This is a genomic window from Microbacterium sp. A84 (genome assembly GCF_051842815.1).
Taxonomy (GTDB): domain Bacteria; phylum Actinomycetota; class Actinomycetes; order Actinomycetales; family Microbacteriaceae; genus Microbacterium.
This window is the reverse complement of the sequence record NZ_JBPXMS010000001.1, coordinates 899299-956969: the sequence shown is the minus strand read 5'-3', so window position 1 is coordinate 956969 and position 57671 is coordinate 899299. Positions and strand designations below refer to the sequence as shown.

53 protein-coding genes (2 of these 53 only partly in view) are annotated in these 57671 nt (G+C 64.3%); 36 read left to right on the top strand and 17 right to left on the bottom strand.

Features of this window, described 5'->3' with window-relative positions:
• On the top strand, window positions 1–1657 hold the 3' portion of the coding sequence (locus tag ACSU04_RS04805; protein ID WP_439288601.1) for a DUF6541 family protein. 290 nt of this gene lie to the left of the window's left edge; the window shows 1657 of its 1947 coding nt (coding positions 291–1947); its start codon lies beyond the left edge, outside the window; its stop codon occupies window positions 1655–1657.
• On the opposite strand, the gene ACSU04_RS04800 is transcribed toward ACSU04_RS04805, so the two are convergent.
• Together ACSU04_RS04800 and ACSU04_RS04795 are read right to left on the bottom strand one after the other, a co-directional pair.
• Entirely contained in the window at window positions 1651–2004 is a 354-nt protein-coding gene (locus tag ACSU04_RS04800) for a DUF2304 domain-containing protein (protein WP_439288600.1), read from the bottom strand. The two genes, ACSU04_RS04805 and ACSU04_RS04800, sit on opposite strands and share 7 nt — an antisense overlap.
• 2 nt (window positions 2005–2006) lie before the next feature.
• Complete coding sequence (locus ACSU04_RS04795; protein ID WP_439288599.1) at window positions 2007–2705, bottom strand: glycosyltransferase family 2 protein; 699 nt, start codon at window positions 2703–2705, stop codon at window positions 2007–2009.
• Window positions 2706–2772: 67 nt separating this feature from the next.
• On the opposite strand from ACSU04_RS04795, the gene ACSU04_RS04790 reads away from it, so the two are divergent.
• The 14 genes from ACSU04_RS04790 (at window position 2773) to ACSU04_RS04725 (ending at window position 20060) form a co-directional block, all read left to right on the top strand.
• Entirely contained in the window at window positions 2773–3963 is a 1191-nt protein-coding gene (locus ACSU04_RS04790) for a glycosyltransferase family 4 protein (protein WP_439288598.1), read from the top strand.
• A gap of 80 nt (window positions 3964–4043) precedes the next feature.
• Window positions 4044–4655, top strand: a complete 612-nt coding sequence (locus ACSU04_RS04785) for a DapH/DapD/GlmU-related protein (protein WP_439288597.1) — start codon at window positions 4044–4046, stop codon at window positions 4653–4655.
• Window positions 4652–5749, top strand: a complete 1098-nt coding sequence (locus ACSU04_RS04780; protein ID WP_439288596.1) for a DegT/DnrJ/EryC1/StrS family aminotransferase — start codon at window positions 4652–4654, stop codon at window positions 5747–5749. Before ACSU04_RS04785 ends, ACSU04_RS04780 begins: the two co-directional genes overlap by 4 nt.
• Entirely contained in the window at window positions 5746–6741 is a 996-nt protein-coding gene (locus ACSU04_RS04775; protein WP_439289424.1) for a Gfo/Idh/MocA family oxidoreductase, read from the top strand. The genes ACSU04_RS04780 and ACSU04_RS04775 overlap by 4 nt, the downstream gene beginning before the upstream one ends.
• Window positions 6742–6771: 30 nt before the next feature.
• A complete protein-coding gene (locus tag ACSU04_RS04770) occupies window positions 6772–7974 on the top strand; it encodes a glycosyltransferase (protein ID WP_439288595.1) in 1203 nt (400 codons plus the stop codon).
• A 39-nt stretch (window positions 7975–8013) separates the two neighbouring features.
• A complete protein-coding gene (locus ACSU04_RS04765) occupies window positions 8014–9798 on the top strand; it encodes an ABC transporter ATP-binding protein (RefSeq protein ID WP_439288594.1) in 1785 nt (594 codons plus the stop codon).
• Window positions 9795–10883: a glycosyltransferase gene (locus tag ACSU04_RS04760; protein ID WP_439288593.1), complete on the top strand. Its 1089-nt coding sequence runs from the start codon at window positions 9795–9797 to the stop codon at window positions 10881–10883. The genes ACSU04_RS04765 and ACSU04_RS04760 overlap by 4 nt, the downstream gene beginning before the upstream one ends.
• The gene (locus ACSU04_RS04755) at window positions 10880–12016 is read left to right on the top strand and encodes a glycosyltransferase (RefSeq protein WP_439288592.1); all 1137 of its coding nucleotides are present in this window, start codon (window positions 10880–10882) and stop codon (window positions 12014–12016) included. Before ACSU04_RS04760 ends, ACSU04_RS04755 begins: the two co-directional genes overlap by 4 nt.
• Window positions 12013–13155 carry a glycosyltransferase family 1 protein gene (locus tag ACSU04_RS04750; RefSeq protein WP_439288591.1) on the top strand — a complete coding sequence of 381 codons (1143 nt, stop codon included), beginning with the start codon at window positions 12013–12015 and terminating at the stop codon, window positions 13153–13155. The genes ACSU04_RS04755 and ACSU04_RS04750 overlap by 4 nt, the downstream gene beginning before the upstream one ends.
• Window positions 13155–14381: a glycosyltransferase gene (locus tag ACSU04_RS04745; protein WP_439288590.1), complete on the top strand. Its 1227-nt coding sequence runs from the start codon at window positions 13155–13157 to the stop codon at window positions 14379–14381. Before ACSU04_RS04750 ends, ACSU04_RS04745 begins: the two co-directional genes overlap by 1 nt.
• Window positions 14378–16501 (top strand): glycosyltransferase, encoded by a 2124-nt coding sequence (locus tag ACSU04_RS04740; RefSeq protein ID WP_439288589.1) that lies wholly within the window; start codon window positions 14378–14380, stop codon window positions 16499–16501. The genes ACSU04_RS04745 and ACSU04_RS04740 overlap by 4 nt, the downstream gene beginning before the upstream one ends.
• A gap of 31 nt (window positions 16502–16532) precedes the next feature.
• Window positions 16533–17609: a non-hydrolyzing UDP-N-acetylglucosamine 2-epimerase gene (gene wecB / locus ACSU04_RS04735; RefSeq protein ID WP_439288588.1), complete on the top strand. Its 1077-nt coding sequence runs from the start codon at window positions 16533–16535 to the stop codon at window positions 17607–17609.
• 2 nt (window positions 17610–17611) lie between these two features.
• Window positions 17612–18694, top strand: a complete 1083-nt coding sequence (locus ACSU04_RS04730) for an acyltransferase (protein ID WP_439288587.1) — start codon at window positions 17612–17614, stop codon at window positions 18692–18694.
• A 70-nt stretch (window positions 18695–18764) separates the two neighbouring features.
• On the top strand, window positions 18765–20060 hold the full coding sequence (locus ACSU04_RS04725; RefSeq protein WP_439288586.1) for a nucleotide sugar dehydrogenase: 1296 nt from the start codon (window positions 18765–18767) through the stop codon (window positions 20058–20060).
• 22 nt (window positions 20061–20082) lie between these two features.
• Here ACSU04_RS04725 and ACSU04_RS04720 read toward each other — a convergent pair whose 3' ends face one another.
• From ACSU04_RS04720 to rfbA, 4 genes are all read right to left on the bottom strand, one after another.
• A complete protein-coding gene (locus tag ACSU04_RS04720) occupies window positions 20083–21126 on the bottom strand; it encodes a Fic family protein (protein ID WP_439288585.1) in 1044 nt (347 codons plus the stop codon).
• 121 nt (window positions 21127–21247) lie between these two features.
• Window positions 21248–22657 carry a sugar nucleotide-binding protein gene (locus ACSU04_RS04715; protein ID WP_439288584.1) on the bottom strand — a complete coding sequence of 470 codons (1410 nt, stop codon included), beginning with the start codon at window positions 22655–22657 and terminating at the stop codon, window positions 21248–21250.
• On the bottom strand, window positions 22654–23652 hold the full coding sequence (gene rfbB, locus ACSU04_RS04710; protein WP_439288583.1) for a dTDP-glucose 4,6-dehydratase: 999 nt from the start codon (window positions 23650–23652) through the stop codon (window positions 22654–22656). Before rfbB ends, ACSU04_RS04715 begins: the two co-directional genes overlap by 4 nt.
• On the bottom strand, window positions 23649–24521 hold the full coding sequence (gene rfbA, locus ACSU04_RS04705) for a glucose-1-phosphate thymidylyltransferase RfbA (RefSeq protein WP_439286093.1): 873 nt from the start codon (window positions 24519–24521) through the stop codon (window positions 23649–23651). Before rfbA ends, rfbB begins: the two co-directional genes overlap by 4 nt.
• Before the next feature lie 106 nt (window positions 24522–24627).
• On the opposite strand from rfbA, the gene ACSU04_RS04700 reads away from it, so the two are divergent.
• The 3 genes from ACSU04_RS04700 to ACSU04_RS04690 are packed head-to-tail and all read left to right on the top strand — an operon-like array spanning window position 24628 to window position 27708.
• A complete protein-coding gene (locus ACSU04_RS04700) occupies window positions 24628–26562 on the top strand; it encodes a DUF6541 family protein (protein WP_439289423.1) in 1935 nt (644 codons plus the stop codon).
• A gap of 22 nt (window positions 26563–26584) precedes the next feature.
• The gene (locus ACSU04_RS04695) at window positions 26585–27325 is read left to right on the top strand and encodes a glycosyltransferase family 2 protein (RefSeq protein ID WP_439288582.1); all 741 of its coding nucleotides are present in this window, start codon (window positions 26585–26587) and stop codon (window positions 27323–27325) included.
• The gene (locus ACSU04_RS04690) at window positions 27322–27708 is read left to right on the top strand and encodes a DUF2304 domain-containing protein (protein WP_439288581.1); all 387 of its coding nucleotides are present in this window, start codon (window positions 27322–27324) and stop codon (window positions 27706–27708) included. The genes ACSU04_RS04695 and ACSU04_RS04690 overlap by 4 nt, the downstream gene beginning before the upstream one ends.
• On the opposite strand, the gene ACSU04_RS04685 is transcribed toward ACSU04_RS04690, so the two are convergent.
• A complete protein-coding gene (locus ACSU04_RS04685) occupies window positions 27693–28706 on the bottom strand; it encodes a glycosyltransferase (protein WP_439288580.1) in 1014 nt (337 codons plus the stop codon). The two genes, ACSU04_RS04690 and ACSU04_RS04685, sit on opposite strands and share 16 nt — an antisense overlap.
• A 57-nt stretch (window positions 28707–28763) precedes the next feature.
• Between ACSU04_RS04685 and ACSU04_RS04680 the strand changes: the two genes are divergently transcribed.
• The 3 genes from ACSU04_RS04680 to ACSU04_RS04670 are packed head-to-tail and all read left to right on the top strand — an operon-like array spanning window position 28764 to window position 31743.
• Window positions 28764–29723, top strand: coding sequence for a glycosyltransferase (locus ACSU04_RS04680; protein ID WP_439288579.1), 960 nt, complete (start codon window positions 28764–28766; stop codon window positions 29721–29723).
• On the top strand, window positions 29720–30991 hold the full coding sequence (locus ACSU04_RS04675) for a lipopolysaccharide biosynthesis protein (RefSeq protein ID WP_439288578.1): 1272 nt from the start codon (window positions 29720–29722) through the stop codon (window positions 30989–30991). Before ACSU04_RS04680 ends, ACSU04_RS04675 begins: the two co-directional genes overlap by 4 nt.
• Entirely contained in the window at window positions 30988–31743 is a 756-nt protein-coding gene (locus tag ACSU04_RS04670) for a glycosyltransferase (protein ID WP_439288577.1), read from the top strand. Before ACSU04_RS04675 ends, ACSU04_RS04670 begins: the two co-directional genes overlap by 4 nt.
• Before the next feature lie 7 nt (window positions 31744–31750).
• On the opposite strand, the gene ACSU04_RS04665 is transcribed toward ACSU04_RS04670, so the two are convergent.
• The 4 genes from ACSU04_RS04665 to ACSU04_RS04650 all read right to left on the bottom strand — a co-directional run bounded on the left by ACSU04_RS04665 (window position 31751) and on the right by ACSU04_RS04650 (window position 36157).
• Window positions 31751–32830: an acyltransferase family protein gene (locus ACSU04_RS04665; protein ID WP_439288576.1), complete on the bottom strand. Its 1080-nt coding sequence runs from the start codon at window positions 32828–32830 to the stop codon at window positions 31751–31753.
• Window positions 32827–33963, bottom strand: coding sequence for an NAD-dependent epimerase/dehydratase family protein (locus tag ACSU04_RS04660; RefSeq protein ID WP_439288575.1), 1137 nt, complete (start codon window positions 33961–33963; stop codon window positions 32827–32829). Before ACSU04_RS04660 ends, ACSU04_RS04665 begins: the two co-directional genes overlap by 4 nt.
• Window positions 33964–33980: 17 nt before the next feature.
• Window positions 33981–34865, bottom strand: coding sequence for a glycosyltransferase (locus ACSU04_RS04655; RefSeq protein WP_439288574.1), 885 nt, complete (start codon window positions 34863–34865; stop codon window positions 33981–33983).
• Window positions 34866–34930: 65 nt separating this feature from the next.
• Window positions 34931–36157, bottom strand: coding sequence for a cell wall-binding repeat-containing protein (locus tag ACSU04_RS04650; protein WP_439288573.1), 1227 nt, complete (start codon window positions 36155–36157; stop codon window positions 34931–34933).
• Window positions 36158–36257: 100 nt separating this feature from the next.
• Between ACSU04_RS04650 and glf the strand changes: the two genes are divergently transcribed.
• The 6 genes from glf (at window position 36258) to ACSU04_RS04620 (ending at window position 41108) form a co-directional block, all read left to right on the top strand.
• On the top strand, window positions 36258–37394 hold the full coding sequence (glf, locus tag ACSU04_RS04645) for a UDP-galactopyranose mutase (protein WP_439288572.1): 1137 nt from the start codon (window positions 36258–36260) through the stop codon (window positions 37392–37394).
• A gap of 9 nt (window positions 37395–37403) precedes the next feature.
• Window positions 37404–38222 carry an ABC transporter permease gene (locus ACSU04_RS04640; RefSeq protein ID WP_439288571.1) on the top strand — a complete coding sequence of 273 codons (819 nt, stop codon included), beginning with the start codon at window positions 37404–37406 and terminating at the stop codon, window positions 38220–38222.
• Window positions 38222–38959, top strand: a complete 738-nt coding sequence (locus tag ACSU04_RS04635; RefSeq protein WP_439288570.1) for an ABC transporter ATP-binding protein — start codon at window positions 38222–38224, stop codon at window positions 38957–38959. The genes ACSU04_RS04640 and ACSU04_RS04635 overlap by 1 nt, the downstream gene beginning before the upstream one ends.
• Window positions 38960–39040: 81 nt before the next feature.
• A complete protein-coding gene (locus tag ACSU04_RS04630; protein WP_439288569.1) occupies window positions 39041–39967 on the top strand; it encodes a hypothetical protein in 927 nt (308 codons plus the stop codon).
• Window positions 39964–40569, top strand: a complete 606-nt coding sequence (locus ACSU04_RS04625) for an RNA polymerase sigma factor (RefSeq protein ID WP_439288568.1) — start codon at window positions 39964–39966, stop codon at window positions 40567–40569. The genes ACSU04_RS04630 and ACSU04_RS04625 overlap by 4 nt, the downstream gene beginning before the upstream one ends.
• Entirely contained in the window at window positions 40566–41108 is a 543-nt protein-coding gene (locus ACSU04_RS04620) for a hypothetical protein (protein WP_439288567.1), read from the top strand. The genes ACSU04_RS04625 and ACSU04_RS04620 overlap by 4 nt, the downstream gene beginning before the upstream one ends.
• Here ACSU04_RS04620 and ACSU04_RS04615 read toward each other — a convergent pair.
• The 3 genes from ACSU04_RS04615 to ACSU04_RS04605 are packed head-to-tail and all read right to left on the bottom strand — an operon-like array spanning window position 41105 to window position 44471.
• Window positions 41105–41740 (bottom strand): hypothetical protein, encoded by a 636-nt coding sequence (locus ACSU04_RS04615; RefSeq protein ID WP_439288566.1) that lies wholly within the window; start codon window positions 41738–41740, stop codon window positions 41105–41107. The genes ACSU04_RS04620 and ACSU04_RS04615 overlap by 4 nt on opposite strands.
• The gene (locus ACSU04_RS04610; RefSeq protein WP_439288565.1) at window positions 41740–42702 is read right to left on the bottom strand and encodes a glycosyltransferase; all 963 of its coding nucleotides are present in this window, start codon (window positions 42700–42702) and stop codon (window positions 41740–41742) included. Before ACSU04_RS04610 ends, ACSU04_RS04615 begins: the two co-directional genes overlap by 1 nt.
• Window positions 42699–44471: a glycosyltransferase gene (locus ACSU04_RS04605; RefSeq protein ID WP_439289422.1), complete on the bottom strand. Its 1773-nt coding sequence runs from the start codon at window positions 44469–44471 to the stop codon at window positions 42699–42701. The genes ACSU04_RS04610 and ACSU04_RS04605 overlap by 4 nt, the downstream gene beginning before the upstream one ends.
• Window positions 44472–44693: 222 nt before the next feature.
• On the opposite strand from ACSU04_RS04605, the gene galE reads away from it, so the two are divergent.
• Entirely contained in the window at window positions 44694–45746 is a 1053-nt protein-coding gene (gene galE / locus ACSU04_RS04600) for a UDP-glucose 4-epimerase GalE (RefSeq protein ID WP_439288564.1), read from the top strand.
• 21 nt (window positions 45747–45767) lie between these two features.
• Here the strand turns inward: galE and ACSU04_RS04595 are convergent, their stop codons facing one another.
• Window positions 45768–47066 carry an O-antigen ligase family protein gene (locus ACSU04_RS04595; RefSeq protein WP_439288563.1) on the bottom strand — a complete coding sequence of 433 codons (1299 nt, stop codon included), beginning with the start codon at window positions 47064–47066 and terminating at the stop codon, window positions 45768–45770.
• A complete protein-coding gene (locus tag ACSU04_RS04590; protein ID WP_439288562.1) occupies window positions 47066–48487 on the bottom strand; it encodes an O-antigen ligase family protein in 1422 nt (473 codons plus the stop codon). The genes ACSU04_RS04595 and ACSU04_RS04590 overlap by 1 nt, the downstream gene beginning before the upstream one ends.
• Window positions 48488–48554: 67 nt before the next feature.
• Between ACSU04_RS04590 and manA the strand changes: the two genes are divergently transcribed.
• The 4 genes from manA (at window position 48555) to ACSU04_RS04570 (ending at window position 54590) form a co-directional block, all read left to right on the top strand.
• Window positions 48555–49685: a mannose-6-phosphate isomerase, class I gene (gene manA, locus ACSU04_RS04585; RefSeq protein WP_439288561.1), complete on the top strand. Its 1131-nt coding sequence runs from the start codon at window positions 48555–48557 to the stop codon at window positions 49683–49685.
• Between the two features lie 161 nt (window positions 49686–49846).
• Window positions 49847–50164 (top strand): WhiB family transcriptional regulator, encoded by a 318-nt coding sequence (locus ACSU04_RS04580; RefSeq protein WP_439278646.1) that lies wholly within the window; start codon window positions 49847–49849, stop codon window positions 50162–50164.
• Window positions 50165–50238: 74 nt separating this feature from the next.
• The gene (locus ACSU04_RS04575; protein ID WP_439288560.1) at window positions 50239–53217 is read left to right on the top strand and encodes a glycosyltransferase; all 2979 of its coding nucleotides are present in this window, start codon (window positions 50239–50241) and stop codon (window positions 53215–53217) included.
• Window positions 53214–54590 (top strand): DUF5719 family protein, encoded by a 1377-nt coding sequence (locus ACSU04_RS04570; protein ID WP_439288559.1) that lies wholly within the window; start codon window positions 53214–53216, stop codon window positions 54588–54590. The genes ACSU04_RS04575 and ACSU04_RS04570 overlap by 4 nt, the downstream gene beginning before the upstream one ends.
• Before the next feature lie 4 nt (window positions 54591–54594).
• On the opposite strand, the gene ACSU04_RS04565 is transcribed toward ACSU04_RS04570, so the two are convergent.
• Window positions 54595–55026: a hypothetical protein gene (locus ACSU04_RS04565; RefSeq protein WP_439278643.1), complete on the bottom strand. Its 432-nt coding sequence runs from the start codon at window positions 55024–55026 to the stop codon at window positions 54595–54597.
• Between ACSU04_RS04565 and ACSU04_RS04560 the strand changes: the two genes are divergently transcribed.
• The 4 genes from ACSU04_RS04560 to ACSU04_RS04545 all read left to right on the top strand — a co-directional run.
• Window positions 55025–55309, top strand: coding sequence for a DUF3499 family protein (locus tag ACSU04_RS04560; RefSeq protein WP_439288558.1), 285 nt, complete (start codon window positions 55025–55027; stop codon window positions 55307–55309). The genes ACSU04_RS04565 and ACSU04_RS04560 overlap by 2 nt on opposite strands.
• 66 nt (window positions 55310–55375) lie before the next feature.
• The gene (locus tag ACSU04_RS04555) at window positions 55376–56332 is read left to right on the top strand and encodes a hypothetical protein (RefSeq protein ID WP_439288557.1); all 957 of its coding nucleotides are present in this window, start codon (window positions 55376–55378) and stop codon (window positions 56330–56332) included.
• Window positions 56329–57141 (top strand): ABC transporter ATP-binding protein, encoded by an 813-nt coding sequence (locus tag ACSU04_RS04550; protein ID WP_439278640.1) that lies wholly within the window; start codon window positions 56329–56331, stop codon window positions 57139–57141. Before ACSU04_RS04555 ends, ACSU04_RS04550 begins: the two co-directional genes overlap by 4 nt.
• Window positions 57138–57671: the start of an ABC transporter permease gene (locus ACSU04_RS04545; RefSeq protein WP_439278639.1), read on the top strand. The gene runs 681 nt beyond the window's last position; 534 of the gene's 1215 nt are visible here — the first part of the coding sequence; it begins with the start codon at window positions 57138–57140; its stop codon lies off the right edge, out of view. The genes ACSU04_RS04550 and ACSU04_RS04545 overlap by 4 nt, the downstream gene beginning before the upstream one ends.

Here is a 57671-nt window from a genome sequence, read left to right as displayed (position 1 = left end):
GACATCGAACCGCTGGCTGCTCCCCACCGCTCTCGTGATCGGTGCCGTTATCGGGTTCTGGCGGATCGCGTCGTATGTGTCTGATCCGTCCGCGATATCGCAGACGAATGACGCCGTCTTCCATCTGAACGCTTTGCGATTCATCCAGGAAACCGGCTCGGCATCTTCGCTAGAGATCAACTCCTTCATCGGAGGTACCGGGTTCTACCCGGCAGGGTGGCACGCGCTTGCCTCGATCATCGTTCTGGGCACGGGGGCAAGCATCCCGCTTGCGGTGAACGCTCTCGCGATCGTCATCGCAGCGCTGGTCTGGCCAATGGGACTGACCTGGTTTGCGCGTGCTGCAACTGGCTCAACGACGATCGCCGCCTACACAGCCGTGTTGTCCGGTGCGTTGCAGTTGTTCCCGCTTCTGCTGCTGCAGTGGGGCGTGCTGTATCCAAACGCATTGTCGGTCGCTCTAATCCCAGCATCCGTCGCTCTTGTCCTGAAATTGCCGGTATGGTCTGACGCTGAGCGCCCCTGGCGATCGGTCCTCCAGGGTGGACTGTTTGTCGCGATCGCGCTGAGTGCGCTCGTGTTCGCGCAACCCGCATCAGTTCTCATCTTCGGCCTGCTCTGCATGATCTGGCTCAGCGGGTGGATGATGACGCAAGGCACTGGGCCCGTCGTCATCCGCGTGGCGAGCATCGTCGCGGGCTGGGTCGTGCTCGCGGCCGTGTGGTTCATCTTCTCCGGCAGTACGGGCGGATCGCATTGGCCGCCCTTCCGCGACAAGTTCGAGGTATGGCTCGACATCCTCTTCAACGGACAGCTGAGGATCCCATTCGCGTGGGGCGTCAGCGTGCTGATGCTCATCGGTGTGGTGGTCGCGATACGTCGACCACGGTGGCGGTGGTTCGCAATTGCGTGGGTAGCCGTCTCAGCGCTCTATGTCCTGGCGGCCACTTTCGGGGTCTCCATCGTCCGTGACGGCATTCTCGGTGCCTGGTACGCAGACCCGTACCGGATCGCGGCACTTGCCCCGATCATCGTGATTCCGTTGGCAGCGGTTGGTTTTGACGCGATCATCCGAGCTGTCACCGCTCGTATTCGGCGTGGGACCGGCATCACCGATCCGCTCGAGACCGGGTTCTCCGCGATGGGGCTCACGATCATCACCGTGCTCACCGTCGTCCTCGTCATTGTTCGTCCAGTCGCGATGCCTGACTATGTCATGGACCGATTCGAACCGGATTCCCGCTATGAGGAGGCGGCGGTCAGCTACCTGAGCATCGATGAGCGCGAGCTGTTGGAATCTCTCGGGGACCTCGTCGACGAGGATGCCAGGGTGATCGGTAATCCCAGCACCGGGACCGGCTTCGGCTACATGCTCAGCGGCATCGATGTGTTCCCGCGCACTTGGTCTCCGCCCGTTACCGCGCAGTGGCAGGAACTGGCATTCGGATTGCGCGACATCGCCTCCGACCCGAGTGTCTGCGACGCACTTGCCGCGTATGCGAGCCCTGAGTACGTACTCGATTTCGGTCTCGGCGAGGAGTATTCCGGCCGATACGAGATGCCAGGAATGACGAACTTCGAGGGTCAGGCAGGATTCGAACTCGTGACCCAGATCGGTGATGCTTCCCTGTGGCGCATCACCGCCTGCGGCTACTGACGACCAGCATCGTCCTTTTCGACCGACTCGGCTTCTATCAGCGCAATCTTGCGTGCAAGCAGCGTCAGCTGGCGCTGCAGTACGGCATTGCGGCGATACTGCGTGTAGACGAAGGCCAGGAATACGACGACGAGCCCATAGAGGACCAGGTCGGTGCCTCGTCCGACACCGATCAGTTTGGCAAGCCAGGTGAGCCACTGGGGGAACAGCACCGACAGCGCGGCGGCGATAACGAAGAGCCCCATCAGGAGTCGTCGGATTGCCAGGTGGCTGTCTGCTCCGGTGCGGCGCATCATGAAGACAGCGAGCACGACGATTGCTGCGATGAGCAGGATCTGGATCCACATGATCACTTCACCACCAGGTCGACGAGGATGTTCACTGCATTCAACACGCTCTGCCCCTTGGCTTTCGAATAGTCCGTGTAGAGAAGTTCAACCGGATACTCACGCCATGGCAGGCCGGTTCTGCTCAGCTCGAGCACGATTTCCGTTGCGTGCGCCATTCGATCCTGTTTCAGCTCGATGCGTTCAGCAGCGTCCCTACGGATGACGCGCAGTCCATTGTGCGCATCGGTCAATTTCAGGCTGGTCGTCATGTTCGAGACCCAGACGGCCGTCTTCAGGACGATGCGCTTGGCAAGACCGGGATTCGTCCGGTCATCCAGGAATCGCGATCCGAACACGATGGCGAGGTCATCCTTCCTCGCCAGCGCAACCATGGCCAACGCGTCCTCGATCCGGTGCTGACCATCCGCATCGAACGTGACGATGAATTCGCAGGACGGATGCCCCAGCGCAAACGTGATCCCGGTCTGTAGAGAGGCCCCCTGGCCAAGGTTGACCGGATGCTGGACGATTGTCGCGCCGGCGCGACGAGCAACGGCTGCCGACCCATCAGTCGAGCCATCATCGACGCAGACAACATGTGCGAAATGTGCCAGCAGGCTCGTGACGACACCACCGACGACCGACGCTTCGTTGTAGAGCGGAATGACAACCCAGGCATTCTGATCGGGTGAGGTGGATGCCGGGTGGCGCAAAGACATGGAACCATTGTGTCAGGTGTCTGCTTCGAGCCAGCACTGAAGCCCACCTGACCGAATCTGGAGAATCATGCGCGAACGACGTCCGACCGTGGCGATCGCCACGAGGCTTTATCCCCCGGAAGCGACCGCCGCGAGTTTTCGCATGCGTGCGATCGCCGACGCGCTCTCAGAAGACCATGACGTCACCGTGCTCACCACGACTCCGCCTCACGTCGCTGGTGCGCCGACCATGCACGCCGATGAGCACGGCGCGGTGACGGTACGCCGAGCTCCGGTCTTGCGCGATCGAAGCGGCGCCATTCGGGGATATTTTCAGTACCTCTCGTTCGACATTCCTGCGTTCTTCCGTCTGCTCGTCACGCGCGCCGATGTGATCGTCGCTGAAGCTCCGCCGACGACCGGCATGATTGCGCTGGTGGCGGCATGGCTCAAGCGCACGCCGCTGGTTTATTACCCCGGTGACGTCTGGACGGATGGCGTTATCGCGATGGGGGCGTCCGCGCCCGTGATCGCGATCATGCGCTGGATGGAATCACAGGTGCTGAAACGCTCACGTCGTGTTCTCTCGGTCTCACCAGAGGTGACGCAGCGACTCATCGCCCTGGGAGCGGAAGACGTGCGGATCACTGAAGTTGGTAACGGGATCGATACACGTGTCTTCAACACAGACGTGAATCCACGGAGCGTGGAGCGTGCCTACTTCGTCTACACCGGCACGATGTCGGAGTGGCAAGAGCCGGGAATTTTCATCCGTGCGCTCGCGCAGCTGGATCAAGAGGTGGACCTTCATTTCTTCGGGCAGGGGTCGGCAGAGGCGGGGCTACGCGCTCTGGCAGCAGAGCTCGCTCCCGATCGCGTTCATTTCGGCGGAGTCGTCAGCCCGGCGGAATCCGCCTCATGGATTCGCGGTGCGGCGGCTGCTCTGGTGAGCATCGTCCCCGGCATCGGGTATGACTTCGCGCGTCCGACGAAGACTTACGCAGCGGGCGCGTGCGGCACCCCGGTGCTCTTCGCCGGTGCCGCCACCGGCGGCCAGGTCGTACGCGACGGTGAGCTGGGAGAGTCTGTCGACTTCGTCACCGAGCAGGTGTCTGCTGCGATGGGACGACTCATCGAGCAGGCACAGTCGGGTCATACCGAGCAGCGTCGGCAGACGCGTGCCAGTTGGATCGACGAGAACTATTCGCTGGCTGCAGCTGGCGACCGGGCGGCGCGCGCCGTGCGCGCCGCGACAGGCACCACCACGGGCGGAATCTGAGCGGCGATTCAGGCGCCCAACGATAGACTTGGTGACCGTCGAGCATCCGTGATGTGCGGTGTCGGCACAAGGAGAGTTCTGTGACCACCCCGTCCCGTGTGCGGATTGCCGAGTCGGCTGATGTCTCGCCTGACGCATCTATAGGTGAAGGCTCATCGATTTGGCACCTCGCTCAGGTTCGAGAACAGGCGCAGCTGGGTGAGAACTGCATCATCGGTCGCGGCGCCTACGTCGGCACCGGCGTTGTCATGGGCGACAACTGCAAGGTGCAGAACTACGCGCTGGTCTATGAACCGGCGAGACTCGGCGACGGAGTGTTCATCGGACCAGCCGTCGTGCTCACCAACGACACCTACCCGCGTGCGATCAATGAGGACGGCTCGCAGAAGAGCGCTCATGACTGGGAACCGGTCGGGGTGACAATCAAGCGCGGCGCCGCGATCGGTGCACGTTCGACCTGCGTCGCTCCGGTGACGATCGGTGAATGGGCAACTGTCGCCGCAGGCGCGGTCGTCGTAAAAGATGTCCCCGCCTTTGCGCTGGTTGCCGGTGTTCCGGCCAAGCGCATCGGCTGGGTGGGTGAATCCGGTGTGCCTTTGACTGCCGGAGATACAGATGGCGTGTGGATGTGCCCAAGCAGTGGCGCACGCTACATCGAGACTGACGGAATACTGACCAAGGAGACCGTGTGAGCGATTTCATTCCCCCCGCGAAGCCGATCATCGGCGACGAGGAACGTGAGGCTGTCGATCGCGTTCTTCGCAGCGGCATGGTTGCCCAGGGGCCGGAGGTCGCGGCCTTTGAGCAGGAGTTCTCGGCGCACTTCGTTCCTGGGCGCGCATCGGTTGCCGTGAACTCGGGCACCGCAGGGCTTCACCTGGGTCTGCTGGCCGCTGGTGTGGGCGCGGGAGATGAAGTCATCGTTCCCTCGTTCACGTTCGCGGCGACAGGAAACTCTGTCGCGCTCACCGGCGCAACTCCGGTGTTCGTTGACATCGAGCCGGAGACGTTCTCGCTGGATCCTGAGGCAGTCGCTGCCGCGATCACTCCGAAGACCAAGGGCATCCTTCCGGTGCACCTTTATGGGCACCCCGCGCGCATGCGTGAGCTTGAGGTGTTGGCCGGTGCCCGCGGTGTCGCGCTGTACGAAGATGCTGCGCAGGCGCACGGTGCTGCCCTTGATGGACGACCGGTGGGCTCGTTCGGCGAGTTCGCGATGTTCAGCCTGTACCCGACGAAGAACATGACCAGCGGTGAAGGCGGCATGGTGACCGCGGCGACGGATGAGATCGCGCGTCGCCTGAGACTGCTGCGCAATCAGGGCATGGAACGGCAGTACGAGAACGAGATCATCGGGTTCAACGCCCGCATGACCGACATTCATGCGGCGATTGGTCGTGTGCAGTTGACGAAGATCGACGCGTGGACCAAGACCCGTCAGAACAACGCCGCATTCCTTGACGCGAACCTGCAGGGCGTCGTAGTTCCGGTGGTCGTTGAGGGTGCGGTGCATGTGTATCACCAGTACACGGTCCGGGTGCCGGAAGACCGCGACGGCTTCGTCGCCGCGCTCAAGAGCGAACACAGCGTCGGCGCAGGCGTCTACTATCCGATTCCGAACCACCGTCTGCCGTCATTGGCGCCGTATGCACCCGGTCTTGATTTGCCGGAGACCGAACGGGCTGCGCGTGAAGTGGCATCCCTGCCGGTGCACCCCTCGCTCAGCCAGAACGACCTCGAGCGCATCGTCGCCGCGGTGAACACCGTCGCGAAGGCAGGCGCCTGATGGCGTTGCGTGCCGGACTTCTCGGCGTTGGCATGATGGGCCGCCACCACGCCCGGGTGTTCCGCGAGGTCGAAGGTGTCGACCTCGTGGGTATCGCCGATCCTGGGGGCGACCCACACGGTGTCGCCGGTGATCTTGCGATCCTTCCCGACATCGAAGCGCTGATCGCGGTGGGTATCGATATCGCCGTGGTCGCGGTTCCGACACGTTTCCATGAGGATGCGGCGCTGAAGCTGGCCGCCGCCGGCGTGCACACGCTCGTCGAGAAGCCGATCGCACACACCCTCGAGGCTGGGCAGCGTATGGTCGATGCCTTCGCTGCGGCCGGTCTGGTCGGCGCCGTCGGACACATCGAACGCTTCAACCCTGCGCTGCAGGAACTGCGTCGCAGGATCGCGGCGGGGGAGCTCGGCGCGGTCTACCAGGTCGCGACCCGGCGGCAGGGGCCGTTCCCCTCGCGGATCGCGGATGTCGGTGTGGCCAAAGACCTCGCATCCCACGATGTCGACCTCACCGCCTGGGTGGTGCAGAGCGACTACGAGCGCATCTTCGCGCAGACGGCGTTCAAGTCGGGCCGCGAGCATGAGGACATGATCACGATCACCGGGCGCACCGCATCCGGTGTCATCGTGAACAACATCGTGAACTGGCTCAGCCCCATGAAGGAGCGCCTCACCGTCGTCACGGGGGAGAAGGGCGCCTTCGTCGCCGATACCTCCACCGGCGACCTCACCTTCTACGCCAACGGCACGATCCCGCTCGAGTGGGAGTCCGTCTCCAGCTTCCGCGGTGTGTCCGAGGGCGATGTCACGCGCTACGCGTTCGCTAAGCGTGAGCCGCTGCGGGTTGAGCACGAAGCGTTCCGTGACGCTGTGCTTGGCAAGGACACCGACATCGTGACAATGGAGCAGGGCCAGCGCACGCTGGCCGTTGTCGAGGCTGCGTTGGAATCTGCCCGCACCGGCGTCGCTGTTTCGCTGGCGACGGTCTAAAGGCTATTCGGAGACGATACCGACAGCGTCATGAGTAAGTTGCAACGGCTCAAACAGGTCGTCGTCGGGTCTCTTCCATTGCCTCTCGCTGAGCGGATGCTGCCGTGGAGACGTGCAGAATTCCGCGCGGCCGGCGTCACGAAGGTTGCTCAGGCGCCGCGATGCCTTCTCGTCGGACCGGTGAACTCTGCCGGGCAGGGGTATGCCTGGGCGAGGGCAGCAGAACGGCTCCCCGGCGTCGCAGCGGCCAACTTCATGTATCGCGGCGCCGGCGATGCCTTCCACTTCCCTGCCGATCACACGGTGTCGACCGCATATTTCGTGTCGAATCGGCGGTGGCAACGCGCACAGCGGCGAGCGATCCAGAAGAACTTCACCCACGTGTTGATGGAATCTGGTCGACCTCTTCTCGGCAACGGACCGGCCGGTGATGACCTCCGGGTGCTGCAACGAAACGGCATCGCAGTCGCCTTGCTCTGGCATGGGAGCGACATTCGAATCCCCAGTGTTCATGCTCGCACCGAGCAAGATTCTCCCTTTCGACACGGCTCTTACCCTGAGCAGGAGCGACTGGAGGAGATCGCCAGGGCGAACCACGCGCTGATGGCGTCACCTGGTATCCAGAGTTTCGTATCGACACCGGACCTGCTTGACTCCGCTCCCGGCGCTACGTGGCTACCCGTCGTCGTCGATCCGCAGCGGTGGGCCGCTGCGGCAACGGCTCTGCCGTTGACACGTAAACGACCGGTGGTCGTTCATGCGCCGAGCAGAGCCGGGCTGAAGGGGACTTCGCTTATCGCGGACGCCGTGCGAGCTTTGGATGCGGAGGGGATCATCGAATATCGCCAGCTCGTCGGCATTCCGGCAGCCGAAATGCCCGCCGTGTACGGCGACGCCGACATCGTGCTGGACCAGTTCTCGCTGGGCATCTATGGCGTGGCTGCCTGCGAGGCACTCGCCAGCGGGCGAGTCGTCGTGAGTCACGTTTCGGACGCGGTTCGCAGGCGGGTACGCGCGTTCACCAGCCGAGATCTACCGATCATCGAGTCGAGCGCGGCCGATCTGGAGTCGACGATTCGCCGACTCGTCACAGACCCGACGCACGCGCAATCTGTGGCGGTGACGGGACCAGCGTTCATTAGAGAAGTGCATGACGGCGCCCGCTCCAGCGCGGTGCTGGGTGCATACCTGGGGATCGCGACGCCTGACGCAGATCCCGGCATGGGAGACTGAAACAATGCCGACTGACCCATCCCGGGAGGGAAATATCTCATGAAGCTCATCGCGAAGACTTTTCGGGAGCTCATGGCTTACCTCCCCGGGGACGCACGTTCGTACCTTGTTCGGTACATCGTCGTCTCCTGCCTACTCACGGTGCTCGATATCGTCGCAATTATGCTGCTCGCGCTCAGTCTTGCTCCGATGATTGCCCGTGCACCCATTAATTTGCCGGTGGTCGGTACGATCAGCACAGACTCCTATATATGGCTCATTGGCGCCGTTGCGATTCTGATCCTGATTAAGTCGGTACTTCAGCTTCTTCAGCAGTGGTTCGCCACCCGGAGATTTGCAGAGTTCGAGCTCGAGATCGGTCGACAGCTTTTCGACAGCTACATCAAGGCACCCTGGACCTACCGTCTCGGACGGAACACTGCACAGATCGTCCGCATCGCTGATGTGGGAATCGCGAATGCGGTGAGCGGCTTCCTCCTGCCCATCGTTCAGCTCCCCGCGCTCACCGTCAGCTTCTCGCTGATCATCGTGATCATCATCATCGCGCAGCCGCTGACCGCGCTCATCACCGTGGTCTATCTGGGATTGATCATGGCGCTGCTGTACTGGGTGGTGTCTGGGCGAGCGATCCAGGCAGGACGAGTCTCCCGTGACTACTCGTTCAAAGTCGCGACGCTGATGACCGAGATGATGCAGGCGCTCAAAGAGATCACGCTGCGCAACAAAACCGGTGAAGTCGCCGATGTGGTGAACTACAACCGTTCGTTCAGCACGCGGGCACGAGCGAACATGAACTTCCTCGGGTCCGTTCCTGGATTCGTCCTCAACTCGGCCCTGGTCGGCGGATTCGTGATCATCGGCGGCATCGGATATGCCATCGGTGGCATGGACGAGGCTCTCGCGGGAGTCGCGTTGTTCGCAGTCGCCGGGTTCCGGTTGGTTCCCTCGCTCACGGGTTTCCAGTCGATTGTGACGACCACATCAGCAAACGTGCCGCATGTGCAGGCAGTCATCTTCGATATCCAGGTATCCGCCAAATACATCGAGGTCGCGGAGACTCTGGGCCAGGACGAGATTCGGGAGTCGCCACGGACCTTGACTCTCGAGGGCGTATCTTTCGGCTATCCCAAGCACGAGGATACGCCTGCCGTACATGACATCGATCTGCAGATTCCGATCGGGAGCTCGTTGGCGCTGGTCGGCTCGTCCGGCGCGGGAAAATCCACTCTTGTCGATGTCCTGCTGGGACTGCTCGTCCCGCAGCAGGGCACGATCTTCTTGGATGACCAGAATCTTAATGATGTCCTCGCTGACTGGCGCTCTCGAGTGGGTTACGTTCCCCAGGATGTCTCCCTCTTCGACGGCACGATCGCACAGAACGTCGCACTCTCATGGGACGACAGCGAGATCGATTTCGATCGAGTTCGCACGTCGCTGGAGCGCGCGCAGCTCTGGGACACGATCGAGAATCGTGATGGTCAGATGCGCGGTCGCATTGGCGAACGTGGGATGTCCCTCTCCGGCGGTCAGCGCCAGCGTCTCGGAATTGCGCGCGCGCTCTACAGCGATCCGCTTATTCTCGTCCTCGACGAAGCCACCAGCGCACTCGACACGAAGACCGAGTCGAAGGTCACTGAAGCCATTCGCGGGCTGAAGGGGCAAGTCACCATCGTCTCGGTTGCACACCGTCTCTCGACGATTCGGGACAGCGATCTCGTCTGCTTCATGCAGGACGGCACCATCGCCGACCGCGGCACGTTCGACGAGCTCGTCGAGCGGGTTCCGAATTTTGCGGAGCAGGCCCAGCTGGCTGGACTGGCGTGAGCAGCCCGCTCGTCGAACTTGTGATCGCCTGCCATGACGAGCGACGCCCGCTGGAACGCGCAGTTGCTTCCGTACTGAAGGATGCCGATGTCCGCGACCTCGTGCGCGTTACGGTCGTCGCACATGGGATTGATCCAGAACCGCTCCGTGAACGTTTGGCTGGTATTGCAGGTGATACTCGCGTGCTGGCATTCGCAGACGGCATTCGCAGCGCCGCCGGCCCGTTCAACCATGGGTTGGCGCACGTTGAGGCAGAGTACTGCGGTGTGATGGGCTCGGATGATTTTCTCGAGCCTGGCACGATGCGCGCGTGGGCGCAGCACGTTGCGACGGAGCGACCGGATGCGGCGATCGCACAGATCCGGTTGCAGGGCGAGACGATCATGCCGAACCCGCTGGTTCGCCTCGGTCGACGGCGCCGGCTGGACGCGGCGAAGGACCGTCTGTTTTACCGCACAGCACCGCTCGGGCTGATTCGTACGGCCCGAATGCGTGAGCTGGGCCTGAGTATGCGTGAAGGCATGCGCGTAGGCGAGGACTTCGAATTCGGCATTCGACTGTGGGCACAGGGCGGCCGGATTGACTTTCTGGGTGGGCTCGGCTCCTACGTAATCGGTCAGGATGCGGTGGAGCGTACAACGTACGGCGCGATGACGATGCAGGAGCGGCTCGAGCCGATGGTTCGGCTTCTGGACGATGGTGTCTTCGATGACCTCACACCCGCGCAACGTACCGCGCTGGCGGTCAAACTCATCCGCGTGAGTGTCGTTGGTACCGCGCAGGCGCTGGCCGAGGAGCTTTCAGACGCGCAGACGGCCGAACTTGCTGACCTCCAAAAGCGACTTTTGCGCGTTGCGCCTGCGGCAATCCTGCCCTTCAATAAGCAGGACCGCGCGGTTATTGACGCTCTACAGCGCGAATCTGTCGTGGCGTCCGCCGTTGCCTCCGCCGTCATACAAGGGCGTGGCGCTGGCAGAGCGCGGCGTTGGCTGACTCCCGATATTCTGCACAGCTTCGCGAGGGAATCGACCCTACGGCGCTATGCGCTGTACTTCTGTAAGCGTGAGAGAAAGAGGTCGCGGTGACCGAACGCCCGACGATGTTGATCCTGTCGTACTCGCCGATTGTTGGTGACGCGCGCGTGCTAAAGCAAGTGGCCCGCTTCACGCAAAGGTTCGATGTCACGACTCTCGGATACGGCGACACTCCGGACGGCGTCGTCGAGCATATCTCGATGCCTCGTGACGTCCGGTACAACGACCTCGATGGCAAGCTCATCACTCTCAAGCGCTATCGACAGGTGTACTGGCGGCTTTCTGCGGTGAAGTGGTCCATGGCCGCCCTGAAGGGGCGCAAGTTCGACGTCATCATTGCGAACGACGTGGAAGCAGTCCCCGTCGCGGTGAAACTGCGTCCGAAGCGCGGTGTCCTCGCAGACCTGCACGAGTACAGCCCCCGCCTGCATGACGATAACCCGGCGTGGTTCCAGCGCATCACCCCATGGTTCAACTGGGTTGTGCAGCGTTATGTCACTAAGGCCACGGCGTGGACGACAGTGAGCGAAGGGCTCGCCGCGGAGTATAAGCGGAACTTCGGGTTCACCGCTGAGCTTGTGAGCAATGCGACTCCTTACCACGAACTCGCACCCACCGCGGTGTCCAGCCCGATTCGGCTGGTGCACAGCGGCGCGGGGCTGACGAATAGACAGCTGCATCTCATGGCAGAGGCCGTTGCGACCGCTGACGCCGATGTGACGCTCGATTTCTACCTCACGGCGAATCACCCGGCGTATCTCGAGGAACTTAAGGACTATGCCGCGACCACCGACCGCGTGCGCGTGCTGGACCCTGTGCCGTATTCCGAGCTCGTCGAGACCCTGAACGCGTACGACGTCGGCGTTTTCCTCCTGCCACCTATTACCTTCAACTATCGTCATGCGTTGCCGAACAAGCTTTTCGACTTCGTGCAGGCGCGACTGGGGATTATCGTTGGGCCCTCGCCGGAGATGGCTGCCTACGTCACAAATCACGGTCTGGGGGACGTGGCAGAAGATTTCACTGTCGACGCTCTCCGCGACGCGATCGAGCGGCTCACTGTCGACGCCGTTGCGTCGTACAAGCAGCATGCCGCCGATTGTGCTGCAGAGCTGGCAGGCGAACGTCAGGTAGAGAAGTGGGATCGCATCATCACGGGCATTATGCAGGGGAAGAAACGGTGAGCAGGCCGCGGCTGCTGATCATTTCGTTCTCGACGATCTCGTCGGATGCGCGCCTTCTCAAGCAGGTACACCGAATGTGCGCCGACTTCGAGGTGCATACCCTCGGGTACGGCGATACTCCCGACGGTGTGGCCGGCCATTTCCGTGTTCCGGACGCGTTCCCGATCTGGCGTTACGACCGTGCATCGCTGATTCTGCGTCGGTTCCGTAAGGCGTACTGGAGCAACCACGCGATCGCCTTCGCCGAGAATGCGCTGCAAGGGACGCGGTGGGATGCGATCATCGCCAACGACGTGGATGCCGTCGGCCTTGCCCTCGCGCAGGAGTCTGTACATGGTGTGCACGCCGACCTGCACGAGTACGCGCCGCGTCAGAAGGAGGATGTTCTGAAATGGCGTCTCTTCGTCGCACCGTTCATTCGCTGGATGTGTAGACGCTTCGTCGTGAAGGCGAGCTCAACCACGACGGTCGGGCAGGGAATCGCAGACGAGTATGCGCGCGTCTACGGCATGCGCCCGGGAGTCGTGACGAATGCGGCACCATACTCCTCATTGGGTGCGACTCCGGTCGACGATCCCATCCGACTCGTCCATTCAGGTGCGGCGCTGCGGGATCGCAACATTCTCGCAATTGTCGACGCCGTTGAAGCAACCGATGCTGACGTGGATCTCGCGCTCTACCTCACGCCAAACGATCCGGCGTTTCTCGCTGAGGTGCGCGCCCGCGCGGACAACTCTCCCCGGATCACTTTGCACGATCCGGTCCCGTATGCTCAGCTCTCGGCGACGCTGAACTCATACGATGTCGGCATCCATCTGCTGCCACCCGTGAACTTCAATAACACGTGGGCGTTGCCGAACAAGTTCTTTGACTATGTGCAGGCCCGGCTCGGCGTCGTGATCGGCCCATCGCCAGAAATGGCGCGAGTGCTGGGAGAGCGCGGATTCGGCGCGGTCACCGATGGGTTTGACGTGTCCGACCTCACCCGACTGCTCGACGATCTCACTGCAGAGAAGGTCGCGGCATGGAAGCATGCCGCGAACGATGCTGCTGCGGACCTCTCCGGCGAGACCCAGGTCGAGATTTGGGCGCAGGCCTTGCAAACGCTGATACACGCTCCGGCGCGAACGGAGAAATGATGACACGTCTCCTGCTATTCACGAATGAGTACCCATATCGCACCGGCGATGTGGTGTTCGTGGAGAAGGAGATCGAGGCGCTTGCTGCGGCATTTGACGACGTTGTCGTCTTCTGTCACGCACGGGATACCTCTGCGGGGATGGTCGAGCTTCCCGATGGCGTGCGCTACGGCGGAAACCTGTTCGAACCGGCTCCGGAAGATGCACCGCGCCAACTTCTCGAAGTGCAGGCGATCGGTCAGTTCCTCGCAGCCGCCTGGCGCGAACTGTGGACGGGGCGTTTGCTGAGGCATCCCAAACTCTTTGTGCTGGGGGTCAAAGTCGGCATCACCCAGGCGCATCGTGTCGCGGTACGCCAGGCGATCGCCGGATCCGACGATGTCGTCGCCTACGGATTCTGGGCGATGGGTGGCGGCCTCGGCCTGCCCTGGCTGCGCGGCGTGCGTGCGCGTGTCGCGCGCGTGCACGGCTACGACCTGTACGAGGAGCGCGCCGTGAGCGGCTATCTGCCGTACCGCCCCTACTACTTCTCCCGCGTCGATCGCGTGCTCACGATCTCAGCCGACGGCAAACGCTATCTGGAAGGTCAGCACCACGGCATTGCAGCCAAGACCACAGTCAGCAGGCTTGGCGTCTGGGGGCCAGCGGAGTTCACCCGGCCCGCGCAAGCCGAGACGATCACAATCGTGTCGTGCTCGTCGGTGAGCCCGATCAAGCGCGTCGACCTGATTCGCCGCGCCGTCGGAGCAATGGCTCAGAGCCGACCCGAGGCAAAGCTGCGGTGGGTGCACTTCGGTGAGGGGCCGCTGTCTCAGGAGTTGACGGAGGCCGTCGACGGCATGGATCTCCCTCGTGTGACCATCGAGTTGCGCGGACAGACGGCGAACATCGACGTCCTGGCGTTCTATCGTCAGGAGCGAGTCGACCTGTTCGTGAACGCGAGCACCACGGAAGGCGTTCCGGTCAGCATCATGGAGGCCATCGCCCACGACATCCCGATCGTGGCGACCGCTGTCGGGGGTACACCAGAAATCGTCGGGGACTCGCAGCGCACGGGGATGTTGGTGGCTGCGGACGCGTCCGCGCGGCAGCTCTCCGACGCGATGGGTGAGGTGCTCGACGCGCCGGAGAGCCGTTACGCCCCACGAGAGACGTGGAAGCGCGACTACGACGCCCGCCGGACCGCGCAGACCGCGGCCGACCTCATCCGAACGGCGGGGCGATGAAGATCCTCGTTGTGACGACCTGGCTGCCGACAGCTGGGCACCCGGAGACCGGGGCATTCGTGGCGCGCGACATCGAGATGTTGCGTGCCGATCACGATGTCGAGGTCCTCCACCTCTCGGCGAGCACTGAAGACACGAGCGTTGACTTCCCTGTGACGCGTGTGCCGATGTCTCCGTCGAATCCGCTGAGCATTGCACGCGCCGCTAGGGTCATCGCTGCACGTGCGGCAGCAGCCGATCTCATCCACTCGATGGCGGCATCAGCGCTCCTGCCCTTCCGTAACTTGCGCCTGAACCGACCCTGGGTGCACACCGAGCACTGGTCGGCGCTACTGGCGCCGTCGACGGCGCCGCTCGTTGCGCGCGCGGCGCTCCCGCTCACGGCGCGCTTGCTCGCACGTCCCGATATCGTGATCTCCGTCGGCCATGACCTTGCCGCCGCCATCGCTCGGCGCCGTAGTGGCCCGACCGTAGTGATCCCGAACGCGGTGATCCGGCCGGAAGTACGGCAAGAACGTCCGGCGAGCGACAGCATCACGCTGGTCGGTGTCGGTGGGCTGATTTCGCGCAAGGGCCCGGACATCGCGATCGGTGCGCTCGCAGATCTGGTCGCCCGCGGCGTCGACGCCAGACTGATCTGGGCCGGCGACGGACCCATGCGCGGTGAACTGTCGCGGCTTGCCGAATCGCTCGGCGTCACCGACCGATGGGATCTGCGCGGGCGAGTCGCGCCGGAGACAGTACCCGACGTCGTTGCCGAAGGTGATGTGTTCGTGTTGCCGACGCAGATGGAGACCTTCGGGGTCGCGATCGCTGAGGCGCTCGTGGCCGGCCGGCCGGTCGTTGTCGGCGCCTCGGGTGAACAGGCTTCTTTCGTAGCCGAGCCGGATGGTGTTCTCGTCGCAGAGCGGTCCGCCGGGGCCTTCGCCGACGGCATCCAACGCGCCATCGCACTGAACGAGGGGCGGACGGCTGCCGAGATTGCCGAACGCGCGACGCAGATCTTTGATCCGGAGATTCGCCGACGCGCGACCGCGGATGCCTATGCAACCGCGCGTGGTGCGGCACCGACGGCAGACGTGGAAGTCGTCATCGCCGCGCACGATGCCCGGCGACGGGTCGACCGTGCCGTGTCCTCCGCCCTGAGCTCCATGACGGTGGCTCGTGTCCTCGTGATCTGCCACAACGTCGACATCGAAGAAATGGCGGCATGCCTCGGCGCGGTCGCCGAAGATGAACGCGTCGTGCTCGTCGCCTTCCGCGACACCGTGCGCAGCCCGGCTGGTCCGTTCAACGCCGGCATCGAGCTGTGCACGGAAAAATTCATCGCCATCATGGGCTCCGATGACGAACTGACGCCCGGAGCAATCGATGCCTGGCGGCGGACGGCGTCAGAGACGAGAGCGGACGTCATCATCGCACCCCTGCGGCATGCCGAAGGAGCCCGAGTGCCGACGCCGCCGACGCTGCGGCACCGCGGTCTGCGCGGCGCACGCGATCGCCTCGCCTATCGCACCGCCCCTCTGGGCCTATTCTCTCGAGCACGCTTCGGCGGACTGCGCCTCACTCCCGATCTGGCGACGGGGGAGGATCTCGCTTTCACAACACGGATGTGGTTCTCCGGAGCATCCATTGTTCGCCACCGGGCGGTAGGGGAGTACTTGATCCATGACGGGGAAGATCGCGTCACGTTCACTGTCCGGCCCGTCCACGAAGAACTACGCGCCGTCGAACTGCTGCTGATAGATGAACACACCCGTGCGATGTCCGCAACGGATCGTACGGCGCTCGCTGCCAAACTCTGGCGCATTTCCATCTTCGGTGCGGTGCACTACCGAGTAGGACGATGGGCTGCTGATGACCGTGCGGCGATGAGCCGCCTCACGCACGACCTGCGCGCGTTTGCGCCGGCCGCGCCCGGACTGCTCTCGCGAGCGGATGCCGCACTGATCGACGCGCTGGCAGACGAGCAGGAGACGAACGAGCGTATCGACAATCTGTCCCGCGCGCGTCGGCGCTTCTTCTCGCCGGCGGCCTTACTGCCGGCTCAGCTCAGCCGGGTGTTCGCGCGCGAGGCGCCGCTTCGCTTCGCCTTCGCAACCTGGTGGTCTCTGCGTTGATGCTCGGGAAGCATCCGTAGACTGGTGCCTCGTGAAGATCGTCAGCGTCGTGGGCGCACGCCCGCAGTTCGTGAAGCTTGCCCCCATCCACAAGGCCGCCGTCGCCGCGGGCGTGGAGCACGTCATCGTGCACACCGGGCAGCACTACGACCCGATGCTCTCCGACGTCTTCTTCGATGATCTCGGCATCGCTGCCCCTGACGTTCACCTTGGCGTAGGCAGCGGCTCGCATGGCGTGCAGACCGGGGCAATGCTGGCGGCGATGGATGCCGTGTTCGACGAGCATCGACCGGACTGGGTGCTCGTTTACGGCGACACCAATTCCACGATCGCGGCGGCCCTGAGCGCCGTGAAGTTGCACATCCCCGTGGCGCACCTCGAGGCCGGGCTGCGTAGCTTCAACCGGCGGATGCCGGAGGAGCACAACCGGGTCATGACGGATCACGCGGCCGATCTGCTGCTCGCCCCGACGCAGGTCGCGGTCGATCATCTCGCGAACGAGGGGCTGGCGGAGCGCACGGTGCTCGTCGGCGATGTCATGACCGATGTACTCTTCGAAGTCCGCGACGCCATCGGCGCCCGCCCATCCGCGCTCATCGAGGAGCTGGGCCTGGCGCCGGGGGAGTACTACGTCGCCACCATCCACCGCGCCGAGAACACCGACGACCCTGAGCGGCTCGCTGTCGTGGCTGCTAGCCTCGCGGGTCTCGACAAGCCGGTGATTCTGCTCGCCCATCCACGTGTGGTCGCGAAGGCCGCAGCTCACGGTATCGAACTCACCCAGGGTGCTCTGATCGCTCACGCGCCGCTGGCCTACCACGACCTCATCGGGGCGGTGCTCTCCAGCGCCGGTGTGGTGACCGACTCCGGTGGGTTACAGAAGGAAGCCTTCCTGCTGCGCATCCCGTGCACCACCGTGCGCACGGAGACAGAGTGGGTGGAGACTGTCGAGATGGGCTGGAACGTGCTGGCGAACTCTGCCGAAGAGATTGCTGCTGCAGTGTCACGTCCACATCCGGATGCCACCGACGACGCTCCTTATGGCGATGGACATGCGGCGGAGCGCGTCATCCGAGTGCTCCAGGACCAGGCGCAGGGATCCCGTTGACGGTGACATCGGATTCCGTTGCCGGCGCCGTCGAGCGCACGCGCCGCTGGCCTCTCGATCTGACGCGAGTGGTCTCGGTTATCGGCGTCGTCGCTATTCACGTCTTCGCAGGAATGGTCGGCAACCCAGAGATCAGGAGCGGCACCGGCTGGTGGGCGGCAGTGGTCGCCGATATTGGCTTCGTGTGGGTCGTGCCCGTGTTCGTGATGATCTCCGGCGCGCTCGTGCTGGAGCCCCGGCAGTATGCAGCGGGGTCGGTATCCTTCTACCGCAAGCGCCTGCTGAGACTCGCTCCGGCGCTGGTGTTCTGGTCGCTGTTCTACTTCATCGTGATCCGAACAGGGGTCTCCCAGGCGCCGGTCACGCGCGTGGGACTGGTGTCGTTCGTGCTCGACGGACGCCCGTACACACACCTGTACTTCCTATGGCTGATCGTCGGCCTCTATGCCGTAGCTCCTGTGCTCGCCGCATTCCTGCGCGATGGCGGAAAGCACCGCGCGCTGATCTTCGCTGGCGTCGTACTGGCGGCGACCGTGATCACCGGCTCATCATCGAGTCTGCTCGGGATGCTCGGATCTGAGCGGCCGCTGACGCTCATGGCGCTCACACAGTGGGTGCCCTACGTCGGATTCTTCCTGGCGGGCTGGGCGCTGCGCGACGTCGTGCTGCGCGGCTGGGCTCTGGCGGCTGCCGTCGCGGGCACCTTCATCGCGCTCGTCATACCGATCATCCAGTACGGCGTGCGACCCGCATGGTCGCTGCTGGATGCCATCGCCCCGGTCAGCTACTTCGGCCCCTTCGTCGCGGCGGCATCGATCGGGGTGTTCGTCTGCGCGAACAGCCTGCTCGCGGGTTGGCGACCCGGGATCGGTGCGGGAAAGGTGCTGCGAGAGCTCTCGGACTCCGCCTTCGGTGTCTTCCTCGTCCACTTCGCGCTCATGGTCTTCCTGCGGGGTGTCGCCCCGTTCTCCGGTGCGACGATGTCCTTCGCGCTGAGCGCTCTCCTATGGATTGTCGTCGTCATCCTGTCGTTCATCATCGTGATCGGGATGCGGCGCGTACCGTTCCTGCGCCGTCTGGTCTGAGCCTGCGTCACGACGTCCGAGCACTGACTCCCGAGGCACTGCGCTATGACCACCCCGTAGACTGGAATCCATGCGCATTGCTGTCGTGGCCCTCGGAAAGATCGGGCTTCCCCTCGCCGTCCAGTTCGCCGCTTCAGGTCATGACGTGATCGGCGTCGATGTCAACCAAAAGGCCGTCGACACCATCAACGCGGGGCTGGAGCCCTTCCCGGGTGAGGCTCACCTGCAGGAGAAGCTCTCTGAGCTCATCCCGGCCGGAAAGCTGCGCGCGACGACGGACTATGCCGAGGCGATCCCCGGTGCCGACGTTGTCGTGCTCGTCGCCCCAGTGTTCGTCAACGATGAGACGTGGGAACCCGACTTCAAGTACATGGATGCCGCGACCGCGTCGCTAGCCGAGCACCTGACTCCCGGCACCCTGGTCTCCTACGAGACCACTTTGCCGGTCGGCACCACCCGCAACCGCTGGAAGCCGATGATCGAATCCGGCTCCGGGCTTACCGAGGGCGTCGACTTCCACCTCGCATACTCGCCGGAGCGCGTGCTCACCGGTCGGGTCTTCGCCGACCTGCGTAAGTACCCGAAACTCATCGGCGCGCTGTCGGACGAGGGCAACCGTCTTGCTCGTGAGTTCTACGAAGCCGTGCTGCAGTTCGACGAGCGCCCCGACCTTCCCCGCCCGAACGGCGTGTGGGATCTCGGTACCACCGAGGCATCCGAGATGGCCAAGCTCGCGGAGACCACCTACCGTGACGTCAACATCGGTCTGGCGAACCAGTTCGGCTTGTTTGCCGCGGCCAACGGCATTGACGTCTACAAGGTCATCGAGGCGTGCAACTCGCAGCCCTACAGCCACATCCACCGTCCGGGCATTGCGGTCGGCGGGCACTGCATCCCGGTGTACCCACGTCTCTATCTGTCGACCGACCCTGACGCCGACATCGTGCGCGTCGCGCGCCAGCTGAACGCCTCAATGCCCGAGCGCCTGGTCGCTCAGGCCGAAGGCATCCTTGGATCGCTCCAGGGCCTGCGCGCCGTCGTGCTGGGGGCCGCATACCGCGGGGGAGTGAAGGAAACTGCGTTCTCCGGTGTCTTCCCGACCGTCAAGGCGCTGAAGGATCGCGGCGCCGAGGTCGTCGTGCACGACCCGCTGTACACCGATGAGGAACTTCGTGGGCTGGGTCTCGAACCCTATGCGCTCGGCGGCAACGTCGACCTTGCTGTGCTGCAGACCGATCACGCCGACTACCGCATGCTGTCGCCCGCTCAGCTGCCCGGCGTGAAACTGCTCGTCGACGGTCGCGCCGCGACGGATGCCGACCTCTGGGCCGGAACGCCGCGCATTGTGGTCGGCACCGCAGCCTGAGTCGACGACGTCGGGCGGATTCTCAGCCGCGGCGGCGTCTCGCCCTGACACCGAAGGCGTCGAGCGCGGCGAGTATCTCGGGTGCCTGCCAGATGCGGTTTCGCCTGCCCGTGCTGATCTGGGCGAGGACCTCGGTGTCGACGAGCCGGTCGATCGCACCCTGCGCGGCCACTTCGCTGATGCCGAGCTCGTCGGCGGTGGTCTTCGTGTTCACGACCGGCTGACGTAGCAGGTACTTCTTCACCAGGTGCACCGAGGAGTCGCTTCGAGCGGCGACCTGACTGTCCCAGCGGTGCGCTGCCGCCTGGATGTCGTTCACGAGTGCGCGGCCATTCGTCACGGCCGCGAACGCGGCCTCAGCGACGATTGCAACGATGACGTCCGGGCGCCCCGCCCGATACTCGGTGAGCGCATGGAAATACGCGTCAGTGTCCTGCAAGAGCCCCGCCGACACCGGCACGGTGACGTTGCGAGTCAGGCGGCCGTGACGGAGCATTCCCTGCAGAAGTGCGCGTCCCGTTCGACCATTGCCGTCAGGGAAGGGATGGATTGTCTCGAACTGCGCATGCGTGATCGCAGCCTGAGCGAGCACTGGGACGTCGGTGCGGCGAGCGAAGGCGACCATGTCAGTGATCAGGGCAGGAACCCGGCTCTGATGCGGTGGTATGAACCTCGCGGTATGCGGAGACATGTTCCCGCCTCCCATCCAGACCTGCTGGTCGCGCCAACGGCCGACGAACTCCGGCGCTGTGTCACGCAGCAGCGCATCCTGCATGGCGAGGATCGAATCCTCGTCCAAGCGATCGGACAGCGCCATAGCTGCGTTCATGGCGCGAACATTTGCAATGACCAGTCGGGCGTTCCCAGATTTCGACTCACCGATCTCTGCGAGGGCGACCTGCTTAGCGCTGGAAGTCAGGTTCTCCACCTCCGAGCTGGAGGCGGACTCGCTGCGTAGCAAGATCGAGGCGAAGGGGGCAGCGACCATTCCCGCTTCGGCATCGAACCGTGCGAGTTCCTGGCTCGCATCGTCCGCCAGAGCGAGCGTCGCAGCGGCCAATTCCACAGGTGCGGCTGCGATGAGCGCGGGTACGGCGGCGTGATGTTGCCGCGGGCTTGGAGCGGAGCCCGGCGGGAAGCCTGACCATATCAAAGGTTAGGTATCTAACCTTTGGTATGGACAGATTTCAGGCGAGGTAGGCGACCAGTGCTTCTGCGCCATCGCGCGGAGTGAACCCCGTGGCGGTGATCTTCGCCAGATCCAGCGTGCTATTCAGCGGGCGCGGTGAGACCGGGGTGGTCGCGTTCGCGAAGTACTCGGCCGTGGTGACGTCGCTGACGCGCGCCGTATCGTTGTCGGTGATCCGGTAGACCTCGCGCGCGATGTCAGCCCACGAGAGCGCCGCGCCGCCGCTGGTGACGTTGTACGTGCCGTAATCGGCCTTCACGTCGAGCAGATGCACGATCGCAGCGGCGATGTCCTCGGTGAATGACAGTCGGCCGATCTGGTCGCTGACCACGCTCGGGTCGATGCCGCGCTCCGCGAGTGAGGCCATCGTGCGGACGAAGTTCTTGCCCTCACCGATCACCCAGGAGGTGCGCACGATGTAGTGGCGTGCCGCGGTCTGTGCGGCGAGATCGCCCGCGGCCTTGGACTGTCCGTAGACGCCCAGCGGACTGAACGCGGCATCCTCGGCGTACTCGCCGTGGCCGGTTCCGTCGAAGACGTAGTCGCTGGAGACGTGCACGAGCGTGATGCCGTGCTTATCGGCGACCCGTGCCAGTGCGGACACCGCGGTGGCATTCGCCCCCCAGGCGGCAGCGCGCCCTTCGGCGGTCTCGGCCACGTCGACGGCCGTGTAGGCAGCGGCGTTGATGATCGTGCCGTAGTCGCGCCAGCGGCGGGCCGTGGGAAGGTCGGGGGAGGTGACATCGAGCTCAGCGCGAGTGACGTACTCGACGTGCGCGGCATCTCCGAGTCTGGCGCGCAGTGCGAGGCCGAGCTGTCCGGCAGCACCGAGCACGAGGGTCTTGCGCGGTGCGATCGGAGTCACACCGGCCAGTCGCGGATGCACCTTGTCCTTGTCCGAGATCTCGACGTCGGACAGCGGGATCGGCCATTCGATGGCCGCGGTCTCGTCGGCGAGGTTCAGGAAGGCGTATTCGGCGGCCGGTGACCAGTGGTCGTTGACGAGATACGCGTATGCGGTGTTCGCCTCGAGTGTCTGGTACGAGTTACCCACGCCCCGCGGAACGAAGATCGCCCGTGACGGGTCGATCTCGGCCGTGAAGGTCACACCGAATGACGGGCCTTCGCGCAGATCTACCCAGGCGCCGAAGATCCGCCCGGTGGCGACAGAGACCCACTTGTCCCACGGCTCGGCGTGGATGCCACGCGTCGTGCCCACCGCGTCGTTGAAGGAGATGTTGTTCTGGACCGGACCGAAGTCTTCCAGGCCCAGCGCGGTCATCTTCTCGCGCTGCCAGTTCTCCTTGAACCAGCCGCGAGAGTCGCCATGCACTGGTAGCTCGAAGAGCACCAGCCCGGGGATCGTGGTCTCGATCTGCTGCAGCGGCTTGCCGAAGATGTCGCTCACTGGCCTTTCCCTGCGTAGAAGGCTTCGGTGGTGTCCTTGGAGGGCGCCCACCAGTTTTCGTTCGCCTTGTACCAGTCGATCGTGGCGGCGAGTCCGGATTCGAAGTCGCCGAACGAGGGGGTCCAGCCGAGTTCAGTGCGTAGCTTGGTCGAGTCGATCGCGTAGCGCAGGTCGTGCCCGGCACGATCCGTGACGTGGTCGTACGCGTCAGCGGGCTGGCCCATGATGGTCAGGATCAGTTCGACGACGTCTTTGTTGTTCTTCTCCCCGTCCGCACCGATCAGATACGTTTCCCCGTTGACACCCTGATCGAGGATCGTGAGCACGGCGGAGGAATGGTCGTCGGCGTGGATCCAGTCGCGCACGTTCTCCCCGGCCCCGTAAAGCTTGGGGCGGATGCCGCGGATCACGTTCGTGATCTGGCGGGGGATGAACTTCTCCACATGCTGGAAGGGGCCGTAGTTATTCGAACAGTTCGAGATCGTCGCCCGCACCCGGAAGGACCGCACCCACGCCCGCACCAACAAGTCGCTGCCGGCCTTCGTCGATGAGTACGGCGACGACGGGTTATACGGGGTGTTCTCGGTGAACCGTTCCGGGTCATCCAACTCCAAATCTCCGTAGACCTCATCGGTGGAGATGTGATGCAGGCGGGTGTCATGCTTACGTGCCGCTTCGAGGAGCGTGTACGTGCCGACAATGTTCGTGTCCAGGAACGGACGCGGATCATCCAACGAATTATCGTTATGCGACTCCGCGGCGTAATGCACCACCGCATCCGCCTGGGAGAACAGTTCGTCCACCAGGGGTGCGTCGGTGATGCTGCCGTGGACGAACGTGACCCGGTCCTCGGGCAGCCCCGCCAGCGATGCCCGGTTTCCGGCATACGTCAACGCGTCCAGCACGGTGACATGGTCGTCGGTGTTCTCGATCACGTGGTGAACAAAGTTCGACCCGATGAACCCGGCCCCGCCGGTCACGAGCAGACGGCTCATGCGTGTCCCCTTTTCAACAGATCCAACAAATACGTCCCATACCCGCTCTTCACAAGCTTCTCCGCACGCTCACGCAACTCATCATCGGTGAGATACCCCTGACGCCACGCGACCTCTTCCGGGACACCGATCTTCAACGCCGTGCGGCGCTCCATCGTGCGCACATAGTCCGCGGCATCCGTCATCTGATCAAATGTGCCGGTATCCAACCATGCGGTTCCCCGCGGCAGCACCTCGACCTGCAGCTTGTCGCGCTCCAAATACGCACGGTTGATATCCGTGATCTCATACTCACCCCGCGCGCTCGGCTGCAAATCCCGGGCGATCTGCACGACATCGTTGTCGTAGAAATACAGGCCAGGAACGGCGAAGTTACTCTTCGGTACGGCAGGCTTCTCCTCCAGAGAGATCGCCCGACCAGTGGAATCGAACTCGACCACACCATACGCTTCAGGCTCCGCCACCCAGTATGCGAACACCGCACCACCGTCGATGTCAGCGAAACGCTGCAGCTTGCTGCCCAGGCCGGGGCCATAGAGCAAGTTGTCGCCGAGGACGAGGGCGACGTTGTCGTCACCGATGAAGTCCGCACCGATCGTGAACGCCTGCGCGAGGCCGTCCGGAGACGGCTGCTGCGCGAATGTCAGGCTGATCCCGAACTGCGACCCATCACCCAACAAGCGCTCAAAATGCTCCGCATCATGCGGCGTCGTGATCACCAAAATGTCGCGAATGCCCGCAAGCATCAACGTCGACAACGGGTAATAGACCATCGGCTTGTCATACACCGGAATCAGCTGCTTAGAAACGCCCAACGTGATCGGATGCAACCGCGTACCCGAACCACCAGCGAGAATGATGCCTTTCACGTCTATATCGTGTCACACGACTCGCAGCGCACGCGCGGCGTTCGCTAAGGCTCACCGACTATTCTGAGTGTTTGATCACGGCCTGAAGGGTGCGCACCGCGTGGAGATGCTTGATTTGCTGTGGCCTGCGCTTGTGCTCCTCGGTATCTATGCCGTACTCGGCTGGTCGCTCGCCCTGCTGATGGGGCTGCGGGGGCTCTGGGCTGCGGCGACTGCTCCCATCTTCGCAACCACCGTCATTGGGCTCGGATCCACGATCGCCGGCTGGATCGGAGTCGGCTGGTCGATCTTGCCAGCACTCGCTACCGCGCTGGTGATCGCGGCCGGCATCGTGATCGTCAAACGCGCGACCCGAACGCACAGTACTGTGCGCTTCCCCGCACGCTGGCGCTGGTGGACGGTCGGGGTGCTCGTAGTCACGGGGCTCGCGATCGCGCTGCTCGTCATGCGGGTGTTGCAGACACCGGACGCGATCTCCCAGTCGTTCGACAACATCTTCCATCTCAACGCCATTCGCTACATCGTCGATACCGGTATCGCCTCCTCGCTCGAGATCGGGCAGATGACGAGCCCGAACGGCGGTCTGCCGTTCTACCCTTCTGCGTGGCACGCGACCGTGGCGATCGTCGTGCAGCTGTCAGGCGCGGGCATCCCGCTCGCCATCAACGCGACCGCACTCACGACCGCTGCGGTGATTTGGCCCCTGGGAATCCTGGTGCTCAGCCGCATGCTCTTGGGCTCGTCACCGTCGGTGATGGTCGGAACCGGGATCGTCGCGGCCGCCGTCCCCGCATTTCCACTGCTGCCGATGGACTTCGGAGTGCTGTACCCGTACCAACTCGCTCTTGCGACGCTGCCGGTCACGCTCGCCGCGACCGCGGGGCTGCTCGGCATCGGACGCTCTGCCCGGCAACTCGCCCCCGGCTGGTGGGCGCTCGTCGTCGTCGGTGCGCTGCCGGGAATGGCGCTCTCGCACCCCGGCGCCTTCGTCGGCTGGCTCGCGTTGACCGCGCCCATGGTGACCGTGTTCGGCGTGCGGCTCTGGCGTGTCACCTCTCGCCTTTCCCACCGCATCTGGATCGTCGTCGGCGTCCTCGGTTACGCCGTCGCTGGCGTCCTGTTGCTGCGCGCGTTGCGTCCTCCGCTGGCGACGCGGCAGTGGCCGACAGAAGCGGGCCTCGGAGAAGCACTCTGGCGTGTGCTGTCGGTGACTCTGTTCTATCCAGTCGGTGCCTGGCTCGTCGGCATCGCCATCCTGGTCGGACTCTACTGGGCTGTGCGCGAGCGTAGCGCCGAGCTGATCGTCGTGGTCTCGTTCTGGGCGCTCGGCGCGCTGCTGTTCGTCGCCGCGCTCGCATTCCCCTGGGGGAATCTTCGTGACGCGCTCACGGGCAGCTGGTACAACAACTGGCCGAGACTCGCCGCGCTATTTGCGGTGGCTCTCGTCCCGCTCGCAGCCCTCGGGATCTCTCGCACCGCCGACGCGGTGGCCACAGCGCTGCGTCGCCGCCGCGTCTCAGCGCCGGTGCGTCTCACCGTAGCGATCGTGGCGGCGCTGCTGGCGTTCATCGCGTTCCACCTGCAGGTGGCACCCAAAGCGCAGGAATGGGCCAGTGACGTGTATGGGTACGACAACGGCTCATACCTGCTCACCGCGGATGAGTTGGCGTTGCTGGAGCGGGTGGACGAGATCGTGCCCGAAGACGCCGTGATCGCCGGCAGTGCGTACACCGGTGCCGGGCTCGCCTATGCGCTGGCAGATCGGCAGGTCCTGATGCCGCATGCGCTGATGGACATCTCGGACGATCTCGAACTCGTCAACGAGCATCTCGCGGATGCGGCGTCGATGCCGGAGGTATGCGAGGCGATCGACGCGCTCGACGTCGACTACGTGCTCGACTTCGGTAGCGATGAGGTGCATAAGAAGGACCTCAATCCTCTCCCCGGCGTGCAGGATCTCGAGGACTCACCCGCCGTGCGGCTGATCGACAGCGAAGGCGATGCCAGACTGTACGAGGTGGTTGCCTGTGGGCGAGGCTGAACGAATGGAAGAAGACGAACGCATGACGCATACGCAGGACCGCGTCCTCGTTCTCGTACCGGCATGGAACGAGGGCCGCAACGTCGGCATCACCGTCCGGGAGATCCGTGCGGCCTCAGAAGACTTCGACGTCGTGGTGATCGATGACGGTTCCACGGACGAGACGGCGCAGGTCGCACGTGACGCGGGAGCTGTCGTGCTTTCGCTGCCGTTCAATCTCGGGGTCGGCGGTGCGATGCGCACCGGATATACCTACGCCGCACGCCACGGATACGTTCGCGCGATTCAGGTCGACGCAGATGGTCAGCACGACCCAGCGGACATCTGGAGCGTTCTCGCCGGGCTCGAAGATGCCGACATCTCGATCGGTGCTCGCTTCGCCGAGGTGGGGGCGTACACAGTGCGCGGACCGCGCTGGTGGGCGATGCTTGTCCTTGCCCGTGTCGTCTCGCGAATTTCCAAAACACGTCTCACCGATGTCACCAGCGGATTCCGTGCCGCGAACCGTCGAGCCATCGAGCAGTACGTGAGCTACTACCCAGCGGAGTACCTCGGCGACACGGTGGACTCACTGGTCGCCGCCGTCCATGCCGGACTCACTGTGATTCAGGTGCCGGTAGCCATGCGCCCTCGTGTGCACGGCACGCCCAGCCAGCATCCGATCGGCGCCGCCGTCTACCTTTTCCGGTCTGCGTTCGCGCTGCTGCTTGCAGTGATGCGCAATCCGGGCCGCCGCTCTGAGCCGAAGGTGAGCGCCACATGATCGCCATCGCCGGGATCATCCTCGCCGTCGTCATCATCGTTGTCGTGCTGTGGATGCTGCTGACCCGCCGCCTCCGCGAGAAGTATGCGGTGCTGTGGCTGGTGATCGCGCTTGTCGTGCTGGTCGTCGGCATCTTCCCTGGTATGTGGGAAGGGCTCACACAGCTGCTCGGTGTGCAGTTGCCGTCGAACCTGCTCTTCGCCGCGGCACTCCTTCTGCTGCTCGGTGTCACCTTCCACCTGTCGTGGGAGCTCAGCAGTGCCGAGGATGAGATCCGTCGGCTGGCAGAAGAATCGGCGCTGCTGCGTGCAGAGACCGACGCACTGCACCAGCGCGTGCAGCGGTTGGAAGATTCGTCGGATGGCGCTCAGTCCTCGGACTGAGTGACCGCACGGCTCGCGGCGCGTCGACCTCCGCTGACCGCGCCGGCGAACCAGCTCGCACGGTACTCGGTGACGAAGCGTTGCGGCACGTCGCCTGCTCGCTCGGACGCCTGTAGAAGTCGGTTCAGCGCACTCCAGCGGCGTCCGGATCCGAACAGCGCGTCCATCTCACCGGCCGCAGCGCCGCGACGGGCATGGAGGGTGTCGACCATGATCTGGCGCCAGCCGACGTAGGTCCAGAACGTCATCCGTGCCAGCGCGCGTGGTGAACGCGAACCCTCGTACCGTTCGGCGAGGCCGAGGACGTTCCGCACGGAGGACGCGATCCCTGCCTTCTCCAGGCGGCTTGGATCCCCGAACACGTTCGCGGCGTGCTGCACATAGTCCTGCACGACATCATCGACGATGCGGGTGCCACGATGAGCGCCGGCGACGACGGCGAGCCAGTGATCGTGCGTCGCCACCCGCGTCGATACCCGCGGAAATGGCAGTGCGTCGCCGAGGATTTCGCGATCGAAGATGCAAAATGAGCCGGTGAACTGATTCGACAGCACCGTGAGTACTGCGCCTCGGTCTCGGCGATCGGTCACTCCGGTCACCTCACCGGACGGATGCTGGACGAGCCGGGCCTGCCCGGAGATGAGAGAGACGTCGGTGAGATGGGGAAGCAGAGTCGCAAGTTTGTCTTCGTCCCAGCGGTCATCCTGGTCAGCGAGCGCAATCCATGCGGCATCCGCGGGGACCGAGCGCAAGCCGTGCTCGAAGTTGAGGTAGAAGCCGCGGCGGGAATCATCACCGATCACTCGGAAGCGGGTGTCTTCGCCGACGATCTCGGCGACCAGCGCCGCCACCGGCGCACGATCACCGTCGACGGAGATGATGCATTCCCAGTCCCGCACACTCTGATTCTGCAACGAGAGCAACTGCACGCGGAACAGTTCGGCATTGGGGGAGTACGCGGCGAGCACGATCGCGCCGTGGGGGCGTTCGGGGGTCATCGAGCGCCTTCCTTGTTTGAGGTTCGCATCAGCGAATGAGGTTAGTCTAGGTGGGCGATGAAACCGAATCTCCAGCCCGTGTGGGCGGTCTTCTCAACCTATCGTCCCGGCGAATCTGCGGAGCGCGCGGTGGCTTCCGTTATGGATCAAGTCGACGGGGTCGTCGTCGTCGACGACGGGACAGGTTCTGCCGCCGACGAGGTCCTCGAACGGCTTGCAGGGCTCGGCGTCACCGTGGTCCGCGAGCCGGAGAACGTCGGAATCGCCGTGGCGCTCAATGACGGCATCCGTACTGCGCGCGAGCACGGTGCCGAACAGATTGTGACGTTCGATCAGGACTCCGTCGTGCCTGATGATTTCATCGACACGCTCATTGACGCGGCTGAGGCCGCTCGCGCGGACGGGGTGCGCGTCGGAGTGGTCGTGCCCGAGTACTTCGCCGCGGTTCGTCAGGCGCGAGGGGGAGCCGAACCCGTCTACAGCCCCGCGGTCAATGTCATCCAGTCGGGGATGCTGATTCCGGTCTCCGTCATCGACGCCGTAGGCGACCTGCGCGCCGATTTCTTCATCGACCTGGTCGATACCGAGTACGAATTGCGGCTGCGGCGTGCGGGCTTCGCGGTGCTTGCCGCGAGCGGCATCCGCCTCGGGCATGCGCTCGGCACACAGTATCGCCGTGAGCTCTTCGGGCGCCCAGTGCGACTGCCCGGCATACCGCCGGAAACCACGCTGAGTACACCGTTCCGCTACTTCTACCGAGTGCGCAACCGGATCATCCTCAATCGCGAGTATCTCCTTGCCGCCCCGGGGCAGATCCTCCGTGACACGCTGCTCGACGGCATCCACTTCGTCAATGCACTGTGGGTGGCACGCCCGCGACGTGCGCTGTGGCGGGTCTACCGCGCGGCGATTGCCGCGGCCGTCCGCGGTCGGATGGGGCGGATGCCCGCGGGTCTTGCACCGGTCGCCGCGACGATCACCTGGAACGCTCCGGTGTTCGAGATGGAGCAGGCATGAGCTCGGCCGGCATCCGCGGCGTAGCGGGGCGACTGAGTGGCTTTACCGTCTCGGTGATCATCGTGACGCTGCTCGGCATCGTCGCGATCCCGCTGCTGATCCTCACCCTTGGTCGCGATACCTGGGGCATGCTGATGCTCATCCAGATCGTCGCCCAGTTCGGCGGCATCCTCGTTGCCTTCGGCTGGGGCGCCGTGGGTGCCGCGACCGTCGCGGGTATTCAGGAAGATCGTCGACCTGCGTTCTTCCGCCGGTCGCTGCAGGCCCGCGCCGCGCTCTACGCGTGCGTCTTCCCGCTCATCGCGCTGCTGCTGATCGCCCTCACTCGTGGCGAAATCCTCATATTGATCCTTGGTGCTGCCGTCTACCTGCTGCCGTACCTTGGTGCGAACTGGTATTTCACGGGTGAGGGCCGACCGAAGAGGCTTCTGCTCTTCGATACGGTACCCACTGTCATCGGGGGCGTACTCGGGCTGGTCGGCGTCTGGTTCACCCACGAGCTCTGGGTCTATCTGGTCTTCCAGGGCCTCGGCTACGTGGCGGCGGTGAGCATCTCGGCGTTCGTCGTGCGTCGCTCGCCGCAGGACGATGACTTCGAAGACCGCACACCGCTGAGGGCCCTGCTGGCGACGCAGCGGCACGCCGTCTCGGCAACGCTCGTGAGTAGCCTCTACGTCACGCTTCCGATGATTGCCGTGGAGGCGTTCCTGCCGGCGCTGCAGCCGATGTACGCCATGGCCAACCAACTGTTCAGGTACGCATCGATCGCACTGCTGCCCATCCAACAGTTCTTCCAGAGCTGGGTGCCCGTGGACGACGGCGGACGACCACGGCGGATGCGCATCGCAACGTTGTCGGCGGTGGGTATCGGCATCATCGCCGGAGCCCTGATCGCATTCCTCAGCCCCTGGGTGTCGACGCTGCTTTCGGTCGGCGCCAATCCGGTGCCGCTTTCGGTATCACTGCCGCTGGGCGTCGCCTTCGTCGGTATCGCCATCGCCGCCGTGGTCGGCTACGCATGCCTGGTGAGCCTGGGTCGAGTACGCGCTCTCGCCGTGTCGACCATGATCGGCGCCATCGTTGGGGCCCCGCTGATCATCCTGTTCGCGGTGCTCGGTTCGGTACCTGCCGTTGCCTGGGCCGTTGCGATCTCCGAGCTGTGCGTCGCTGGATATCTGCTGTCGGTGCTGCGAAGAGCATTGCGCGAGCACCCGGTGCATCCCCTTGACAACGGCATCGGCACCGACGCCAGGGAGGAGAGGGCATGACCGACGTGAGAGTCAGCGTGTGCATGGCCACGTACAACGGTGAGGCGTACCTGCGCGAGCAGCTCGATTCGATCCTCGTCGAGCTGGAGCCTCAGGACGAAGTGGTCATCGTTGATGACGCGTCCTCAGACGGCACTGTCGCGTTGCTGTCGGCCATCAGCGATCCCCGTGTCCGCGTGCACGCCCGCGAGACCAACCACGGGTACGTCCGCACCTTCGAGGAGGCGCTGCAGCGCGCCACCGGTGACGTCGTGATGCTCTCCGATCAGGACGACGTGTGGGTGCATGGTCGGCGAGCTCTGCTGGTGGCGGCCACAGCGGAGCGGGCTGTCGCGGCATCCAACCTCGTGCTGCTCGGCGATGGTTCGCCGCTGCGTTCGCCGCTGACCGGACGGGACTGGCTGCTGCGCGCCGCGGACGGTCCACGTCGTGGGCGGAACCAGTGGAAGATCCTGATCGGCGATGCGCCGTATTTCGGATGCGCCATGGCGATCCGTCGAGATTTCCTGTCGGTCGCCACACCCTTCCCCGAATACTTGACCGAATCACACGACCTGTGGCTGGCGACGCTCGCGAACGCGTGCGGCGGGCTCGCACACGTAGAGCAGCCCACGGTGCGTCGGCGCCTGCACGAGGCGAATGCGTCCAGTGAGCGCCCGCGCGGGCTGCGTCAGGCGCTGCAATCGCGGGTGTTGTTGCTGCGGCTGTGGGCAGAAGCGCGGCGGCGGGCTCGCCGTCGCTCGCGTGCCTGAGCCGTCGCTACGAAGCCGCAGCAGTCGCCCGGACGGCCGTCTTGCCGCGCGCCAGCCGCATCAGGGGACGCTCGACGAAGAACCAGCTGGCCATCGCCAGGAGCGCGGTGACGACGGTCGTGATGAGGATGTACACGACGATGCCGAACTGCGCGCCGCCGAAGATAAGCACGAGTTGTTGCATGGGCCATGCGTAGATGTAGAAGCCGTAGGAGACGTCGTTGCGAGCGATCCATTGGGGCTGCGGAACGATCGTTGACAGGTAAAGCAGCGCGTAACAGAGGAACGGCGCTGCTAGCGGGCCACCCGCGGTCGGCACGAACACCATCAGGAGCGCTGCCACCGGGATCGATGCGAGACCGATCAGGGGAACGAACCCCCACCGCTGCACGACCAGGTAGATGAGCGATCCGCCGAGGAAGTACGGCAGCAGCCGTGCGAGCAGATCGAAGTCGCCATCCAGGCCCGCGAAGGTGCCGCCAGCGGTGACGAGGCGGACGGCGACGGATCCTGCCCACAGCGCGGCGACCAGCAGCACCGAGCGGCGGAAGACGGCCAGCGCGCCGAATATCCACACGATCAGATAACAGATGAACTCGAAGTACAGCGTCCACAGGGAGCCGTTCCAGGTGTTCGGATAGGGGATATCGCTCAGCGACGTGCCGATCGCGTACTGGTCAACGTGCAGGAACAGGTTGCCCCAGATGTACTCGAGCGGAGTGGGCCCGGTGGACAGATACCCCGCGAGCGTTCCGTGCGTGGCGAGCTGCGCGATCGGAGCGAAGACGAGGGCAGTGATCACCAGACAGACGAGAAACGCCGGCATGATGCGGGCGATGCGGTGAACGAGGAAGGTTCCGGCATCCGTTCCCAGGCGAGAGCGGGTGATCAGGAAGCCGCTGATCACGAAGAATCCGATGACCGCCCATCCGCCGAGGTTCTCGCCGTTGAATCCTGGCGACCAGTCGTAGCCTGCGGTGAAGAAGGCATGCGCGATGAGCACGAGAAACGCCAGAATCAGCCGGAACAGGTTGAGGCTGTTCGAGCGGTACGGAAACTCGCGTGACTTGTGCAGGGGACGGCTCACTTCAGAAGATTCCGCTGGGCCATCTCGTCGAGGGAACGCTGGTAGGAATCCGCCTCCACGGGTTCGGTCAGAACCCACTCGGCGAACTTGGCGACTCCGTCGCGGAATGAGACGGCGGGGGTGAAGCCGAGTAGCTCGGTCAGCCGGGACGTGTCGGCGATGTTGTGACGGATGTCACCGAGACGGTAGTTGCCGGAGATGCGCGTCGGCACCTCCCGGCCGAGAGACGCGAACAGCGCAGACACGACCTCGTTGACGGTCGTGCCGACGCCGGAGCCGACGTTGAAGACTTCGCCTGCCGCCGCTGGGAGCGTGGCCGCGAGGAAGGTCGCCTCGACAATGTCATCGATGTAGACGAAGTCGCGGCTCTCCTCGCCATCCTCGAAGATATTGATCTCCTTGCCCTGGCGGATGAGAGTGGAGAAAATCGACAGGATGCCGGTATACGGGTTCTTCAACGACTGCCCTGGCCCGTACACGTTCTGGTAGCGCACCGAGGTCGCCTCGATGCCAATAGTGGGTGCGACGGTCAGCACCATCGACTCCTGCATCTGCTTGGTGATGCCATACACCGACGAGGGGTGAAGAGCGGCCGATTCATCCGTCGGGATGAGCTCGAGCGGACCCTCGCCCGGGTGGTGCACGTCGAAGTCGCCGGCGGCCATGTCGGCATCCGCCCGGTGGCCGGGGTAAACGGTGCGGCCGTCCTCGGTGCGGTAGGCGCCCTCGCCGTAGATCGACCTGGAGGACGCGATGACGATGCGGCCGACCGAGTGCTCTTCATTCGCGAGGAGGTCGAGAAGCTTGGCCGTGCCGCCGACGTTGGCGCTCACATAGCGGTCGATCTCGTACATCGACTGCCCTGTGCCCGTCTCCGCGGCGAGGTGGATGACGATGGTGGCGCCCTCCAGCGCCCCACGTAGATCGTCGGTGGAGGTAACAGTGCCTGCGATCACGCGCGCGACACCGTCTAGTGAACGCAACAGGGGAGAGGTGGTCGCAGGGTCCGCGCCGTGCACCTGCGGGGAGAGAGAATCCAGCACCGTCACCTGGTGCCCGTCCTGATGGAATCGGCGGGCCAGATGAGAGCCGATGAATCCGGCGCCGCCGGTGATGAGTACGTGTTCGGGCATGGGGTGCACCTCTCCAGTCAGAGCGCGAAGATATGAGCCAGAGTCGACTTTAGTCCAGCACGGTTGCCGTGCCGAAGGACACTCGGCAGCTCGGTGAATGCGTGCAGGCGTCCCATCAGTCGAACCTTGGCGATGCGCGCCGTGCGGTTCCAGCCCTTTGCCTTTGCGAGCGTGCGCGCTGTGGCGTAGTAGGAGCGCTCGTCCGTGAAGCGGCGGCCATCCAGCAGCGTCTTCTGCGACGCACTCGAGCCGTGACGGCGGTAGGAGAAGGCCACCGGCGGCGTGTAGACGAGCGAGCCGCCATCGAGCGCGATGTCGATCAGCAGGGCGAGATCCTGGATGATCGGCAGCCCCTCGCGGAAATCAATGCGCTGCAGCGTCTCGGTGCGGAAGGTCAGCGACGGCCAGTACAGCCAGTCGCCGCGCAGCAGACTCGTCGACATCTCCTCGCCGATGAGGATCGTCTCGCCCCCGCGTGGAGTCAGCAGGCCGCGTTTGATCCGGTCGGTGAGTGGGCGGATCGTCGTCCCGTGCTCGTTGATGACCTTTACGCCGGGTTGGATGACGTCGGCAGACGGATGCCGGTTGATGGCGTCGGTGATGACGTCGACGTAGTGCGGATGCAGGAGGTCATCGCATCCGAGGATCGTGATGTACTCGCTGCTCGCGCGGCGAATCGCCTCGCGATAGTTCTCGGTGATGCCGAGGTTTTTCGGGTTGCGTGTGTAGGTGATGCGCGCATCGGCGTACGCAGCCATCCGCTCCGGCACCGACTCGTCGGGATAGCAATCGTCGATGATCGTCATCTCCCAGTCCGGATTGCGCTGAGCGAGCACCGAATCGATTGTCTGGAAGAGGAGGTCGGGATCGCCCCAGAAGGGCACGAAGATCTGCAGAGTCATGGCAGTGCCAGTCTAGATTCCTTGCCTGAGATTCTTCGTGCCTTGTGGGGATTGAGAAAATGCTCTCAGAGCTTCGACTTCCGATAACCCGCCCGCTGTGCGGCTCCTTCATTCGCGAAGCACTCCTCCGGGTTGGTCTTTTCGTAGAACGCCCCACCGGGGACGTGGTAAATCATCGAGCTGGCGTTTCCCTTGATCGGCGCCCATGTGGGGCAAGTCCATCCGTCGATCGGCTTCGTGCGCTCGGGGCGGGGTTGTGCGCACTCGGTGTTCCTCGCTGATGCATCGCTGACCACGCTCGTGCCGCCGAGCACGACAGTGCGTGATGCGCCGAGGCGAGAGACAGACTCACGGATGGGCTTGGGTGCACAAGTGGCCTGGGTCACGTACACCGGGGCGCCGAGGTTGCCCGCAAGAGCCGCACCAGCGAGCGCGTCAGGAAAGTTGGTACCCGTCGCGAGGAACATCGTGCTGCTGCTGCCGGCAGGGAAGTAGGCGTTGTTGATGGCAGCGGCCGTGTCATAGCGAGAGGCGCCGCCAAGGCGCTGGACGGTGAAGCCCAAGGCCTTTGCGTGTGACTCGACACCTGTTGAAACGGCGCCAGGCCCGCCGGCGATGGTGATCGAGCGTACGCCCAGCGAACGCAGCAGCTTCACCGTGGCATCCGGGATCTTCGAGGCCACGCCGTCGACAAGCACGACGGGAGCGTTGAGAACGCCGGCCGCGCCGGTGGCAGCGAGCGCATCAGGGAACGTTCGGCCGGTCGCGATGAGTGCTGTTCCGCTGGAGGTGAACACATTCTTGATGATGGTGCGCGCAGTTTCGTATCGGTCGGCGCCACCGAGACGTGTTGTCTTCGAAGCGAGTGGCTTCAGGGCGTTGAAGACCGCACCGCTGACCGCCCCTGGACCGCCGATGATATAGATCTGCATTGGCTTGAGTCGCTGGATCTCTTCGCGAACGTTCTTCGGCAAGGAATCGGATGGCGTGAGCAGAAGTGGACCGCCCACGAGCGAGGCCGCGGCTGCAGCAGAAAGCGCGTCCGGGAAGTTGCTCCCGGTGGCGACGAAGACGGCCGGAACTCCGGCGGTGTAGCGCTGGGATATGGCCAGCGCAGTCTCGTATCGACTGTCACCGGCTAGGCGTGTGACACCAGGGTTGAAGCCCGTTGTGCTCATTGTTGTCGGAGCGTCATCCACGGGTGGCTGGTCAGCGGCGAAGGCCGCAGTCGGAGCCAGCAGGCTGCCGGCAAGAACGGCGCTCGCGAGGAGCGTCAGGGCGCGGAGGAACATCGTCGTTTGTACCTTTGGGTCGCAGGGTGAGCGCTTCGGATTGCACTGTCTGAGGTCAGCTTAGTGAAGCTCTCAGATTTCCGCCGATACGATAGAGATCATGGATCTTCTCGTCGTAGGCTCTGGTTTCTTTGGCCTCACCATCGCTGAGCGTGCCGCGGCTGCGGGCCGCAAGGTGACCGTTATCGAACGTCGCTCTCACATTGGCGGCAACGCGTACAGCGAAGCGGAGCCGGAGACGGGCATCGAGGTGCACCGTTACGGTGCGCACTTGTTCCACACATCCAATGAGACGGTGTGGGAGTACGTGAACCGGTTCACGACGTTCACGAACTACGAGCATCGCGTGTACACGAACCACAAGAATGTTGTGTACCCGCTGCCGGTGAACCTCGGCACGATCAACCAGTTCTTCCAGGCCGCGTACACGCCGGACGAGGCGCGTGCGCTCATCAAAGACCAGGCGGGGGAGTTCGACGTCAAGTCGGCACAGAACTTTGAAGAGAAGGGCATCGCTCTCGTCGGGCGCCCACTGTTCGAAGCGTTCTACCGGGATTACACGGCCAAGCAGTGGCAGACCGACCCGCACAAGCTTTCCGGTGACATCATCAGCCGGCTCCCGGTGCGTTACAACTACGACAACCGGTACTTCAACGACACCTGGGAAGGTCTGCCCACTGATGGCTATACCGCGTGGATTGAGCGGATGGCGGATCACCCCAACATCGAGGTGAAGCTCGGCGTCGACTTCTTCGACGAGTCGCAGCCGTTGAACCGCAAGGCGCTCGTGGGGCAGGTTCCGATCATCTACACCGGCCCGGTAGATCGCTACTTCGACTACGCCGAGGGCGAGCTCAGCTGGCGCACCCTCGATTTCGAGCAGGAAGTGCTGAACATCGGCGACTTCCAGGGCACTCCGGTGATGAACTACCCGGATGCCGGCATCCCATACACCCGCATTCACGAGTTCAAGCACTTCCACCCGGAGCGCAAGGACGTCTACCCGACGGACAAGACCGTCATCATGCGCGAGTTCTCCCGCTTCGCGGAGAAGACCGACGAGCCGTACTACCCGGTGAACACGCCCGCAGACCGCGAGGGCTTGCTGGCCTACCGGGAACTGCAAAAGGGTGAGAGCGGTGTCCATTTCGGTGGTCGCCTTGGCACCTATCAGTACCTCGACATGCATATGGCGATCGGCTCGGCGCTGACCATGTGGAACAACACTCTCGCCTAAGCTCGGAACGTGAGTCACGCTGCTGTCGGGGCGCCGGGTACGCCCCGGCGATACCTGCATTCGCTGTGGCTGCTTTCTGCCCGCGACCTCAAGGTCCGCTACGCGACGAGCTTCCTTGGGTACATCTGGTCAGTGCTCGACCCGTTGGTGATGAGCCTGATTTACTGGTTCGTCTTCACACAGGTATTCAAGCGCGACGTCGGCGAAGACCCGTACATCATCTTCCTCATCACCGCGCTGCTGCCGTGGGTATGGTTCAACGTCAGCGTGTCGGATTTCACGAAAGCGTTCAAGAAAGACGCGAAGCTGGTGCGCTCCACCAACATCCCGCGCTCGATCTGGGTGAACCGGATCGTGCTGAGCAAGGGGCTGGAGTTCCTGTTCTCCCTTCCCGTGCTGGCGCTGTTCGTGATCGTTACTACGATCGTCGAGACAGACCCCGACAAGATGGTGCACGTCGGTTGGGGCGTGCTGTGGTTCCCCGTTGCCATGATGCTGCAGGTCATGCTGCTGATGGGCCTGGGGATGCTGGTCGCTCCGCTGTGCGCGCTGTACACCGACCTCGAGCGCACGACAGCGCTCATTCTGCGCGCGCTGTTCTACGCGACGCCGATCATCTACAGCGTCGATAACCTGCCCGCACCGTTCGACACGATCGCGTCGTTCAACCCGCTGGCGGGTATTTTCACGCTGTATCGGATGGCGTTCTTCCCTGACCAGTGGAACCAGATGACCGTATTGATCGGCGTCGTGGTGACCGTGGCGATCTTCGCGCTGGGGACGTGGGTCTTCCGCACCCTTGAGCGACCCGTGCTGAAGGAGCTGTGATGACCGCTGCGATCGAGGTCAAGGGACTCGGAGTGCACTTCCGGCGCAACCGACGCGGACGGCGCAACTTCAAGGACCTCTTCGCCGGCGCATCCAGGCGCAGCCGTCCTGGCCAGTTCTGGGCGCTGCGCGACGTCTCGTTCACGGTGCAGCCGGGGGAGTCGATTGGGATCGTCGGGCGCAATGGCCAAGGAAAGTCGACTCTGCTTCGACTCGTCGCCGGGGTGCTGCTTCCGGATGATGGCTCGGTGACAGTCAACGGGGGTGTCGCGCCTCTGATCGAACTCACCGGTGGATTCGTCGGTGATCTCACTGTGCGTGAGAACGTCAACCTCATGGCGGGACTGCACGGCATGGCGCGCGACGAGATCGGCCGCCGCTACGACGGCATGATCGTCTTCGCAGAGCTCGAAGAGTTCCAAGAGACGCCGTACAAGCACCTCTCCAACGGTATGAAGGTGCGCTTGGCGTTCTCGGTCGTATCGCAGCTGGACGAGCCGATCCTGCTCGTCGATGAGGTGCTCGCGGTCGGCGACAAGGGCTTCCGAGACAAGTGCTACCAGCGCATCGACGAACTGCTCGCGGAAGGGCGCACGTTGTTCTTCGTCAGCCACAACGAGCGCGACCTGCGGCGTTTCTGCACGCGAGGCCTGTATCTCGACAAGGGTGCCCTGGTCCTGGATGCCGGTATCAACGAGGTCCTAGACCGCTACAACGCCGACTCCGCCGCCCGCTGATTCCTGGAAGGGATTGTGTAACGAAATTGGCGGTGCGGACACTTCAGGGTGAGGGATAGCCTCGGAAGTGAATGGAGACCGATGGCGGCGAGCATCACGAAGCGTTTCATCGTGGCAGCGATGGCGGGCACCCTCGCTGCGTCTTCGCTCAGTGCGTGCGCTGTATCGGCGGGAACCGCACCTGCGCCAACGGAAGCTGCGTCGCCGACTGTCGTTGAACTGTTGACGCCTGGGCGCCCGGTCACGGTGATCGATCGCGGTGACGGCACGGAGCTCTGCCTCGGCGGGCTGCTGCAATCCATCCCTCCCGGATGCGCGGATGGTATCGATCTGAGCGGCTGGGACTGGGATGCGGTTCCTGGCACGTATGACGCGGTAGGTGGCACCCGCTGGGGAGAGTACCTGGTCACCGGAACGTATGACGACACTGCGGCCACATTCACCGTGACATCCTCCTCAGACGGAGCCGATTTCGTGTGGCCAGACGTGGCGGAGGACCCCATCACGTTCTCCACCAAGTGCACTGAGCCCGAGCACGGTTGGCAGATCATCGACGAGTCGCGTGCGACGTTGGAAGCGTTGAACGCAGCGACAGACGTCGCCGCGCAGATCGATGGCTACGCGGTCACATGGATCGACGACACCCTCGTTCCTCCCGTTCCTGCGAACACGGATCCATTAGCTGGTTTGCACCACTACGCGGTGCATGCGGGCCGTAACATCCTCAATGTCGCTATTCGCGGCGACGTGGCAGCGGCTGAAACTCGCCTACGAGAAGTCTGGGGTGGAGCGCTCTGTGTGGTCACCGCTGATCACACAGCGGCAGAACTGGACACGCTTGTTCAGGAGATCGTGCAGGAGTACGGATACACCGTGGGCTCTGACGGGATGACCGGAACGGTGTACGTCTCGGCCCCCTATGACCGGGACGGAGCTCTGCAGCAGGAGCTGGACGATCGCTACGGCGACGGACGCATCGTCGTTCAGTCCGCACTGGAGCCGGTGTGAGGTCAGTCGATCGTGATCAAGACGATGACGGTGACGCCGAACTATGGGCGCGGGCACTCGCAGGCGATGAGGATGCGTTCGCCGCGGTGTTCGATCGTCATGTTGACCGTGTCCATCGGCACGCCAAGCGCCTCACAATGAACACGGCTGATGCGGAAGACGTCACAGCGTTGGTGTTCCTGGAAGCATGGCGGGCACGCCGTCGTGTGCGCATTGTGGATGGCTCGGTCATCGCCTGGCTCCTGGTGACGGCGACGAACGTCTCGCGCAACACGACCCGGTCCAGGATCCGTCACGAGAAGGTGCTGAGCCGCCTGCGAGTGGAGCCTGTACACGATCATGCCGATGCCGTGTTGGAACGCGTGGCATTCGAAGGGATGCGGGAGCCCGTTCGTATGGCGTTCGACCAGCTGTCGAGATCGGATCAAGAAGTTCTGGCGTTGTGCGTTATCGAACAACTGCTCCCGCGCGAAGTGGCGACGATGATGCGGCTCCCCTCGGGAACGATCCGCACACGTCTGAATCGAGCGAAGCAACGTCTGCGCCTAGCGGTGGAGGCCACGCACCCGGGCGCGCTCGAGGGCTGGATGGAGGCACGATGACTCACGATGGTTCCCTCGATCCACAGTTCCGTGCGCGACTGCGCGGTGAGCTCGCCCGGGGCGTGCACGCGGATGCGACGCACACCTCGAAAGCCCGACGCCGCCGCGCCGGATTGATCGCCTCGACGGGCACAGTTGTGCTTGCGGTCGGTGTGTTCGGCGTCCTAGGGTTTCAGACTGCGACATCGGCGCCGGAGGAGCAGCCGACGGCGGAGTCATTGACCGTTCTATGCGCCGAGGGAGTGAGTTTCCCGGAAGGTCAGTCGGTCCTGGACGGGATTGAAACCATCGTCGAGAGCGGCGGCGACACCGACGCACGGATGCTCGCGGCATGCGCCGAGCTGTGGGAAGACGGCACGCTGACGAACCGTATCGAGCTACAGATTAGCCAGTCCGGGCCTCAGGTGCCGGCACCCGTCCCGCAGCTAACCCTGTGCACGCTGCCGGATGGTGCGTACGTCGGAGTGCCCTTCACCTGCGAGGAGCTGGAGGCTTTGCTCAGCGTCGTAGAGGACTCGCAACCAGAAGAAAAGAGTTAGAGGCCCACTACGGCGCGGAGAGTTTGCAGAGCAGCCTTGGCTGCGTCGAAGGCAGGGGCGGGGTCGGCGCCGTTCTCGTATGCGACGGTCAGGTCAGCAAGGCGATCGGCATACAGCGCGACCGCTTCAGTCCACTCACCAGCGATGGCGCTCGGAGCGGGGCTGTCGGAGAGTCGATTCGCGTCCTGTTGCAGGTTGCCGACGACCTGCGCTGGGTCCTCGCCACCCTCGGCGATGATGTTGAGCCCGGTCGATGCGTCGTCGAGTCGCGGCTGCATTTCCGCAGTGAACGTCCCGAGATCGGGATCCGGCACCGGAGGCTCGGTCGGAACCGGCTCCTCAGTGGGAACAGGCTCCGGCGTCGGCGTGGGAGTCGGCACTGCCGTAGGCGTCGGAGTCGGCGGGGGCGTCACTGAAGGAGTGGGCGTCGGCGTCGGCGTCGCGCTCTCTGACGACGAAGGGCTGGGCGTCGGTTCAGGATCGCCGGCAGGAGGCAGCAGGTAGAACAGCAGCACCCCGACGATCGCGACGACGAGTACGGAGAGGACGACGATCAGCCAGATGGCGCCCTTGTTGCTCTTCTTCTCCTCGGGGAACACCCACACTGCTTCGGGCTGGTGCTCTTGGCTCATCACTTCTCCAATGCGGGCATGGGCTGCCAGGTGCGGTCGCGACCGATCTTGCCACCGTCACGGATGCCGCGGACCAGGTTGCTCGTGCCGCGCACCGTGCGTTCGACGAAGAAGAGCCGGATCAGCTCCTTGAAGAAGGTCGCAGTCGTGCCCAGGCCAAAGAGCACCGGGTTGTACGCCTCGTGCACGCGGTAATAATGCTTGATGAACGCGCGGTTGCGCATGATGTAGTACCGGTACGCGTTACTGGACGCGTTCATGTGGCGCACGCCCATGTCCCACTGCTTGATCTCGCGGGTGCGGCGCAGCACGAACTCGTTCACGATCACGGCGGTCGTCAGCCTCGAAGCCAGCCACCCGTACATCTGGTCGTCCCAGTAGATGAAGAATCGCGGATCGGGCAGACCTATCTGCTCGACGATCGAACGGTGGATGAACATGCCCTCGAAGCATCCGCTGTTCATCTCCTTGAAGCCGGAGTCATCGAATCCGGCAGGAGCGAACGGGATCGGGATGCCCATGCGATCGGCGATCCGATACTGCCAGTAGAACTCGCTGCCGTCGAAGTCGACGCGCCGGCCCTGGATGCTCTTGAAGCGCGGGGCCCAGGACCCCATCTTCGCCAGGCCGTCGGGGAAGACCTCGACGTCGTCGTCCATCATCCAGATCCACTCGCTGCCGAGCTCGTACGCGGTGCGCATACCCTCGCTGAACCCACCGGAGCCACCGGTGTTCGTCTCCAACTTGCGGTAGACGATCTCGGTACCGACACGGTCGCGGAACGACTCCACGACCTCTGTCGTGTCATCCGCTGAGGCATTGTCGATGATGACGACGTGGCCCGGCTTCGGATCCATCACGGTGATGCTTTCCAGCAGGCCCGTGAGCAGATGTGAGCGGTTGTACGTGACGATGACGATGGTCGCCGCCGCGGGGGTGAATGCAGCGGGCGCCGCGGTCATGCCTTCTCCTCGAAGATCTGCTGCCAAGACTTGTCGGACACGAGCTCGGGCAGCGCCTGACGGTACTGCTTCTGGAGCTCAGGCCAACGTCGCTTCAGCTCCGAGTGCAGGCGCATTGTGTCACGCAGCATCCGGCGGTACTTTTTACGGTCCCTGGTGTAGATGTTCTTGCCAGAGCCGTCTGCGGCACTGACCAGCGCACTGTCGAACGCAGGAAGCCGCCACCAGTGCGCGTCTTCCTTGCCGAACTCGACCTCGGGCTGGGCCACGTTGTCCGGGTTCGGCTTGTGCAGCCAATGGGAGATGAGCGTCGAGATGGTGAAGATGCGCAGCTTCAGGCCGGACGGACTGTCGAGGTTGTTCTTCGACAACTGCTTGTAGACCTGACGTCCGTGCCGAGAGTGCAGCACCGTCGATGGGTCGCGGTGGACGGTCGTCTCGGGATACGCAGCGGCGAGAGCTCGCGCTGCGGGCATGGCTGTCGCGAGGTTCTCGCGCATATGTGCAGGCCCCGAGAGCACATCACGCAGCGCCTGCGCGCGCAGGGCCACCGGATAGTACTGCATCATCATGAGGTGCTTGAGATCCACGCGGCGGCTGTGCGTGAGCAGCCGTCCGCCACGAGGGACGTTCGAGTGCAGGAGGCCGGCAACGATGCGGTTGCGGGCATGGAAGTACGCCTGCCAGTCGATCGAGTCGTCCTTGTTCACCCACGACACATGCCACAGCGCAACGCCGGGCATCGACACCGTGGGGAAGCCCGCCTCGCCTGCGCGCAGGCAGAATTCTGCGTCATCCCATTTGATGAACGCGGGCAGAGCCAGTCCGACCTTACGGATCGCGTCGAGCGGGATCAGACACATCCACCAACCGTTGTAGTCGGCGTCCATGCGCATGTGCAGCAGCGTGGACTGGCGGAGATTCGCAGTACCGAAGTCGTGCGGCATCTTCTCCTGGTAGAGGTTGCGCCACATGAAGGGACCTTCGTCCAAGACCTCGGCCCAGCCGTGCAGCTTGGGGCGGTCGAGCAGGTCGAACATGTGACCGCCGACGAGCACCGGGTTCGTCGCATACTGACCGAACACGATCGAGCGTCGCAGCGACTCCGGTTCGATTCGCACATCGTCGTCGAGCAGCTGAACGAAGTCGCTCTCGGGGCGCTGCAGCGTCTCGTGCATGGCACGGGAGAAGCCACCGGAGCCGCCGAGGTTCGGCTGACGAATGACCTGAAGCATCTCGCCGAGCGACTCTGCGACTTCGGCATAGCCATCCTGGTCAGCAACGAGCTGCGTGCCCTGGTCGACGAGGAAGATGCGGTCGACGAACTCCAGCGCATCCGGAGATGCAGCGAGAGCCTGGAGCGTCTCGACGCAGTAGTCCGGCTTGTTGTAGGTCGTGATTCCCAGTGACGCCTTGCCTGTCCGCGTCGGTTCCTGCTCAGTGGTCCATTCGGCACCCTCGAGCACGGCACTCTTCTCGTCGGCCACGACGTCGAACCAGAGCCACCCGCCGTCGCTGTACTGCGTCAGTTCGAGGTCGAAGTGCGAGGTCGCATCGCCCATCACTTCGCGGGTGTCTACGCGCTGGCGCACGCCGGAGCCGTTGGAACGGTACACAAGCACCGTGGCCGGTCCGGTGGTGCGCACGGTCAGTCGCACCTGGCGCACGCTGGTCCAATGCTGCCAATACGAGGCGGGGAAGGCGTTGAAGTATGTGCCGAGTGATACTCGGCGACCGGAGACGATGCGGGCGCTGTTTCGACCGAGAATGTTGCCGAGATGCGCGCGACTGGAAACGCGAACCGGCACTTCGCCGATGACCGACCATGTTTCGGGGTCGGCGTAAAGCGGCAGCAGATCAGGGTCGCGATCGAGCGGGAATACGACGTTCTGCAGGACGTGAGCCACGTGTGAGATCTCCGAGATTGCTTCGCCCCGCCCTTGTGGGCGCAAGCTGGATTCAGCGGGCATCGAGTAGCCTACCTTCTGCTCTTGAGGATCCGCGGAGAGCGCGCCACCCTTGCGCGCACCGGCGCGCAGGCTACGATTGGCGCGATGAAGGCTCTGATCACCGGCGGTGCCGGATACATCGGTTCAACTATTGCGACGGCGTGCCTGGAAGCAGGCATCGAGACGGTCATCCTCGATGACCTCTCCACCGGTCGTGAAGACTTCGGCGAGGGACGCAACCTCTATATCGGCGATATCGCGGATGCTGACCTCCTCGAACGCATCGTGGTGGATCACCCCGATATCGCTGTCGTGGTGCACTGTGCTGCGCGCATCGTCGTGCCGGAGTCGGTGGCGGACCCGCTCGGCTACTACGACACGAACGTCGGCAAGACCGTCATCCTGTTGCAGAACCTCCGTAAGGTCGGCATCGGCCGTGTCGTATTCAGCTCCTCGGCCGCCGTGTACTTCGGCGATGGGGGCGAGGGCGTCGATGAAGGCGCACCGCTGGCGCCGTCGAGCCCTTATGCGACCACCAAGGCCATGGTCGAGAGCATCCTGTCTGACACGGCACAGGCGGGGGGGCTGCGTGCCATCGCCCTGCGCTACTTCAACCCGATCGGCGCAGACCCGCGCCTTCGCACCGGTTTGCAGAATCCGACGCCTTCACACGCCCTCGGCAAGATCATGCAGGCGCGTGCGGCAGGAGTGCCCTTCACGATCACCGGCACCGACTGGGCAACCCGTGATGGTTCAGGGCTGCGCGACTACATCCATGTCTGGGATCTCGCCCTGGCCCACGTCGCCGCCGTGCAACAGTTCGATGCGATCGCCACGACATCCGATCCGTATCAGGTGTTCAACATCGGCACCGGTGATGGCGTCACCGTGCGTGAACTTGTGGCGGCATTCGAACGCGTCACGAACGAGCCGTTGCCCGTTGTCGAGGTCGAGCGTCGCCCTGGTGACCAGGCCGGTGCCTACGCGATCGTTGACCGCGCCGCGTCGGTGCTCGGATGGAAGGCGGAGCGTTCCGTCGACGACGGCGTGCGGGATGCCGTTGCCTGGGCAGAGAAGCTGCGTTCGCTCGGCTGAGCGCGACTGACGGGGCTGGCGTTACTTCTGCGGGCGCAGCGTCGGAATGACTCCGGTGTTCGCGGCATCGATGTTCTCACGCCACGAGCGCGACTGTCCGGCACGCAACGCGCACAGGACGAGCATGAACCAGCCAGCACCGGAGATGGTAAAACTCTCGAACATCGAGTCGACGGCGAGGGTGACAAGCACGAGTGGTGTCCACGCGTAAACAACCGAACGTCGCACGCTGGCAACCAGCCACGACCGGATCAGCGCCGCGCTGCCGAGGAGCAGGAACAGCAGCAGGCCAGCGACCCCGAGCTGCAGCAACACGTCGAAGAACGCGTTGAGAGCGGTCTGATGGCGATCGTCCAGCAGATAGTTGATGTAGGTGAACGGATATTCTCCGCGCTGCCACGGGCCGAACCAGCCCCAACCTTGGAACGGCTTAATCGCCACGAAATCAAGGATCTGGTTCCACAGGTCGGCACGGGTGGAGAAATCTGAGCCTGCGCCCATCCACGCGATGATCTGATGCCGGAACGCGAACGCGACGACGAGAGCCGCTGCGACCAGCGCGCCCAGCATCCACTGGACGATATTTCGTCGCTCTGGCGGTGCATGACGCACGATCGTCAGCGCGCCCGTGGCTACACCGACGGCGAAAGCCAGCACGAGGACAGTCGGCGATGCGGAGAGGAGGGCAAGGAATCCGGCCAGTGCGATGGACGGGATAGCGATGGGAGCCGAGATCGACTGGGTGCGCCACTCGATGAAGAATGTGATGAGTGCGATCACTGCCACGAAACCGAGCATGTTGCGGGTGCCGAAGATGCCCTGGATGGGGCCGCCCATCGCGAGGTTGCCCTCGATGTCAAGAAACGCGATCGGAACGTCTATCAGCAGACCCGAGAGAATTTCGATCCCCAGTGACAGTGCGAGCAGTGCGCGCAGCGTGTCGCCGATTGCACGCACGGTCTGCAGCGTGTCGCGAATGTGGCCGACGGTGATTGCGATGAATGCGAAACCGAACATCCACACCCAGCCGATGAGGGTGTCAGAGCGATCGGTGCTCCAGATCACGCTGACCAGAGCCAGGGCGAGGAAAGCCAATAGCGATGACGGCGCGACGCGCAGCAGGGAGAGTTCCTCGCGACGCACGAACAGGATTGCCGCTCCCAGCACACCCAGCAGGAGGATGATCGTGGCGAATGTCGTCGTCGACGTCATCCGCTCGATAAGGAACGAACCGAACGTCGCGGTCAGGGCAGTGATCGTGTACGCGCGTGCCATCTCGACGGAGCCGAGCAGCCGGCTGAGTCGAGCCTGGGAGGTCATCACGGGATGCGCCGCGCCGTCTGGCCGCGTTCCGTCACACGGGACTGTTCGCTCAGCCCCACACCCACCAGCGGCACCGATTTGATCTTGAACGAGAACAACACCAGCATCAGCCAACCCCAGAGCATGATCGGGGTCGACTCGGCGAGGCCCTGCACCAGCAGGATGACGGTGAACAGCAGGGGCAGCAGCGTCAGCGGCGAGTACGGTCGGTCTGCGCGCAGATCCCAGCGCGGCCGATCAGCGGCGAAGAACCAGGCCCGCCACAACAGGCCGAAGTACGCGGCCGCCATCAGCAGCACGCCAACGACACCGAGCTGCATGAGCACGTCAAGCCACATATTGTGCGCGTGGAAGACCGTGATGCCGTGGTCGGTGATCCATCCGTCAAATGACGGATCGGTGGGGATCCACGGGCTCGAAAAGCCGTTGCCAAACACCGGGTGAGTGGCCGCGCGCTCAAGAACCTTCGTCCAGATGACATCGGTGCGACCCGTGAGATCTGCGCTGCGACCGAGCGCTTCGAAAAGTGGCTTGTGGAACACGATCACTGCCGCGACCACGACTGCGACGCTGGCACCACAAGTGACGTAGATGCGAGTGCGTGCACCCGGCGTGCGAGTGCGGCGGATGAGCAATGCCACCGCGAGTACGACGGCTGCGGCGATCGCACACACGTAGGTAGTGGCAGAGGAGGCGCGGAGCATCAGGAAGGCCGCAAGCAGCATCCAGAGCGCGAGCGTTGTGTGCCAGCGCGCGTGAAGCGCCCATTGAACGCCGAAGGTGACTATCGCGAACAGGCAGATGATCGCCAACACATTGGAGTTTCCAACGATTCCCTGGATGCGGCCGCCGTCGAGGAGGTTGTCGCGCACCCAGTACCAGTGCGGGTCGAGGTCGCCCGTTGGCAGCGTGGCGAAGTTCGGCAGCAGGGGACCCCGCAGCGCCAGAGACACCCACAGCTCAAGCGCGAGCGACAAGCCGAGGATCCATTTGAACGCAGACGCGAGCGCGCGCACGATCTCATGCCAGCTGAATGCGTGCGCGATCAGGAGCGCGTTCACCGTGACAGCCGCGAGCAACAGCCAGGTGAGGATCGTCGGGCCTCGCCACTGTGACCAGGCGACGGAGAGGATGGCGAAGCAGACATAGCCGAGCGCAGACCAGGGGAGTCGTCGCCAGGGGAACGGATGCGGCTGCGCACGAGCGAGCATCGGCACACCGATCGCGAGAGCGGCAAGCGTGAGAAGGATCATCACGATGCCGGCGCCGAACTGGCCGACGAGGTTGTAGATCGCGGTGTGCGCGAAGGCGACGAAGAATACGACGATCGCGTACCCGCGCAACAGCAGATGCCCCGTCGACTCGCGTTCCGGCGCGGTGGGCGGGGCTGCCACTGGGTGCTTCGTGTACTGCGCCATCGGAATCAGGCTACCGTGACCGAGCCGACAGATCGCTGCGGCACGGCGGGATGGATACGCTGGAGTCATGTTGTTGAGCCTGTCGAATGTGCCGCGTGACTACGCCTGGGGATCTGCCTCGCTCATTGCCGAGTTGGAGGGGCGCCAGCCTTCGGGGGCTCCGGAGGCCGAAGTGTGGTTCGGGGACCACCCCGGCGATCCCGCCGATGTCGCCGGAGGAACGACGCTGGATGCCGTGACTGGCGGGACCCTGCCGTACCTGCTGAAGTTGCTCGCGGCGGCCGATCCGCTGTCGATCCAGGTGCACCCGACCATCGCCCAAGCGCGCGACGGCTGGGCCCGTGAGGCAGGTCTTGCGGCGGACGACCCCGCGCGCAACTATCGAGACGAGAACCACAAGCCCGAACTCATCGTCGCACTCAGTGACCGATTCGAGGCGCTCAGCGGCTTGCGGCCCGTTGCCGCCACGCTGAGGCTGCTGGATGTCCTGGGCTCGTCGGCTGGCGTCACGGCGCTGCGCGAGAAGCTCCGGGGCGGCGCTGATGCGGATGACGCTGAGCGACTGCGGGATGCCGTGGGGTGGCTGCTGTCCGGCAATGCACAGGCCGAAGTCGACGACATCATCTCCGCGTTGGGTGGGGCCACGTCGGAGGAGTTCGCCGAAGAGCTGACCGCCGGGCGAGCGATCGCGGAGCGTAACCCGGGCGACCCTGGAGTCGTCGTCGCCCTACTGATGAACTTCATCGTGCTGGGCCGCGGTGAGGGCATCTTCCTGCGCGCTGGACTGCTGCACGCCTACGTGTCAGGCCTGGGCGTGGAGATCATGGCCGCTAGCGACAACGTTCTGCGCGGCGGGCTCACTCCAAAGCATATTGACGTCGCTGAGCTGTTGTCGGTGCTTGACAGCACGCCGGGTGAAGTGCCGGTGCTGCGTCCGGCGGCATCCGAAGCAGTCACCGTATACCCGGCTGACGTCGCAGATTTCCTGCTGCGACGCGTGACTCTTTCCGGCAGCCCGGTCGCCGTCGAGGTGTCAGGGCCGACCATGGTGCTCGTGACGAGCGGGACGGTGACGGTGTCGGGCTCCGGCGATGAGTTGTCGGTCCCCGTCGGGGCGGCGGCCTTCGCCACCGCAGATGTGGCTGTGCTCACGCTCACTGGGTCAGGAGAGGCGTTCGTCGCTCAGCCAGGAAAGTGACGTGTTCCTGCGGGTTTCTTGCGACACGCCGCAGACACGCCGTAAACCTTCAACGAGCTCTTGAGGGTTTACTATCCGCGACTTGACCGGAGCGAATGACACGGGTGTAATTAGTAACGCACAGCCCGGTGGGGGGCATCTGTAAGGGCAAGGAGAACGATATGACGGGTTACCGTTCCGACGTTCCCGAGAACTGGTTTGTCGATCCGGTCAATCTCGGGGTTCCCGGGGTCAGGCGTGTTGAGCCTGATGATGACAGCGCTCTTTCTTGGCAGACCGACGCACTGTGTTCTCAGACGGACCCGGAGGCGTTCTTCCCTGAAAAGGGTGGTTCGACCAGAGACGCGAAGCGAATCTGCTCCTCGTGCGATGTGCGTGGCGAATGCCTGGAATACGCGCTGAACAACGACGAGCGCTTCGGCATCTGGGGCGGTCTCAGCGAGCGCGAGCGTCGCAAGCTCAAGCGCCAAGCCGGCTGATTCTTCATAGCTTCGCAGGCACGCCGGGCGCAGTGACTGCTGCCCGCGAACCCAGCGCATAGGCTGACCAGGCTATGCCAACCCGAGTTCATGCCATCATCGTCGCGCGTCCCGGTTCGTCCTCACGCGCGCAACTACTGCGGACGCTGGACGCGCTGACCCTGCAGACGCGTCGCGCAGACGCCGTCACCCTCGTTGTCTGCGGCGACGGTTCGTCCGTCCGCGCCAGCGAGGCAGTCGGACGCGTGGTCGAGGGGATTATCGAGGCTCGCAGCAGCACATCGTTCGCCGAGGCCGTTGAACTGGCCAGGCCGCGCGTCGCGGAAGGTGCTGCCGTCTGGCTGCTCGCGCACGACACCGCGCCGCATCCGCACGCGCTCGCACAGCTCGCCGGCGCTCTGGAACGCTCTCCCTCCGCGGCGATCGCCGCGCCCAAGCTGGTCAACGCCGACGACGACCGCGAGATGGTTTCGCTCGGCGTGACCATGACAGCGCTCGGTCGCTCGGTCGAACTCGCCGCCGGTGAGCTCGACCAGGGCCAACACGACGGTCGCGATGATGCTCTGGGCTCCGACATCCGCGGTGTGCTCATTCGCAGTGAGGTGCGCGACCGTCTGCGACCCGATGCCGCGCTCGCCGGCGCCGATGAAGGACTCGACCTCGGCGTACGTGCACGACTGGGCGGAGGGCGCGTCGTCCTCGCCCCTAACGCGCGCATCTCCGTGCACCCGGATGGCCCGGCCGCGCTCCCGCAACCTGCCGCGCAGCGTGCATTCGTCACCCGCCTTGCGCAGCTGCATCGCCGCCTTGCCTACGCGCCAGTGATGACCGTGCCGCTGCACTGGCTGTCGCTGCTGCCCCTCGCGCTCTGGCGCACCATCGTGCACCTGATCGGCAAACGGCCGGCATCGGTGTTCCCCGAGTGGGGTGCAGCGTTGACCGCCATGGTTCGCTTCGGCGCCGTGGCGCGGTCACGACAGCGCATCCGCTCGTTCCGCACGGCGCACTGGTCGAGCATCGCACCGCTACGGATGACCCGCGCGCAATTGCATCGCAGCCTTGACGATGGTCACGGCAGCGAGGGCGGAGCGGTCAGCGAACTGAACTTCTTCTCGGGCGGTGGTGCCTGGGCGGTGCTGGGCGCCCTCGTCGTGAGCGTCGCGTCTTTCACAACACTCCTGGCCTGGCCAGCGATCGGCGGCGGAGCACTGCTGCCGCTGCGGGATACGGTCACCGGCCTCTGGCAGGATGCTGCCTGGGGCCTGCGTGGCGTCGGCGTCGAGATCACCGGACCCGCCGACCCATTCGCCAGCGTGATCGCGGTGCTCGGAACGCTGTGGGGTGGCGCACCGTCATTCGCCATGGTGCTGCTCTGGCTGTTTGCGCTCCCGCTTGCTGTACTCGGTGGATGGTTCGCCGCGACACGGATCACCGATCGCGGCGGAATGCGCATCTTTGGTGGCGTCGCGTGGGCCCTGGCGCCGACCTTCCTCACCGCACTCGTCGATGGGCGCCCTGCTGCGGTTCTCCTGCATCTGATCCTCCCGTGGCTCTTCCACGCTGCCGTGGTCGCGCATCGCTCCTGGGGCGCGGCGGGTGCAGCATCCATCATTCTTGCCGCCGCGCTCGCCTGCGCTCCTGCGCTCGCGCCCGGTATAGGGCTGCTCTGGCTGATTGCGATCATCCTCGTACTCGCGCGTGGTTGGTTCCACGGCGCAGTGCGAATGCTGTGGATGCTGGCGCCGACTGTCGTGCTCTTTCTCCCGATCGTTGTCTGGCAGCTGCAGTACGGGAACGTGTGGGCAATCTTCGCCGACCCGGGATTCGCTTGGGCAGGCCCGCAAGCGGCTGCTGACGGCGCCGGACGGATGCTGCTGGCCACCGGATTCCCGACCGATACCCTTTCCGGCTGGATGCAGATCCTCGACCCGGCCATCGCCGTCTGGGCGCCACTTCTCATCGCCCCAATCGCGCTGTTGGCGCTCGCCGCGGCGATCGCCCCACGTTGGGGTGCGGGCATCACGATGCTCGTTGTCACTCTCACCGGACTCGCGACGGCATTCCTGACGGCCGGCGTCACGGTCACCTTTGCGCATGGCGTGCCGGTGGCGATCTGGCCCGGAACGGGATTGAGTCTCGCGTGGGCGGGTCTGGTCGGCGCAGCTCTCGTCACGCTGGACACAGCCATCACCCTTCCCCGACTGCGCATCGTCGCGGTCACTATCGCCGGGCTGTCCCTTGCCGTCTGTGCCGTACCGGCGCTTGCGGCACTGCACACCGATCGCACCGTGCTCACCAACGGCCCGACAAGCACCCTGCCTGCGTACGTCGCCGCTGAGGCGCGGGGCGACCGCGAGATCGCAACGCTCGTTCTCACACCGCAGAACAGCGGAGGTCTGGCCTCAGAGGTCGTCTGGGGTGCGAGTGACACGCTCGGGGCTCAGACAACGATGCTGAACACAGCGACCGAGCCGCAGGGCATAGACATCAGCGCTCTCGCGGTAGATCTGCTCTCCACGCGAACCTTCGACGCGCCGGGCGAACTTGCTGAGCACGGAATTCACTTCGTCTTGCTCGATCAGGTCGAAGGTGACGAATCGGATGCTGCGCGCGCATTCCGCGTCGCCGCAGTTACGGCCCTCGACCAGCGGGCAGGTTTCGTGAAGGTGGGGGAGACCGACAAGGGCGTGCTCTGGCGCCTGGATGCTGCCTCCGCCGAACGGCCTGGGCTCACCAGCGCCGAAGCAGGCACGTGGCGGGCGGTCACCACGCTTCAGCTCATCGTCTTCTTCGCTGCCCTGCTCCTGTCGATCCCGACGCGGGCATCGCGACGCGCTGCCCGCGCGCAGTCACGAATCGTTGGGCGTTCGCCGGCCGAGCCCCTGGTGCTCCCGAAGCGTGCAGACGACAACTTCGATGACAACTTCGACGACGAGCGCGAGGATGAGCGCGAGGATGAACCGGTCGAGTCGGCATCCGACCCGGAGCCAGCATCAGAGCAGGAGATAGCGGCAGACCCGGAGCCAGCATCCGAGCCGGAGGAGGAGCGATGACTCAGAAACGTGCGATCCGTGTCGTCGCGACGGGTGCCCGATTGGTGGTCGGGGCTGTGGTCGCTGCACTGTGCGTGGCCGGCGTTGCCGCGGGCGTCGCTTTCGGCTGGCCCGGCATCGAGAACACGCCCGCGCAGGTATCGGTGCGACCCGCTGCCGGCGACACTACTCTCATCTGTACTGGAGCGTTCCGTGCGATCGGCCGCGACGTGCAAAACGCGCAGCAGATGTCGTCGGCCGGTGATGCCACGCTCACCGTCGACAGTAGTGGGCCGCGTGCTGACTCCGAGATTGCAGCTCCTGATCTGCTGGGTGCGGCCACCGCGCCGCAGCGATTCGTCGGCAGCGCCGAGCAGGGCGGCGCATCGCTGGTCTCGGCATCCGAGTCAATTGCGCTGGCCGCAGCCGACCTCTCCGGGCTCGCAGCCAGCACTTGCCGCGAACCCCGCACGGAATCGTGGTTGCTGGGCGGAACTGTTGAGACGGGCACGAGCGATCTCATCATCCTGTCGAACCCCGGCGATGTCACGGCGGTGGCGACCTTGACGGTCTTCGGCACAGAACAGACCTCGACCGAGACGCTGGTGCCCGCTGGCACGCAGCTTGCGGTGCCGCTGTCATCGATCGCCGCGGGGCTGCAACAGCCGGTGGTGCGTGTCACGGCGGCAGGCGCTCCACTGCGGGCAGTGTTGCAGTCATCCCTCATCCGTACACTCGACCCGTCTGGAATCGATGTGCAGGACACCGCGGGTGTGCCACGCACAGACCTGACGTTCGCGGGTGTGCAGGTTGTCACGGACGAGCCCGATTCCCCGGTCGCGGTGCTGCGCCTGATGGCGACTGATCAGGCCACGACAGCGACCATCACGGTGCGATCTGCGAACAAGATCGTGCAGACGACATCGGTGCCGCTGGATGCCGCCACTCCCGCCTCGGTGAACCTCGATGGTCTGGACGTGGGCATCTACAGTGTCAGTGTCGAGGCGGACGTGCCGATCGTGGGCGCCGTCTGGCAATCCACTGGTGCCGGCGCCGGTACGGACTTCGCGTGGATGACCTCGGCGCCGCAGATCGATGGAGAACTCCTCGCCGCTGTGCCCGCCGGTCCGAACCCGCGACTGCACCTCGTGAACTCTGGGCAATCGCAAGCGACCGTCACGCTGGCTCCGACAAATGGTGCTGCCGGTGAAGAAGTCACGGTTCCCGCCAACGGCTCCGTTGTGGTCGATGTCTCGGCCGATACGACCTACGCGTTGACGATGAACGGCGCGGATCTGCACGCAGCAGTCGTGCTGTCAGATGTCAACCAATTGGCGGGCTGGCCGCTGTGGCCTGCGGCATCCGCTCGGAGCGCGATTACCGTCTATCCCTGACCGTCTATCCCTGATCGGGGCCGAACTCCCACGGCTCCTTGCCGACGTACTCGGCGGCAGCGCGGAACACTGCACTCTCGATCGCGATGCGACGATGCATACCGTCATCGTGGCCGAGGGGGAGCAACCGTTCAATCGGAATTCGAAACAGCACGATCCGGCGCTCTTCCCGTTCGATGCGCCAGCGGGGGATGCCGTGTTCATCGGCATCCAGCGGAAGCCCGCCGATCTCAAAGCGCACCTCTTGCAGTTCCGGCCACGTGCCGCGCAGGAACTCGACAGCGTTTCCGATCGTCAGATCGAAGCGATCGATCCGGCCGTCCAATGGTGCCAGCGGAGGGCGCACCACCTCGCTACGACCCAGGCGTCCGTGTCGTCCGTGTCGAGCGCCGCGGCGAGGAGCTGCGGCACCGGGTTCAGAACGGCGACGGGGCATGACCAAAGTCTATGGCGTCCCGCGCGGCATCCAGGCGTGGCTTCACTCGCGCTCTACGCTGGCAGAGATGAACGGCAGACTCTGCTCGAAGGTTACCTGCGCCCGTGAGGCGGTGGCTACGCTGACCTATGATTACCCGGATCAGATGGCGGCGCTCGGACCGCTCGGGCCCCTGGGGGCATCAGGTCATCCGCATGCACACGATCTGTGTGCGCAGCATGCCGAGCGGCTCTCCGTCCCCGCAGGCTGGATCGTGGTTCGACACGAGGCCCTGCGCGTCTGAGTTTCGGTTGTATTCACGCCAATGAATTGCATACTTAGAAAGCAATTATGGCTAGGATGATTCCGGATGCACCACGGTGGCGCTTCCGGAGAGGTTCCCGTGATCGTCTGGCGCCGATGGATTTTCCCCATCCTGCTCGTAATCGTCTTCGGCGCTTGCGCTGCCGGCCTGGTCAAGCTCGCGTTCTTCCCTGAAGCCGGTGCGGCGATGGTGAGCCCAGAAGCGGGCATCACAGACCCGGTGATTCCCGTGGAACGCGGCTCGGTGACCAATGAACTGTCGCTGAGCGGAAATGTCGCGCGCGACGAGGCCTATCCCGTGCGTAGCGAGATCAACGGCACGGTGACCGCCGTTCACGTCGGCAATGGCGCAGTCGCTGCCGGGCAGGTGCTGTTCACCGTGAAGCAGGACTATCCGGTGCGCAACATCGACATCGTGGCGCCAGAGGCGGGAGATCTGTCTGAGATCGCCGTCATCAAGGGCCAACAGGTCTCGGTCGGTGGCGATGTCGTCACCCTGAGCCCGGCCCGCTATCACCTGGTCGCCGCCGTGGAACCCGTTCAGCTATACCGACTCGTGAACACGCCCGCCGAGGCCACCGTGACGATCACCGGAGGCCCGGCCCCCTTCAGCTGTACCGGAGTTCAGGTGCAGGTCACGGCCGACGGCGCAGCCAGCGTGCGGTGTGCTCTCCCAGCCGAGCAGACCGTGTTCGCCGGTCTTCCTGCACAGATGGATCTCGCACTCGGACAGGTGGACGACGCGGTCGTCGTTCCCGTCACCGCGGTGCAGGGCGGCTCCGGCTCCGGCGTGGTCTGGATCGACGCTGGCGAAGGTGGCGAGCCGGAGGAGCGCACAGTGACTCTTGGCGTCAATGACGGCGCGATCGTCGAGGTCGTGGAGGGGCTCGAAGAGGGCGAGATGGTGCGCCAGTTCGTGCCCGGTTTCGTCGCCCCGGTCGAGGAATTCTGCTACGAGATCGCACCCGGCGTCGAACAGTGTGACAGCGGGATGAGCTGGTGACTCTGGTTGCGCTGGAGAACGTCGCCAAGAGCGTTCTCCTTGCCGATGACTCGCGATTGGAGATCCTGCGCGGGATCAGCTTGGAGGTGAGCGCTGGTGATCACGTCTCGATCGTCGGGCGTTCCGGATCAGGCAAGTCCACGCTGCTGAACATACTCGGCATGCTCGATGCGCCGACCGAAGGCTCCGTGTCGTTCGAGGGGGTGCCGGTGCGGAAGATGCGCAGCGGCAAACTCGACCGGCTCCGCGGAGCCAACGTCGGCTTCGTCTTCCAACAGTTCAACCTGCTGGCCGGACGCACCGCGATCGACAACGTCATGATGCCACTGGGGCATGCAAAAGGACGCATGTTCTGGAAGCGTCGCGAACTCGCCGCGGACATGCTGGAGCGAGTGGGCCTCGGACACCGCATCGACCAGCTCGCTGATCGTCTGTCCGGCGGTGAGCAGCAGCGAGTCGCGATTGCGAGGGCGCTCGTGCGCAAGCCGGTACTCATCCTCGCGGACGAGCCGACTGGCGCGTTGGACATCGACACCGGAGCATCCGTCATGGCGCTCCTGGACGAGGTTGCGACCGAGACGGATGCCGCGCTCGTGACGATCACACACGATCTGCACGTCGCGGCCCGCGCACGCCGGCACTACCGGCTCGAAGCGGGGCAGCTCTCACCTGTCGACCTCAGCCGGGCCTTCGAAGCATCCACTCTTGCCGAAGCTGTGCCTGGCACTGACGTTCGGCACGGTATGCCGGTCCCTGTTGCGGTCCCTGTCGCCGCAGCAGCGCGCGAGACACCGGAGGTTATCGCATGAGCGGCTTCTTCGGTTCCCTTGCCGATGCGTGGTCAGAGATCCGGGTACACAAGCTGCGCGTGCTGCTCAGCCTGATCGGCATCGCGGTGTCGGTCGCCGCGTTGACGGCCGTCGTCGCCTTCTCGGAGTACCAGCGGCAATATCAGGTCGAGCAGTCCGACCGCTACGGCGGGCGCGCGGCCACCATCTCGGTCAGCATTATGAGCGAGGACGGCAGCCCGGTCGATTCTGACGCCTTCGATGAGCGCTTCGCAGGAGTCAGCGAGCGGTTCGGGTTCAGCCACACCGCGCGGGTGGCCGATGGCTTGATGCTCAGCGTTCAGTTGCCAGACGGCGTCATGGGCATTAATGGCAGACTTATTGACCCCCTCTATACCGAGATGCACCGTGAGCAGTTGCTCGAGGGACGTTGGTTCCGCGCCGGAGACGAGGAATCGCTCGCACCGCCGGTAGTGATCACCGAAGCGCTGTGGGATCGTGTCGGTCGGGTACCGGTCAGCGCACATCCCACGATCACGATTCTCGGTGAT

Bases quoted from the DNA above. Each gene is read 5' to 3' on its own strand.
- ACSU04_RS04695 (WP_439288582.1), top strand. From the start codon at position 26,585: ATGACGCATACGCAGGACCGCGTCCTCGTTCTCGTACCGGCATGGAAC.
- ACSU04_RS04740 (WP_439288589.1), top strand. From the start codon at position 14,378: ATGAAGATCCTCGTTGTGACGACCTGGCTGCCGACAGCTGGGCACCCG.
- ACSU04_RS04555 (WP_439288557.1), top strand. From the start codon at position 55,376: ATGCACCACGGTGGCGCTTCCGGAGAGGTTCCCGTGATCGTCTGGCGC.
- ACSU04_RS04745 (WP_439288590.1), top strand. From the start codon at position 13,155: ATGACACGTCTCCTGCTATTCACGAATGAGTACCCATATCGCACCGGC.
- glf (WP_439288572.1), top strand. From the start codon at position 36,258: ATGGATCTTCTCGTCGTAGGCTCTGGTTTCTTTGGCCTCACCATCGCT.
- ACSU04_RS04635 (WP_439288570.1), top strand. From the start codon at position 38,222: ATGACCGCTGCGATCGAGGTCAAGGGACTCGGAGTGCACTTCCGGCGC.
- ACSU04_RS04800 (WP_439288600.1), bottom strand. From the start codon at position 2,004: ATGTGGATCCAGATCCTGCTCATCGCAGCAATCGTCGTGCTCGCTGTC.
- ACSU04_RS04575 (WP_439288560.1), top strand. From the start codon at position 50,239: ATGCCAACCCGAGTTCATGCCATCATCGTCGCGCGTCCCGGTTCGTCC.
- ACSU04_RS04630 (WP_439288569.1), top strand. From the start codon at position 39,041: ATGGCGGCGAGCATCACGAAGCGTTTCATCGTGGCAGCGATGGCGGGC.
- ACSU04_RS04570 (WP_439288559.1), top strand. From the start codon at position 53,214: ATGACTCAGAAACGTGCGATCCGTGTCGTCGCGACGGGTGCCCGATTG.
- ACSU04_RS04685 (WP_439288580.1), bottom strand. From the start codon at position 28,706: ATGACCCCCGAACGCCCCCACGGCGCGATCGTGCTCGCCGCGTACTCC.
- ACSU04_RS04725 (WP_439288586.1), top strand. From the start codon at position 18,765: ATGCGCATTGCTGTCGTGGCCCTCGGAAAGATCGGGCTTCCCCTCGCC.
- ACSU04_RS04790 (WP_439288598.1), top strand. From the start codon at position 2,773: ATGCGCGAACGACGTCCGACCGTGGCGATCGCCACGAGGCTTTATCCC.
- ACSU04_RS04655 (WP_439288574.1), bottom strand. From the start codon at position 34,865: ATGACTCTGCAGATCTTCGTGCCCTTCTGGGGCGATCCCGACCTCCTC.
- ACSU04_RS04595 (WP_439288563.1), bottom strand. From the start codon at position 47,066: ATGACCTCCCAGGCTCGACTCAGCCGGCTGCTCGGCTCCGTCGAGATG.
- ACSU04_RS04610 (WP_439288565.1), bottom strand. From the start codon at position 42,702: ATGACCGCGGCGCCCGCTGCATTCACCCCCGCGGCGGCGACCATCGTC.
- ACSU04_RS04690 (WP_439288581.1), top strand. From the start codon at position 27,322: ATGATCGCCATCGCCGGGATCATCCTCGCCGTCGTCATCATCGTTGTC.
- ACSU04_RS04615 (WP_439288566.1), bottom strand. From the start codon at position 41,740: ATGAGCCAAGAGCACCAGCCCGAAGCAGTGTGGGTGTTCCCCGAGGAG.
- ACSU04_RS04670 (WP_439288577.1), top strand. From the start codon at position 30,988: ATGACCGACGTGAGAGTCAGCGTGTGCATGGCCACGTACAACGGTGAG.
- ACSU04_RS04590 (WP_439288562.1), bottom strand. From the start codon at position 48,487: ATGGCGCAGTACACGAAGCACCCAGTGGCAGCCCCGCCCACCGCGCCG.
- ACSU04_RS04565 (WP_439278643.1), bottom strand. From the start codon at position 55,026: ATGCCCCGTCGCCGTTCTGAACCCGGTGCCGCAGCTCCTCGCCGCGGC.
- ACSU04_RS04560 (WP_439288558.1), top strand. From the start codon at position 55,025: ATGACCAAAGTCTATGGCGTCCCGCGCGGCATCCAGGCGTGGCTTCAC.
- rfbB (WP_439288583.1), bottom strand. From the start codon at position 23,652: ATGAGCCGTCTGCTCGTGACCGGCGGGGCCGGGTTCATCGGGTCGAAC.
- ACSU04_RS04765 (WP_439288594.1), top strand. From the start codon at position 8,014: ATGAAGCTCATCGCGAAGACTTTTCGGGAGCTCATGGCTTACCTCCCC.
- ACSU04_RS04700 (WP_439289423.1), top strand. From the start codon at position 24,628: ATGCTTGATTTGCTGTGGCCTGCGCTTGTGCTCCTCGGTATCTATGCC.
- ACSU04_RS04680 (WP_439288579.1), top strand. From the start codon at position 28,764: ATGAAACCGAATCTCCAGCCCGTGTGGGCGGTCTTCTCAACCTATCGT.
- ACSU04_RS04770 (WP_439288595.1), top strand. From the start codon at position 6,772: ATGAGTAAGTTGCAACGGCTCAAACAGGTCGTCGTCGGGTCTCTTCCA.
- ACSU04_RS04795 (WP_439288599.1), bottom strand. From the start codon at position 2,705: ATGTCTTTGCGCCACCCGGCATCCACCTCACCCGATCAGAATGCCTGG.
- ACSU04_RS04650 (WP_439288573.1), bottom strand. From the start codon at position 36,157: ATGTTCCTCCGCGCCCTGACGCTCCTCGCGAGCGCCGTTCTTGCCGGC.
- ACSU04_RS04580 (WP_439278646.1), top strand. From the start codon at position 49,847: ATGACGGGTTACCGTTCCGACGTTCCCGAGAACTGGTTTGTCGATCCG.
- manA (WP_439288561.1), top strand. From the start codon at position 48,555: ATGTTGTTGAGCCTGTCGAATGTGCCGCGTGACTACGCCTGGGGATCT.
- ACSU04_RS04660 (WP_439288575.1), bottom strand. From the start codon at position 33,963: ATGCCCGAACACGTACTCATCACCGGCGGCGCCGGATTCATCGGCTCT.
- ACSU04_RS04675 (WP_439288578.1), top strand. From the start codon at position 29,720: ATGAGCTCGGCCGGCATCCGCGGCGTAGCGGGGCGACTGAGTGGCTTT.
- ACSU04_RS04620 (WP_439288567.1), top strand. From the start codon at position 40,566: ATGACTCACGATGGTTCCCTCGATCCACAGTTCCGTGCGCGACTGCGC.